Below are 57671 nucleotides of genomic sequence, written 5' to 3' on the forward strand. Positions count from 1 at the left end.
CCGGCTATTCGAAGAGGTCCGGATGCGCAGCCTCGGTCTTCGGGAGGGCGCGCAGGATCTCGGTGAGATGATGGCGCATCGCGGCCTCGGCCGCCGCGGGGTCGCCTGCATCGATCGCCGCCACGATGCCCCGATGCTGCTCGACCAGCGGCTGCATCGCGCCCGGCCCCGGCAAGGTGAGCTGGCAGACCCTGTCCATATGCGCCTTGATATCCCGGATCGCCTCCCAGGCGAGCGGCATGCCGACGCCTTCCGTCAGCTCGACATGGAAAAGCTCGTCATAGCGCTGGAAGGCAGCATGGTCGTTCCGCGACGCGGCCTTGTCCTGCATCTCCAGGAGATCGGCGATGCGCTGCCGGCTTTGCGCGGAGAAGGACAGGCAGGCCTGCCGGACGATCGCGACCTCCACCGCCTCGCGCACGAAGCGCGCCTCCATCATCTTGCGGACGGAGAACTTGACCACGACCGTGCCGCGCTGCGGCTGCACGTCGACGAGCCGCGTCTTGGCGAGCGCGATCAGCGCCTCGCGCACCGGCTGGCGCGATACGCCGTATTTCAGAGCGATCTCCTGCTCCGAGAGACGCGTGCCGGGCGGCAGATCGAGCGCGATGATCGCCCGGCGCAATTCGGCTTCGACACGGCCAGCCGCCGAAGCGCCCGGATAAGCGGCGGGTGACGCCAGCGAAAGGCTCAAGCCAAAAACCTCCAGGGCCTGTTGCGTACCATACAACTACATACTACCATACAATGACTGTCGCGGCCAAGCTCGGCTCGCAGACAGAAAGCTTACGTTCAACGCGCCACCGAACAAGCCGGGAAACGGCGAGGCGTCTGAACCCAGGGGAGAACGCACCATGACCGCACGCCGCAGTTTCCTTGCCTATACCGCCGCGCTGGCCATCTCGGCCGTTGCGGCGACCTCCGCCCTCGCCCAGAGCGTGACGCTGCGCTCGGCAGACATCCATCCGACCGACTACCCGACCGTCGAAGCGGTCCGCTACATGGGCAAGCTGCTTGAGGAGCGCACCCAGGGCCGCGTCAAGATCAACGTCTTCCACTCCGCCCAGCTCGGTCAGGAGAAGGACACGATCGACCAGACCCGCTTCGGCGTCATCGACATCAACCGCATCAACATGGCGCCGTTCAACAACCTGATCCCGGCGACCAACATCCCATCCCTGCCCTTCATCTTCCGCTCCGTCGACCACATGCGGAAGGCGATGGACGGGCAGATCGGCGACAACCTCCTGAAGGAATTCGAGAAGCACGACCTCATCGGCCTCGCGCTCTACGATTCCGGTTCGCGCTCCTTCTATAACTCCAAGCGCCCGATCAACAGCCCGGCCGATATGAAGGGCATGAAAATCCGCGTCCAGCAGTCCGACATGTTCGTCGCGCTGGTCTCGGCACTCGGCGCCAACGCCACGCCGATGCCCTTCGGCGAAGTTTATTCCGCGCTACAGACCGGCGTGATCGACGGCGCCGAGAACAATTGGCCGTCCTATGAATCGACCCGCCATTTCGAGGTCTCGAAGTTTTATTCGGTGACCGAGCACTCGCTCTCGCCGGAAGCTCTGGTGATGTCGAAAAAGAGCTTCGACAAGTTCAACGCAGCCGATCAGGCGATCATAAAGGCCGCGGCGAAGGAGTCGGTGCTCAAGATGCGCGAACTCTGGGATGCGCGCGAGAAGGCGTCCGAAGCCAAGGTCAAGGCCGGCGGCGCCCAGATCAACCAGGTCGACAAGAAGCCCTTCATCGATGCGATGAAGCCGGTCTACGACAAGTTCGTCACCGACCCGAAGCTCAAGGAGATGGTCGCCGCCATCCAGGCGGTGAACTGAGCCTCGTTCAAGTGGGGCGGCTCGAAACGGCTGCTCCGCTTTCCAAAGCCCTCATCCTGAGGAGCGATCGGAGATCGCGTCTCGAAGGATGATCCAGAGATCGCTGGAACCGTCCTTCGAGAAGCCGCTTCGCGGCTCCTCAGGATGAGGGCTCAGGATGAGAAACCCGCATCCACGGACATCCCATGCGCGCCTTCACCGCCTTTTTGACACGCCTCGACGCCAAGCTCAGCCTGTTCGCGCTGATCACCGCCGGGGCCGGCCTCGTCCTGATGACCGTGATGGTCGCCTGGGGCGTGTTCGGCCGCTATGTCCTCAACGACACGCCGATCTGGGTCGAGGCCGGATCGCTCTTCCTGATGTCGTGGTTCATCCTGCTCGGCGCCGCCGTCGGCGTGCGCGAAAGCGACCATCTCGGCTTCGAAGTCGGGCTGGTGATGTCGCCACCGCCGCTGCGCGCCGCGATGATCGTCATTGGTGAAGGCCTTGTCTGCGCCTTCGGCTTGGCCATGCTGGGCTATGGCTGGCAGCTCGCGGCCGGGACCTGGGCCGACCGGATGCCGATCATCGGCATCTCCCGCGGCTGGGACTATGTGCCGATCGCGGCCGGCGGCGCGCTGATCGCCCTGTTCGCGCTGGAAAAGCTCCTGCTCTTCATCACCGGTGAAGAACAGGCTCCGCTCGGCTTCGTCCATTTCGGCGAAAGCCAGGAGGCCTGAGCCATGGAACTCTGGATTCTCTTCGGCGTCTTCTCGCTGCTCCTGCTGATCGGCGTCCCCGTGGCCTTCTGCCTCGGCATCGCCTCCGTCGCGACCGTCGCCTTTATGGGCCTGCCGCCCGTCGTCGTCTTCCAGCAGATGAATTCCGGCATGAACGCCTTCGCGATGATGGCGATCCCATTCTTCATCTATGCCGGCGACCTGATGATCCGCGGCGGCATCGCCGAGCGGCTGATCCAGATGGCGGCGAGCCTCGTCGGCCATCTGCGCGGCGGCCTCGGCCAGGTCAATGTCGTCACCTGCACGCTCTTCGGCGGCATCTCCGGCTCGGCCGTGGCCGACGCCTCGGCGGTCGGCGGCCTCATGATCCCGCAGATGAAGAAGCGCGGCTACGACGCCGACTATGCCGTCAACGTCACCGCGAACGCGGCAATCATCGCGCTGCTGATCCCGCCCTCGCACAACATGATCATCTATTCGCTCTCGGCCGGCGGCAATCTCTCGATCGCGGACCTGTTCACCGCCGGCGTCGTGCCGGGCCTGCTGCTCTGCGCCGCGCTGATGGTCGCTGCCTGGGCGGTCGCGGTGAAGCGCGGCTATCCGCGCGAGCCCTTCCCGGGCTTCGCGACCGTCGGGCGCTATGTCGTGCTGGCGCTGCCCGGCATCCTCCTGATCGGCATCATCTTCGGCGGCGTCCGCTCCGGCGTCTTCACCGCGACGGAATCCTCCTGCGTCGCGGTGGTCTATGCCATCCTCGTCACGATCTTCGTCTACCGGCAACTCACCTGGACGGCCTTCGTCGAGGCGACGCTGGGCGCGGTGCGGACTACGGCGATGGTGCTGCTGGTGATCGGCACCGCCGGCGCCTTCGGCTGGCTGATGGCCTTCCTCGAGGTGCCGCGGGCGACGATCGCAGCGATGAAGGCGGTATCCGACAATCCCATCACCATCCTGCTGATGATCAACCTGATCCTGCTGGTGCTCGGCACCTTCATGGACATGGCGCCGATGATCATCATCTGCACGCCGATCTTCCTGCCGGTGGTGAAGGCCTTCGGCGTCGACCCCGTGCATTTCGGCGTGATCCTGATCCTCAACGCCGGCATAGGCCTCAATACGCCGCCGGTCGGCTCGGTGCAGTTCGTCGCCTGCGCCATCGGCCGCATCTCCATCGGCGAGTCCATGCGCACGATCTGGCCCTTCTACGGCGCCAGCATCGCCGTGCTCCTGCTCGTCACCTATGTGCCCGGCCTGTCGCTCTGGCTGCCGCGCCTGTTCCACTGAAGGACTGATCATGACCATCGACATTCGCCAGGTTTCGCACCCCGAGGCCGTCAAGGGTTTCGACACGGCGGAACTGCGACGCCACTTCCTGATCGAGACGCTGTTCGCCCCCGGCGAGGTCAAGCTGACCTATAGCCATCTCGACCGCGTCATCGTCGGCGGCGCCATGCCGACGGGCAAACCGGTGGTCCTGCCGACACCGAAGGCGGTCGGTACCGACGCCTTCCTCAGGCGCCGCGAGCTCGGCATCGTCAATGTCGGCGGTCCCGGCAAGGTTTCGGTCGGCGGCAAGGATTACGCGCTCGCCAAACGCGATGCGCTCTATGTCGGCAAGGAAGCGGGCGAGGTCTCCTTCGCCAGCGACGATGCCGGCAACCCGGCGAAGTTCTACCTGCTCTCGACGCCGGCCCATGCCGCGCATCCGACCAAGGTGATCAGGGAGGCCGATGCCAGGACGATCGCGCTCGGCGAGCAGGCGACCGCCAACAAGCGCGTCATCCGCCAGTACATCATCCCCGGCGTCTGCGACACCTGTCAGCTCGTGATGGGCGTCACCACCCTCGACGAAGGCAGCATCTGGAACACCATGCCGGCGCATGTCCATGACCGGCGCTGCGAGATCTATCTCTATTTCGACGTTCCGGCCGACGCCCGCGTCTTCCACCTGATGGGCGAGCCGCAGGAGACCCGCCACCTCGTCATCGCCAACGAGCAGGCGATCCTCTCGCCCGGCTGGTCGATCCATTCCGGCGTGGGGACGAAGGCCTATTCCTTCATCTGGGGCATGGGTGGCGACAATGTCGACTATACCGACATGGACATGGTTGCGACCGGAGACCTGCGCTGATGCACTCGGCCTTTGACTTGGGCGGCCGGACCGCGATCGTCACCGGGGCCAATACGGGCCTCGGCCAGGCGATCGCGGTCGCGCTCGCCCAGGCCGGTGCCGGCATCGTCGCGGTCGGCCGCTCGAGCATGGCCGAAACGAAGGCGCTGGTCGCCGAGACCGGCAAGCTCTTCCATGAGATCGCCGCCGATCTCGCGACGCTGGAGCCGATCCCGCGGATCGTGGAAGAGGCCGAGGCGGCAGCGAAGGCCGACGGCTCGCGGCTCGACATCCTCGTCAACAATGCCGGCATCATCCGCCGCGCCGACGCGATCGACTTCACCGAGGCCGATTGGGACGCGGTGATGGACGTGAACCTGAAGTCGACCTTCTTCCTGACGCAGGGCGTGGCCAAGCGCATGCTGGCCGACGGCAAGGGCGGCAAGGTCATCAACATTGCCTCGCTGCTGTCCTTCCAGGGCGGCATCCGCATCCCGTCCTACACGGCGTCGAAGAGCGGGCTTGCCGGGCTGACACGGCTGCTCGCCTGCGAATGGGCGGGCAAAGGCATCAACGTCAACGCGATCGCGCCCGGCTATTTCGCGACCAACAACACGCAGGCCCTGCGCGCCGACCCCGAGCGCAACACGGCCATTCTCGCTCGGATCCCGGCCGGGCATTGGGGCGAGCCGCAGGAACTCGGGGGCGCCGCCGTGTTCCTCGCCTCGGACGCAGCCGCCTACATCCACGGCGTCGTGCTGCCCGTCGATGGCGGCTGGCTCGCGCGCTGAGGGAGAACCGACATGGACCGCAGGAACGAGCCTTTCGCCCATGATGCCGATCTCGCCTGGGAGCCGGCCGGCGACGGCGTGGCGCGCAAGATCCTGACCTATCGCGACAATGTCATGATGGTGCGCGTGCGCTTCGAGGCCGGCGCCATCGGCCCGGCGCATAGCCATCCGCATATCCAATGCTCGCTGGTCGAAAGCGGCGTCTTCGACATCACCATCTCCGGGCGCACCGAACGCCTGAAGGCCGGCGACAGCTTCACCGTGCCGCCGGATGCGGTGCACGGCGCCGTCAACGTGGAGGCCGGGACGCTCGTCGACGTCTTCACACCGATGCGGCAGGACTTCGTCTCCTGACGGAACGGCCCTCGGCTGTCCACGTTCGGATTGACTCTCTCATAACCCGTCAGCTATGGATCAATCCCATAACTGACGGGTTATGCTTTTGATCTCGACCGATCACGACCAGCTTTTCAGGACGCTTGCCGATCCGACACGGCGGGCGTTGTTCGAATGGCTGTGCAGGGATGGCGAACAGACTGTGGGAGCCCTGACGATCCGCGCCGGCGTCTCGCAACCGGCCGTGTCGAAGCATCTCGCCGTGTTGAAACAGGCCGGGCTGGTGCGGGACCGGCAGGAAGGCCGCCAGTCCCACTACAGCGCACAACCGAAGGCGCTGGCGCCGCTGATCGACTGGACCAGCCAGATGGGCGGGTTCTGGGAGAGCCGATTCGACGATCTCGAAAATCTGCTCAAGAGGATGGACGAGTGAACGAAGCAGCCACCGAACTCCGCTCCGTCGTCGTCGAGCGAGAATTCCCGCACCCGCCCGAGAAGCTTTGGCGCGCCCTGACCCAGCCGCATCTGATCGCGGAGTGGCTGATGAAGAACGACTTCAAGCCGATCGTCGGTCATCGTTTCGGTTTCAGCGCCGAATGGGGCGCCGTTTCGTGCGAGGTGCTGGAGATCGAGGAGACGAAATCGCTGTCCTACACATGGGGCGATCACGAGCTGAAGACGGTGGTGACCTGGACCTTGACCCCGGCCGGCGCCGGCACGGCGCTGCGCATGGAACAGACCGGCTTCCGGGACAACCAGCCGCGCTACTTCCAGGGCGCCCGGGCTGGCTGGCCGCGCTTCCTCGCCGCGCTGGGGGAATTGCTGGCGCGGATGGGCTGAGGCCAAGTCCAGAGGCGTGAACGCACAGAATTTGAAGAAGGGAGAGCGTGGTGGCCGACACCGCAACCCAGACGGAGAAATCACCGTCCGAACTGATCGACGGGCGGATCGCAGAGCTCGGCGACTGGCGCGGCGAGATGCTGGCCCGGCTCCGCGCCCTGATCCAGCAGACAGTTCCCGATGTCGTCGAGGAATGGAAATGGCGCGGCGTGCCGGTCTGGTATCGCGACGGCATGATCTGCACCGGCGAAACCTACAAGTCGGTGGTTAAGCTGACCTTCGCCAAGGGTGCGGCGCTGGAAGACGCGTCCGGCCTGTTCAACTCCAGCCTGGACGGCAATGTCCGCCGGGCCATCGATTTCCACGAGGGCGATGCGATCGACGAAAAGGCCCTGGCCGAGCTGATCAGCGCAGCTGTTGCGCTGAACGCGTCGAAAACGAAGAGAGCCGGCCGCTCGGGCTGAGCAGCCGGCCCTTTCTTGATCGAGTGCCCACGACTGAAAGTCGCGGGCTCCCGCTGTGCCGTCGTATCAGCCCTTGGACTTCTTCCCGGGCTTTCCGCCACCCTTCTTGCTTGACGAGCCGCCGCCCTTTTCGAACACCTTGTAGAACTCCTCGGCCATGCCGCGCAGAGACCTGCCGATGTTGGCGTATTGGTACTCGTTCAGATTGGCGAGCGAGGCGCGCCCCGCCGGCTGGCGCGTGCCGAAGCCGCGGCCGGGCAGCAGCACGATGCCGGTTTCGTCGGCGATCCTGAACAGCAGCTCGTCCGGATTGACGTTCTTCTTCACCCAGGCCTCGAACTCCGGCCCATACAGGTCTCTGGCCACCGCCGATAGATCGAGCAGCGTGTAGTAATCGACCGCATTCTCGTCGTTGCCCTGGGGGACGCCGAGCTCGCGATAGAGCGCCGCCTCGCGGCGGCGGATCAGCTTCTTCAGCTCCGCCTTGTAGCCATCGGCCTCGTCCATCAAGGCAAAGAGCGAGAACAGCACCATCTGGACCTGCTGCGGCGTCGAGAGGCCGGCGGTGTGGTTGAGCGCCACGGTGCGGCTGTCGGCGACGAGCCGGTCGATGAAGCGCAGCTGGCTGACATCCGGCAGGAGCGAGCCATAGCGCCGGTCCAGCGCCTGCTTGGCGCTCTTCGGCAGCTCGTCCAGCGCCTTGTCGAAGATGGAATCCTTGTGCGTCGCGACGACGCCGAGGCGCCAGCCGGTCGCGCCGAAATACTTCGAGAAGGAGTAGACCAGCATCGTGTTGTGCGGACAGGTCGCGAAGAGCGACCGGAAGCCGTCGGCAAAGGTGCCGTAGACATCGTCCGTCAGGATGAAGAGGTCCGGCCGGTGCTCGCGCACGATGGCCGCGACCTTTTCGAGGCTGCGATCATCCATCTTCACCGAGGGCGGATTGCTCGGGTTGATGCAGAAGAAGATCTTGATCGCCGGATCCTTGAGCTTCTCCAGCTCGGAATCCGGATACTGCCAGCCCTTCTCGGGATCGGCGTCGATCGCGACCTCGACCAGCCCGTATTCGTCGAGCTCGGGAATCTCGATATAGGGCGTGAAGACCGGCATGCCGATCGCGACCTTGTCGCCGCGCTTGACCAGACCGTTCTGCTTCAGCGTGTTGAAGATATAGGTCATGGCGGCAGTGCCGCCCTCGACCGCGAAGAGATCGACGCTACCCGGCGGGATGGAGCCCCCGATCATCTCCTTGACGATGTAGTGGCCGACGATCTGCTCGCTCACCCTGAGCATGCGCGGCGGAACCGGGTAGTTGCAGCCGAGGATACCCTCGACCATCTCGTGCAGGAACGCGGAAGCCGAAAGGCCGAGCTGATCACGGACATAGCTCAGCGAGCGGCCGAGGAAGACGACGCCGGGCTGGTCGCGGTTCTCGGCGATGAAGCGCTCGAAGCGCCCCTCGATGCCCTCGATCTGCGGCAGGCCGCCGATGCCGTTGGGCATATAGGAGTAGGAGAGCTCCGCCTCCGCCGTGGCGAAGAGGCCGAGCCGAAAGAAAGCCCGGCGCGGCAACGTCGCCAGGAAGTTCGGATTGCCGCGTCCGGCATTGAGCATCAGGCGGTTTTCGCGGCTTGAAGCCAGCTTGATCAGTTCGTCCTTGAGCTCGAAGGGGCTGAGCTTGGCGTATTTGCTGTAATCAGTCGCCATAATACGTCTCCTCGATCAAATCAGGTGAAAGCCACGACGAGCGGGCCGAGCAATGTCAGGAAAACGTTCGCCAACGCATAGGTGATGGCGAAGGGAGTGGTCGGGATGGAGTTCCCGGCCTTGTCCAGAACCTCGCCGAAGGCGGGGTTGGCGCTGCGCGAACCGGACAATGCGCCGGCAAAGACGGCGGTGTTGTCGTAGCGCAGGATGTAGCGCCCGACGAGCATGGTGATGATCAACGGCAGGATCGTGACGACCACGCCGATCAGGAAGATCGACAGGCCACTCTGAGCGATGGTGGTGACGGCCTGGTGCCCCGACTGGAGCCCGACCACCGCGACGAAGCCGGCAAGGCCGAGATCGCGCAGCAGTGTCGAGGCCGCCGTCGGCATGTTGCCGATGGCGAGATTGCGGCTGCGATACCAGCCGAAGAGCAGGCCGGACAGCAGCGCGCCGCCGCCGCTGCCGAGCGTCAGCGGGACATCGCCGATACGAACCACCAGCAGGCCGATCAACAGGCCGACGACGAGGCCCAGACCGTGGAAGACGAAATCGGTCTTGTCGCTGGAGACCAGCAGCGTGCCGACCACCTTCGCCACACGCTGGACATCTTCCGCCGTGCCGTAGAGCGTCGCGACGTCGCCGGCTTCGATGACGGTATTCTCCGTCAACGGAAGCGGCTTGCCGGCGCGCTGCAGGCCGGTGACGTAGATGCCGTGGCGGAGATTGCCGGCCGTCGCATCTCTGATCTGCTGCACGGTCTTGCCGATGAAGTCTCGGCTGGCGATGGCGACGTCGCGGCTGAGCACGACCAGATCCATGCCATCGGAGGACTGGAGCTCGGGGCCGATCTTGCTGGCCGCGCCGACGACGCCCGCACGCCGGCCGACGACGAGGATGGTGTCCCCGGGCTTGAGCTTGAGGTCCGGTTCAACGCCGATCACCGAACCGTCGCGCTTGAGGCGCTCGATGGCGAAGGCGGCAGGACCGGCCAGGGCCTCGACTTCCGCGATCGAGCGCCCTGCGACACCCTCCACCTTGAACAGGCGACCGACCAGATCAGGCGCCGCCGGGTGCTCGCCGGCGCCATAGACCCGGATGCCCGCGAGCATCTCGGCCTCGGCCTTGATGGCGTCGTCCCGGATGCTGCGGCCCATGAGCCAGGGCAGAATGTTGACGCAGACGATGATCGCGCCGAAGGAGCCGAAGATGTAGGTCACGGCATAACCGATGGCGACGTTGCCCTGCAGGCGCTGGGCTTCATCCGCCGCCAGCCCGAGTTTGCCGATGGCTGCGCCGGCGGTGCCGATGATCGCCGATTGCGTCAGGCCGCCGGCCGCGATGCCTGCCGCCAAGCCCTTGTCGAGCCCGAACATCCTGGCGAGGATGACGACGGTGGCGAGGCCGCTGAGCGCCAGCACCGCCGCCATGACGATCTCGCGGATCGATTGCCGACCCAGGGAGCGGAAGAACTGCGGTCCGCTCTCGAAGCCGACGGCATAGATGAACAGCGCGAAGAGGACAGATTTGATGCCGTTGTCGATGGTGACGCCGACCTGGCTGATCAGGACCGCTGCGAGCAGCGAGCCGGCGACACCTCCGAGCTGGAACTTGCCAAACTGGAACTTGCCGACCCAGTAGCCCACCGCCAATGACAGAAAGAGAGCAATTTCCGGGGATTGATGGAAAATCGACGATAGCGCCGCCACAGATCGCCTCCCAAATGCTGGAACAGAACTGATCGAAATCAAGCAAACGATAACAGCGGACAGAACTCTAGACGCGAATTCACATATGACTCAAGGAGCGATATTCGGAGCACTGCCTCTGCAGACGCGCACGGCCAGAACATCGACACCAGAAACAATATTCAACATGGCAGAATTCAAAACTGTCATTTTGACGATAATTTTATGACTTGGTCAGGCATCTCGCCGCTTTCCACTCCCGGCCAAAGCTGTGGCTATGGCGACTATATTTCGGCGTTCTGAGCGAGCACCACCCTCACCGGGATCAATGCCGCCAAAGCTTCGGCCGGCACCAGTCAAGACCGCTCTTCGGCATGAACAACAGCCAAGATCAACGAGCACCTTTTATGACAGCTCGAACAAGGCTGTAGCGCCCTTCAAAAAAAACGCCCAGTATCGCCGCGATCCGGCCCATCCCCGCGATGGAGCCGATCCGGCGGTCGAGATGGCAGGGGAAGGGAATGCGGATGCCTGGATTTTCGCAGCGCGCGGATGAAAGACTGCGCCCTGGAATTCTCTGCCTTGCGGCGATGGCCCTGGCCGTTGGTCTCGCCTTGAATCCCGCGACCACCGCCCTCGCCCAGCAAGCCGCCCCGGCGAAGATTCCGGTGGGCACCGTCCCCGCTGAAAAGCGGCCCGTCGAAAAAACCGCCGATTTCGTAGGCCGCATCGCAGCCATCAACCGCGTCGACATCCGCGCGCGCGTCACCGGGTATCTCGAAGAAGTGCTCTTCAAGGACGGTGCAAACGTCAAGGAAGGCACGCCCCTCTTCCGCATCGAACGGGCACCGTTCGAAGCGGCCGTCGAACAGGCGCAAGGCGCGCTGGAAGGCGCGCAGGGCACCTTGCAGAATGCCATCGTGCAGCGGCAGCGCGCCGAGGATCTCCTGCGCACCAGTGCAGGGTCCGTCGCCGTCCGCGATCAGCGTGTCGCCGATGAGAAGAGCGCGCAGGGCAACCAGACGATCGCGGAAGCCAATCTGAAGACTGCGCAGATCAATCTCGGCTACACGGAAATCACGGCCCCGATTGCCGGCCGGATCGGCCGGACCAAGGTTACCAAAGGCAACGTCGTGGGCCCCGATAGCGGCGTGCTCGTCCAGATCGTCAGCAACGACCCGATGTACGTCAACTTCCCGGTCAGCGAGCGCGAGTTCCTGGGGCTGAAGACGAACTCGGTCGCGGAACTGAAGGACCCGCCCTCCGTCAGTCTCAGATTCGCGGACGGCAGCGCATATAATTACAAGGGCCGCGTCGACTTCGTCGACGTCTCGGTCGACCGTTCCACCGATACGGTTCTGGTGCGCGCGGAGGTTCCGAATCCGGACGGCAAGCTCATCGACGGCACGCTCGTGCGCGTCACCGTCCAGGCCGACAAACCCGAAGAAAAGGTCCTGATCCCCCAATCGGCTCTGATCGCCGATCAGCAGGGCCCCTATGTCTTCGCGGTCGAGGACGGCAAGGCCGTGGTCAAGCGCGTCAAGATCGGCGCAGAGGTCGGCGCCTATGTCGTCGTCGAGCAGGGCCTCGTCGGCAACGAGCAGATCATCGTCGAGGGGCTGCAGAATCTGCGGCCGGGGTCGCCGGTCCTGCCCTCGCCCGTGCCTGCGCCGGTCGGCCGGAGCTGAGCCATGTTCACCTCCGTCTTTGTCGACCGGCCGCGCCTGGCCATCGTCATCGCGCTCGTCACCACGATCGCGGGCCTGTTGTCGCTCTTCGCCATCCCGGTGGCACAGTATCCCGACATCGTGCCCCCGCAGGTCTCGGTGACGGCCTCCTATCCCGGCGCCTCGGCGGCGGTAATCGAGGCGACCGTGGCCCAGCCACTCGAGGCTCAGATCGTCGGCACCGACAAGATGCTCTACATGAAGAGCGTCAGCGGCAATGACGGCAGCTATTCGCTGCTCGTCTCCTTCGAGCTGGGAACCAACCCGGACATCAACAGCGTCAACGTCAACAACCGCGTGCAGGTCGCGCTGTCGAAGCTGCCCCAGGAGGTGCAGCGCAACGGCGTGACGGTGAAGAAGAAGTCCTCGGCCCTGCTCGGCGTGATCGCGGTCTATGCGCCGAAGAACAACTACGACACGCTGTTCGTCTCGAACTACGTCACGATCAACCTGCTCGACTCCATCCGCTCGACGCCCGGCGTCGGCGACGCCGCGCTGTTCGGCGCTCAGGATTATTCGATGCGGGCCTGGGTCCGCACCGACAACCTGACCGGTCTCAACCTGACGACCGGCGATATCATCAGCGCCATCCAGTCGCAGAACACGCAGGCCGCCGTCGGTCGGATCGGCGCCCGTCCGATCTCGGACGATCAGCAGCTGCAGCTGAATATCCAGACCAAGGGCCGATTGAGCTCGCCGGAGGAGTTCGGCAAGATCGTGCTGCGCACCAATCCGGACGGCTCGATCCTGCGGCTCTCCGATGTCGCGCGGCTCGAGCTCGGCGCCGCCAATCTCGACCGCGACACGCGGCTGAATGGTGGCCCCGCCGTGCTGATCGGCGTCTACCAGTCGCCCGGCGCCAATGCGATCGCCGCGCTCGACGCCGTCAAGAAGACGGTCGGCGACCTGTCGAAGTCCTTCCCGGAAGGGCTGGAGTGGAAGGTCACCTACGACCCCACGGCCTTCGTCGAGGCGACGATCCATGAGGTGCAGAAGACGCTGATCGAGGCCTTCGTCCTCGTCGTCCTCGTGGTCTTCCTGTTCCTCGGCAATTTCCGCGCGACGCTGATCCCGACGGTCGCGGTGCCGGTCAGCCTGATCGGCGCCTTCGTCGTCCTTAACGCCATCGGATACTCCGCCAACACGGTGTCGCTACTCGCCGTGGTCCTCGCGATCGGCATTGTCGTCGACGACGCGATCGTGGTGATCGAGAACGTCGAGCGCGTGATGGAGGAACATCCGGAGCTGACCCCCGCCGAGGCGACGAAGAAGGCGATGAGCGAGATCGTGGCGCCGATCATCGCGATCACGCTTGTGCTGCTCTCGGTCTTCGTGCCGGTGGCCTTCATCCCCGGCATTTCGGGCGAGCTGTTCCGGCAGTTCGCGGTCACAGTCGCCGTGGCGATGGTGCTCTCCGCCATCAATGCCCTGACGCTTTCCCCGGCGCTCTGCGCCGTGCTGCTCAAGCGCCATGAAGGGCCGCGGCATGGGCCGATCGCCCGCCTCATGCGCGGGATCGACTGGGTGCGCGACCGCTACGGCTCCGCCGTCGCGCGCCTCGTGCGGGTTTCCTTCATCAGCCTCCTGCTGACCGCCGCCTTCGGCGCCGGTATCTACGGGATGAGCCGCATCACGCCGACGGGCTTCCTGCCCGACGACGACCAGGGCGCCTTCTTCATCGTCGCACAATTGCCCGACGGCGCCTCGATCGGCCGCACCTCCGCAGCCATGGCCCAGGTCGAAGGCATCCTGAAAACCGAAAGCGCGATCGCCGACTACTCCACCGTCATCGGCCTCAACTTCCTCGACAATTATTCGCAGCCCAACGCCGCCTTCGTCATGATTTCGCTGAAGCCCTTCGATCAGCGGCCAAGCCGCGAGGATTCCGCCGAAGCGATCATCGCCCGGCTCTCGCAGAAGCTCAGGGCGGTGCGCGACGGTAACGTCGTGGCTCTGGCCCCACCACCGATCATCGGCCTCGGCAGTGGCGGCGGCTTCAGCTACGTCGTGATGGACATGGGGACATCGGATCCCAAGGCGCTCGGCCGGGCGCTGCGCGGCCTCACCATCGCGGCCAATCAGGACCCGCAGCTGCGGCGTGTGTTCTCGACCTTCTCGGATTCCGCTCCGTCGATCTATCTCGACATCGACCGGGACAAGGTCCAGATCCTCGGCGTCGAGCTCAGCAACGTCTTCCAGGCCCTGCAGGCCTCGCTCGGCGGCTACTATGTCAACGACATGAACCTGTTCGGCCGCACCTGGCAGGTTCAGGTCCAGGCGGACGGCGCCGATCGCGCCTCGGTCGACGACATCTACCGCATCAATGTCCGCAGCCGCGCCGGCGACATGGTGCCGCTGCGCAGCTTCGTCGAGGCGAAGGTCGTTGTCGGGCCGCAGGCGCTGATCCGCTACAACAACCGCCTCGCCGTGACCCTGCAGGGCTCGCCCGCGCCTGGCGTCTCCTCCGGCGCAGCGCTCGCCGCGATGGAGGCGGTTTCGGCCAAGACCTTGCCGGCGAACTATCGCGGGGCCTGGACCGACGTGTCGTTCCAGGAAAAGCGCGCGGAGGGGCAGACCGGAATCATCCTCGCCTTCGCCCTGCTCTTCGCCTATCTCTTCCTCGTCGCGCTGTACGAAAGCTGGACGATCCCGATCCCGGTGCTGCTCTCGGTCGCGGTCGGCCTGCTTGGCGCCTTCGCCGCGATCGTGGTCGCCGGATTGACGCTCGATCTCTATGGTCAGATCGGCATCGTCGTGCTGATCGGCCTGGCGGCAAAGAACGGCATTCTGATCGTCGAGTTCGCCAAGGAGATGCGCGAGAAGGGACATCCGCTGCTGCATGCGGCGACGGAAGGGGCGCGTCTGCGCTTCCGCCCGGTGATGATGACCTCCTTCGCCTTCATTCTCGGCCTGCTGCCGCTCGTCATCGCCGAAGGGCCGGCGATGCTCGCCAGGCGCAATGTCAGCACGCCCGTGTTCGGCGGCATGATCGCGGCGGCCTTCATCGGCATCTTCGTCATCCCGGCGCTCTATGTGGTGTTCCAATCCCTGCGCGAGCGCGTGCGCCCATCGACGCGCCCCGAGGAGAAGCCGGAGGCAGCGGCATAGGGCGGGGGCGGAGCCCAGCGAGGGGCGGAACCCTGTCGGAACGGCTATTGTGATCCTTTCGGCGCTCGGCTCTTCAGGGATGCCAGAAGGCAGCCGAGCCAGCTGCCGCTCCGGGGCGGCGCGAGCGGTTCGCGCGACCGCTCGACACGGCAGAGAATCTCGATCTCCTCGATCGAGAGATCGAGAAAGACCAGAAGCATCGGGTTTGAAGCCAACGGCACATCGCCTGCCGGAGCGCTGTCGGGATCCATGGATCGACCTGCCCCAAGTGAGATGGTCGATCCCGATTGATCCCCTGCGGCTTCGCCGGCAACTCCCATCTGGGAGGCGCGGGCTCGCGCGCCACAATATTCGGGGCGGAGATGCCAGGGGCATGCGCCGCAATTCTTCGGCCGCCCTGATCTTCTAGCGCCAGAATGGTTGAAGCTCGATCAGCGCGCCATGGGCCTCGATGGCGGATGCGAGCAGCTTCTGCTCCTTCGCCTCGACATCGGCCAATGCCAGGCCGGCGGCAAACTGGACGGAACCGACGGCATCGGAGCCGACCACGCGCTTCATCAGCTGCTGGCCGGCTGCGATGTCGTTGAGCCCGCCGAGGCTGCTCTGCAGTTTCGAAAAGACCGATGCGAAGGCCTTCTGGAGTTTGCGCTCCTTCTTGCCTTCATAGAGGCTGGCGAAGAATTCGGCGCCGTAGCGCAGCTTCTTGGCCGCGATGCGGACCTGATGCCGCTCCTCGATGCCCAATGCCGCGAGGTTTCGGCCGCGCTTCTCCACCTGCCGCCTGCGCTTGTCGAGCATCCGCGACGCGAAGGGTCTCACGGGCTGGTCGCGCTCGGTATCATTCTGCGCCGTGAGCCACGGCCCGGCGTTGATCCACGCGACCAGATCGATCAGGAAGCGCCGCCAATCCTCCGAACGCAGCGTCAGCACCACCGCGAGATAGGCTTCGGCACACTGGCTCTGAAGATGCTTTTCGAGGCTCAGCAGCTCGGCATGATCGGGATGGCGCGCCAGCTCCGCCGGTAGCGTCTCCGTGAGGAAGACATCCAGGTTTCGGGCCCGCCCGAAAGGCTGCGACAGGCGCTTCAGTTCCGCCTTGATGCTCTCGAACCGATCGTCGGCCAGGAGGTCCTTGAACAGCGACATTGCCGAGCGGAGCCTGCGGATCGCGACGCGACCCTGATGCAAGGCGTCGACGTCGTGGCGGCCGAGCAAAACATCCTCGTTCAGCCGCAGCTGGCGCAGGCAGCCATGAGCGATGCTGCGGAATGCGTCGGCGGCCGTCATGTCGTCCGACAAGTCGATCGGCTCGGCCTTGTGAGCCCGATCGCCCTCCCCATCGATCAAGCCGAACCCGCGCTCCGCCTTGCTCACGACGCCGAGACGCACAGGGACCTGCTCGCAGATTTCACGCGCGAGAGCGAAGAGGTCTTCGGCCGTTCCCTGCTTCAGCTCGAGCTCGATCTCGCTAATCGCCGCGACGTCCGAACCATTCTCCGCGCCAGGATTCGTCACGCGTCCCTGGTCCAGCGCAACTTCGATCCGAGAGCTTCCCTGGCTGACGAGGCAAGTGGCGCGCTCGACGGACACAGTGAACAGCGCGGCGAGCTTCGCCTTCCTGCCGAGCAGCTTCGCGAGCGGTGTCCCGCGCAGGGCATCCCGATCGGGCTCGGGGCCGTCGACCGGCTCCTCCCATTCGCGCCGCTCGATCAGCCCGTCACCGCCTGCCTTCACCGTCTGGACATGGCGATCATCGGTTCGTCTCACCCGCAGCACGTAGCCGCAGGCCTGCAGCAGGCGCTCGGAGGTGTCGAAATAGGTCGACTCCAATCGACCTGTGCTCAGTGCCTCGGCGGCAAAGCGCGGCCATTCTCGCAATCCAGCCAAGTCCGAGGGATCGCAAACCAGCTTCAGCTCGACTTCCTTCGGATCGCTCATGCTTTGGCCCCGACAAGCTCCGCCAAGACAGGGAAGGGAGACGAAGGCTAGCGCGTCCTCAGGCTCGTGACGATGATCGAGGTCAAACCGTCATGGGGAGCAAAATCTCCGACATATTTGCTTGCTCGACGGCGCTGCTTCCTTCGCCGCCGACATCGATGCCAAGACCGTTCCCTTCGCGGTCGAATTCCAGATGCCCTGGGGCACCGCAGCACTCAACGTCGCGGCCTCGAACATCGAGCCCAGCCTCCATCTCGGCGCCGGCAACGACAGCATGATCCCGCCCCCGGTCCAGCGCAAGGTGGCCGCTGCTCGTGAAGCGCGGCTCGGCCTCGCTCTTCAATCGTAGCCGCTCGCTGTCCCCCGACTCGCGAAACCAGATGCTCGCGCAGCCCGCCTCTTGGTGACGGCCGCCCGTCTTTCGGCGGATCGGCGGCGCGTATTGCAAAGCGGCGTCGGCGTTGCCGTGGTCGACCCTCTCTCCCCGGTCTTTTCCGGGCATTACGATCTGGCTACCCGCCCCCTCATGCCCGCTTCCGAGGTGACGGCCTCGGCCGTCCGCTCGCGCAAGCGCCCGGATCTCGCGCGCGGCCGACGCCTTCCTGTGCGGGTCAGGTTGATCACCGCCGAGACAGCCGCGAACACGGCCAGGACTGAGCGCGATGGCGCTATGCAACGCGCGAATGTCACCCCGGAAATCTGCATAGACGGCGCCATTGTGTGGCCGCGCGGGCTGGCCCAAGGTTTCCGGGCTGCCTGCCGGCGGCAAGTATCGTAAGACGACGCAGGCCGGCCCGACCGGCTGCGCCCCATTCGAACGGACCGACATGACTGCCACCGCCAGGACGCCTGACACTGACACGGCCATCGCCACGGCCGTCGCCGCCCAGCGCCGCTGGGTGGGGGCCCTGTTCGACCGGCTGGCGGCCGGCAGCCGCGACGAACCCGGCATCACCCGCGACACCTATGGCGCCGGCGCGGATTTCGGCCATCGCCTGCTGACCGAACACGGCAAGGCGTGCGGGCTTGCCCTCTCCCATGACTTCGCCGCCAACACCTATGTGACCCTGCAAGGCCGCGACGCCGCCTCCCCGCGCATCCTGATGGGCTCGCATCTCGACAGCGTGCCGCATGGCGGCAATTTCGACGGCGCGGCCGGCGTCATCGCCGGACTCGTCGTCATCGAGACCTTGCGCGCGCTCGGCATCCAGCCGCGCTGTGACGTCACGGCGATGGGCGTGCGGGCCGAGGAGAGCGTCTGGTTCCAGGTCTCCTATATCGGCGGCCGCTCGGCGCTCGGGACGCTGCCGGACGGCGCGCTGGAAGCGAAGCGCATCGACGATGGCCGTGTGCTCGCCGCCAGCATCGACGCTTGCGGCGGCAATTCCGCGGCGATCCGCCGGCGTGAGCGCCATCTCGACCCCGCGGCGATCCGTGCCTTCCTCGAAGTCCATATCGAGCAGGCGCCGAGCCTGGTCGAATCCGGCCTGCCGGTGGCGATCTGCACCGGCGTGCCCGGCAATTTTCGTTATCCCGATGCGCGCATCGTCGGGCGGCACGACCATGTCGGCACTCCCCGCCGCTTCCGCCGCGACGCCGCCATGGCCGGCGCCGAATTCGCCGTGATGCTCGACCAGATCTGGCAGGAGGAGGAGGAGGCTGGCTTCCCGATGGCCGTCACGCTCGGCCGCTTCCACACAGATCCGGCCGTCCATGGCCTGACCACGGTTCCCGGCAGCTTCGCCTTCAGCCTCGACGTGCGCGCCTATGACCCTGCCGTGCTGGAGCGCGTCGAGGCGAAGATGATCGCCGCCATCCGCGAGATCGAAGCGCGAAGGCGCGTCACCTTCGAACTCGGCGCCCGCGCCAGCGCCGCCGTCGGGCCGGTGGACCCGTCTATCGTAGCGGGATTGGAGGCCTCGGCGGATCGGCAGGGTATCGCGACGATGCCGCTCGGCAGCCCGGCCTCGCATGATTCCGCCGCCTTCGCCGCTGCCGGCGTCCCAATCGCGATGCTGTTCGTGCGCAACGAGCATGGCAGCCACAACCCGCAGGAGACGATGGCGATCGAGGATTTCCTGGCCGCCTGCACGATCCTTGCAGATTGGGTCGTGCAAGAAGTCGCCTGAAGCGCCGAGCGATGCCATGCTGAACGACCAGCCCACCATCTCGGGATTTCACCGATGAACCGCCGCCCCCGCATCCTCGTCCTCAACCCCAACTCGAACGAGATGGTCACCGAAGGGCTGCGCCAGGCGCTCGTGCCGCTCAGCTTCGCGGAGGGCCCGGAGATCGTCTGCGAGACGCTGGCGGAGGGGCCGATTGGCATCGAGACGCAGGAGCATGTCGAGAGCGTGGCCCTTCCTCTGCGCCGCCTGATCGAGGCCGCAAACGACGTCGATGCCTTCGTCATCGCCTGCTATTCGGACCCCGGCCTCCACATCGCCCGTGAGGGCACGCAGAGCCCGGTCTTCGGCATCGCCGAGTGCGGCGTGCTGACGGCGCTGACGCGGGCCGACCGCTTCGGCGTCATCGCGATCAAGTCGCGCTCGATCCCGCGCCATATCCGCTATCTCCGCCAGATGGGGCTGATGGACCGGCTGGCCGGCGAACGCCCGCTGGAGATGTCGGTGGCCGAGAGCGCGTCCGGCGAAGGCACGCTCGCGCGCATGATCGCGATCGGGCGCGAGCTCCGGGACGAGGACGGCGCCGGCGCCATCGTGATGGGCTGCGCCGGCATGGCGCGTCATCGCAGGCCGCTGGAAGATGCGCTGGGCGTGCCCGTGATCGACCCGACGCAAGCGGCGGTCGCCATGGCGCTCGGCACGATCATGGTGCGCTAGGCAGTTTGTTTGAGTTACCAGCCCTCATCCTGAGGAGCGCCGCAGGCGCGTCTCGAAGGATGTTTCAGGAGGCTTTCGAGCGCTCTGGAGCATCCTTCGAGACGCCGCTTTGCGGCTCCTCAGAATGAGGGCTTGAATAGCCGAGTAGACGTTGGGCTGGAAGGATAGAGCAGATGACGGCAACCTACGATCTGGTCATTCGCGGCGGCACGGTCGGCTCCGCGACCGGCAGCTTCCGCGCCGATGTCGCGGTCAAGGACGGCAAGGTCGCCGCACTCGGTCTCGGCCTTGCGCCCGGCGCACGCGAGATCGACGCGACGGCAAAGCTCGTCCTGCCGGGCGGCATCGACACCCATGCCCATGTCGAGCAGGTCTCGGCCGGCGGGCTGCTCAACGCCGACACCTTCGAGAGCGCCACGATCTCGGCCGCCTTCGGCGGCAACACCACGCTGATCTCGTTTGCCGCCCAGCATCGCGGCCTCGATCTGCGAGAGGTCGTCGACGACTACGCCGCGCTGGCCCGGCGCGGCGCGCTGATCGACTACGCCTTCCACCTCATCGTCGCCAACCCCGACGCCAAGACGATCACGCAGGATCTGCCGGCGCTGATCCACGAGGGCCATGCCTCGATCAAGGTCTTCATGACCTATGACCTGATCAAGGTCGATGACGAGCCGCTGCTCGACCTGCTGCTGACGGCGCGGCAGAACCGGGCGCTGGTCTGCGTCCATGCCGAGAACCACGGCATGATCTCGTGGATGGGCAAGAAGCTCGTCGAGAAGGGCTATGTCGCGCCGAAATACCACGCGATCAGCCATCCTCGCGGCTCGGAAGCCGAGGCCTTCAACCGGCTGATCACGGCGGCCGAACTGCTCGACCAGCCGATCATGATCTTCCACGTCTCGACTGCCGAAGGGGCACAAGTGATCCGCGATGCGCGCGGGCGCGGCCTCAAGGTCTTCTCCGAAACCTGCCCGCAATATCTCTTCCTGACCCGCCACGATCTCGACAAGCCGGGCCTTGAGGGCGCGAAGTGGATGTGCTCACCGCCGCCGCGCGAGCAGGCGGACCAGGATGCACTCTGGCAGGCACTGGCGCTCGGGGACATCCAGACGGTCTCCTCGGACCACGCGCCCTATCGCTTTGACGAGACCGGCAAGCTCTCGGCCGGACCGAACCCGAATTTCAAGCAGATCGCCAACGGCCTGCCCGGATTGGAGACGCGGCTGCCCCTGCTCTTCGACGCGCTGGTCTCGAAGGGTCGCCCCGAATTCGCCGGGCGCGGGCTCGATGCCTTCGTCAGCCTGACGGCGACCGCGCCCGCCGCGATCTACAACCTGCCGGGCAAGGGCGCGCTCCTGCCCGGCTACGACGCCGACATCGCGATCTGGGACCCGCAGAAGGCCGTCACCATCACCGACGAGGCGATGCATGACCGCACCGGCTTCACGCCCTTCGCCGGCCGCAGCGTCACCGGCTGGCCCGAGCGTGTGCTCGTCAGGGGCGAGGAGATCGTCGCTGACGGCGCGCTGCGGGGGAAGCCCGGCACCGGCCGCTGGCTGAGCCGCAAGGGCGGCTGGGCGACGGAGCCGACGGGGCGCCTTGTCGCCGATATGGACCCGGGCTCGAATTTCGGCGCGGCGATCCTCGACTGACGCGCATTATTCCGCCTGCGATTTTCAGCGGCTGGCGGCCGGAACCACAATGCGCTCATCGGGACGCATGGCCCGGAGCGCATTCATCCTCCGGGCACCGGCCGCCCTCGCCGGTCGCACCGCCAGACGAGGCCTGCGTGTGCGAGTTCAGTCGTCGACTCGCGCATCCCTTCGGCAGAACTGCACGACGTTGGAAGGCGGCGGAACGCTCTCGGCGTGGCTTGCAGTGTCCAGCACGAGCTCGATCGCCTTTCGCAGGCGCTCGTCTTCAGGATTTTTCTCGGTCACGCAAAGCAGGGCGCATTTGAGAAAGATGACGCACTGGTCATGATCTGGATTGATGTGCTGCGTCATGTTCATGGCCTGCTCGGATAGCGGCGCGGCATGAGAGGCAGACGATAGAGCTTTGAACGCATAATGGCCCCACGCGGTACACACTGTTTCAATTTGGGCCGGCACAGTCATAGCAGGCGATGGAAGCGCAAGCTTGGGGCCAGCGCGTTGTGCGCCCTTAGGAGGCATGGCATTCGCGCGGCTTCTCGCTAGATCTGGCAAGCGGTTCAAAGCATTGGCCAGGGCTTTCACGATTGTCCCCGCCTGCACGCTACGAGCGCGACCATCGCCGGGTTGCGATCCGAAAGAAAAGGAAATGGCGCTCCCGAGGGCATCTGGCTCGCCAACGGGCACGTTGCCGAAATCAGTACGTTCGAGGCTAAAATCGATGCCTTCCCGGCGCGCTACGCCAGCGCTAGGCTCCGCTAACGCAGCGCCGCCTTGGCGAGCCGCATCTGCCGAGGCGGAACATGCAAGCCGATCTGATCATTCGCAACGGCCATGTCGTCGGCATGGACAGAGACTTCTCGGTCCATGTCGGCGGCGCGGTGGTGGTTTCCGGCAATCGGATCGCCGCTGCCGGACCGGCCTCGATCGCCGAAGGCTTCACGGCGAGGCAGGAGATCGACGCCGAGGGCGGGCTGGTTATCCCCGGTCTGATCAACAGCCATTGCCATTTCGCGATGACGCCGTTTCGCGGCCTCGGCGAGGGCCTGCCCGACCGGCTGGAGCGCTTCATGTGGCCATTGGAGCGCGACATGGTCGATGGCGATCTGGTCGAGGCCGGGGCGACCCTGGGCGCGATCGAAATGGTCGTCGCCGGCACGACCTGCGTCGTCGACAGCTATACTTATCCCGAGCGGCGGGCACTGGCGGCTGAGAAAGTCGGCATCCGTGGCCTGATCGGCCAGACCATCATGAACCAGCGGACGCCGGATTCGCCGGACTGGCGCGCGGGGCTCGGTCGTGCTGAGGGCTGGCTCGCCGATTGGGCCGGCCATCCGCTGGTGACGCCGATCCTTTCGCCGCATTCGCCTTACGCGCTCGACGACGAGGCGCTGGCCGGCATCGTGGCGCTGAGCGACCGTAGCGGCTGCAGCGTCACCATGCATGTCTCCGAATTCGAGTGGGAGGCACAGCGCCTGCGCGAGCGGCGCGGCCTGACGCCCATCGCCCATCTCGATGCGCTCGGCTTCTCCCGGCGCGTGTTCATCGCCGCGCATTGCATCTTCGTCGACGACGACGACATCGCGATCATGGCGCGGGGCGGCATGAGCGTCGCGCACAACATGGTCGCCAACATCAAGGCCGGAAAAGGCGTGGCCCCGGCGGCGAAGCTGCGCCGTGCCGGCGTTGCCGTCGGGCTGGGCACGGACGGCCCGATGAGCGGCAACGGCATCGATACCCTCGGCCAGCTCGGCTATGTCGCCAAGGTCGCCAATCTGATGGCGTTGAGCAATGCCGCGATGCCGCCGCGCGACGTGTTCGAGATGGCGACGATCGGCGCGGCGCGGGCGATAGGCATGGCCGATGAACTCGGCTCCCTCGAAGCCGGCAAGAAGGCCGATATCGCGATCATCCGGACGGATCTGCCGCATATGCAGCCGCTCTACGACGTCTATACCTCGCTCGTCTTCAGCGCGACGACCCGCGACGTTCGCGCCACGATCGTCGATGGCCGCGTCGTCGCCCGTGACGGCGCGCCCCTTCTAGCTGACATGGGCGCGGCAATCGCGGGGGTGCGCGCGGCGGGTGCGCGCCTGGCTGCGCATGTCGGCCTGCCGCCGCTGGAGATGAGCGGCGGCCACGCCATCCCGCCTGCACGGCCCTTCCGGTCCCCAGCCACGGAGCAATGATGAGCAGGATCCCCGTTCAATCGATCTTCTGCCCCAGCCGGCGCACGCTCCTGGCCTCCGGCCTCGCCCTTGCCGGCGGAGGCCTGAGCATCTCGGTCGCCCGCGCGGCCGGCAAGGATGTCGTGAACGCACAGCTCAGCTGGCGGCTCAGCAACAACCAGCTCGGCGAGATCGCCGCCATAAAGCTCGGCTACTACGAGGCCGAAGGCATCGAGCTGAAGATGCAGCCGGGCGGCCCCAGCAATGACGGCGTCGCCATCGTCGCGTCGGGCCGGGCCAATGTCGGGCAGCTCTCATCCTCGCCTTCCCTGCTGCTCGCAGTGTCCCAAGGCATCCCGTTGCGCTGCTTCGCCTCAGCGCTGCAGCGGCACCCGTTCACATTCTTCTCGCTGCCGCGCGCTCCCGTGCGCACGCCGCAAGACATGGTCGGCAAGCGCGTCGGCATCCAGGCGACCGCGCGACCGCTGCTGCGCGGCATGCTTCTGCGCAACGGCCTCAAGGAGAGCGACGTCAAAATCACCGTGATCGGGGCTGAGCTGACGCCGCTGCTCACCGGCCAGGTCGATGTCGCGACCGGCTGGATGTCGAACGGCCTTGCCGTCGGCCCGGACCGGATCGAGCTCGCCTTGTGGGACTGCGGCGTGCGCCTCTACGCCCTGCCCTATTACGCGACACATGAGACATTGGCGAAGCACAAGGACGTCCTCGCCCGCTTCGTGCGCGCCAGCGCCAAGGGCTGGGCCTTCGCCTACCAGAATGTCGAGCAGGCCGTCGCTTATCTGCTGGAGAACCAGCCCGAGCTCGACGCGGCCAATGCGATGGCGACCGCAAAATCGCTGATCACCTTCGCCTATGACGAGACGACGCGAACACAGGGCTGGGGAGCGATGTCGCAGACACTGTGGCAGGACCAGATCGACCTGTTCCGCGAGCTCGGCGAGTTCACCGCGCGCGTCCCTTCGGCAGACGAGGTTTATACGCCTGAGATCCTCGCCCTGACGCAAGACTCGCGCCCGCGGCTGGGCTGACCATGGCCAACACCCCGGACGCGAACATGCATGCGGCGCTCGAAGCCGCCCGCGAAAGCCCCAACCGCGTGCGCCAGGTCGGCGCCATCCTTCGGTCGAGCGACGGCACGGCGATCGCCGCGTGCAACACCTTCCCCGCCGGCGTGCGCGACCTGCCCGAGCGCCACGAGGGCGACGGCCGCTTCGTCTGGATGGAGCATGCCGAGCGCCATGCGATCTTCGCCGCCGCACGGCGCGGCATCGCGACGGCGGGCGCCACGCTGACGACAACGTTCTTTCCCTGCATCGACTGCGCGCGCGCTATCGTCGATGCAGGGATCGTCTGCGTGGAGACCCCGCCACCGGCCTTCGAAGACCCGGTCTGGGGGCAGGCCTTCATTCGATCCAGCGTCATCCTGGAGGAGGGCGGTGTCGCCGTAAGGCATGTCGACGTCGCGGCGGTCACCCCCAGCTGAGGCATCGCGCTGCGCAACGCCGCGGCAATTGCCGGCGACTTGTGCATGTTCTCATTGCGGCAACACTTCGAACGAAATTTTGTGATATCTGAGTACGCCGGTTAATGATCTACTCCCCCGATAAGGCGGTTACCGCCACATAAAGGGGACGATGATCATGCCGCTCGACAGACGTGATTTCCTGCGTTGCGCCGGTGCCGCCGCCTTCTCCGGACCGCTGCTCTCGATAGAAGCCCAAGCCCAGGGCAAGGCCACCGTCAACATGCAGCTGGGCTGGATCGCCGGCGGCAACCAGATCGGCGAGGTCTGCGCCAAGGCGCTCGGTTACTACGAGGCCGAGGGCATCGAGATGCGCATCCAGCCCGGCGGCCCGAATGTCGACGGCGTCGCCGTCGTTGCCAGCGGGCGGTTCGAGGTCGGGCAGGTATCGTCGAGCCCATCGCTGATGCTCGCCGCCTCGCAGGACCTGCCGGTGGTCTGCTTCGCCGCCGGCTGCCAGAAGCACCCCTACACCTTCTATTCGCTGAAGAAGAACCCGGTGCGCGAGCCGAAGGACTTCATCGGCAAGAAGGTCGGCATCCAGTCCACCGGCGTCATCCTGCTGCGCGCGCTGCTGGCCCAGAACAAGATTCCGGAGAAGGACGTCACCGTCGTCCCGATCGGCGCGGAGATGACGCCGCTGCTCACCGGCCAGGTCGATGTCGTGACCGGCTGGGAGACCAACACCACCGCGCTCAAGGTCCTCGGTCCCGATCGGGTCGGGATGTCGCTCTGGGATGCCGGCGTGAAGCTCTACGCCCTGCCCTATTACGCCACGGTCGACACGCTGAAATCCAAGAGCGACGTGCTGGCGAAATATCTGCGCGCGACCGCAAAGGGCTGGGCCTATGCCCATGCCAATCGCGACCAGGCGGTCGCCCTGCTGATCAAGGAATATCCGAACCTGATCGCCGCCGACGAACGCGAGGCGCTCGATGTGATGCTTGCCTTCTCCTTCGGCCCGCAGACCAAGGCCGAGGGCTGGGGCACGATGGATGCGACCGTCTGGCAGCAGCAGATCGACCTCTATGCGGCGCTCGGGCAGTTCACCAAGCGCACGCCGAAGCTCTCCGAGGTGATGACGCTCGACGTGCTCAGGATGACGGCCGACGCCCGGCCACGGATCGGTTGATCCGATGGCCACGCTCGCCATGATGGAACCGCGCCGGGCCGATGCAGCGCGGCCGGCAGGCAGCACCGCCGTCGGCTGTCACAACCTCTCGGTCCGCTTCGTCACCGAGCGGCGCACCGTGACCGCGCTGGAGAATGTCAGCTTCTCCGTCGAGAGCGGCGGCTTCCTCAGCCTGCTCGGCCCTTCCGGTTGCGGCAAGTCGACCTTGTTGCGGGTCGTCGCTGATCTGATCCCGCCGAGCTCGGGCCAGGTCACGGTTCTCGGCCAGACCCCGCAGCAGGCCAGGCTCCAGCGCGCGCTCGGCTTCGTCTTCCAGGACGCCGCCCTGCTTCCTTGGCGAACGGCCTTGCAGAATGTCGAGCTTTCGCTCGAGGTCGGCGGCCGACCGCCCCTGCCCTCGGGCATGCCCACCCCGCGCGAACTGCTCAAGCTGGTCGGGCTGGAAGGCTGGGAAGGCAGCTTTCCGCACGAACTCTCCGGCGGCATGCGCCAGCGCGTTTCGATCGCCCGCGCGCTGCTCGGCGGCCCGCGGCTCCTGCTGATGGACGAGCCCTTCGGCGCGCTCGACGAGATCACGCGCGACCGGCTGAACGAGGAATTGCGCCGCATTTGGCGCGAGACCGGCACGACGATCCTGTTCGTGACCCACTCCGTCTACGAGGCGCTCTTCCTCGGCGAGCAGGTCCTGGTGCTGGCAGCCAATCCCGGCCGCGTCGCCTCCCTGGTGGATATCGACCTGCCGCGGGACCGCACGCTCGCGATCCGAGAGACGCCCGAATTCATGCGCACCGCCACGGTCCTACGCGCAGCGCTGGGAGGCACCGAATGACGCTTGCCACCGCGATCTCGCACAACGAGACCATTGCAGACGCCGAAGAGGGCTTTCGCCGGGCCCGGCGCCGCGCGCAATTGCGCCGGCGCATCCTGCCCTTCGTCGGCATCGCCATCTTCCTCGGAATCTGGGCCGCGCTGGTCTACCTGTTCAAGGTCCCGCCCTTCGTCGCCCCGACGCCGCTTCTCGTGGCGCAGACGCTGATCGGCAAGAGCGGCATCCTTTTGTCGAACCTCGTCCCGACCGCGATCGAGGCTCTCGCTGGCTTCCTCCTCGGCAATATCGTCGCGATCATCATCGCGACCGCCTTCGTCCATAAGAAGACGCTGGAAGAGACCTTCTTCCCGACGGTGGTGTTGATCAACACGATTCCGGTCGTGGCCAAGGCGCCGATCCTCGTGCTGCTGCTCGGCAACGGCATGGAACCCAAGATCGCGATCGCCGCGCTGATCTGTTTCTTCCCGACGCTGGTCAACATGGTGCGCGGGCTGGAGGCGGTGAACCCGCAGGCGATGGAGCTGATGCGGGTGCTCTCGGCCTCGAAGCGCGAGGTCTTCTTCAAGCTCCGGCTCTACAACTCGCTGCCCTATCTGTTCTCGGCGCTGAAGATCTCGGCATCGACCTCGGTCGTCGGCGCAATTGTCGGCGAATGGATCGGCTCGAATGTCGGCATCGGCGCGCTGATCATCCAGGCGACCTACTCCTTCGACTCGGCGCTGCTCTACGCGACCGTGATCGTCGCCTCCTGCTTCTCGATGCTGTTCTTCCTGAGCGTGACCATGCTCGAGCGCCTGATCGTGCGCTGGCAGCCCGTCAACGCGCACTGACACCCCGCCAAAACATGGAGAGGTCCATGACACCGACCACCATCGCAGAACCGGGCGGGTCCGTTCCCGTCGTCGCCAAGACCGACGTGCTCGTCGTCGGCGGCGGGCCGGCCGGCATGGCCGCCGCGATCGCCGCCCGCCGCGAGGGCTGCGCCGTCACCATGGTCGAGCGCTATCCCTATCTCGGCGGCCTCGCCTCCGGCGGCATGGTGCTGGTGCTCGACGACATGCACAATGGCGACGAGGTCACCGTGCAGGGCATCTGCATGGAGATGATCGAGCGCATGGCGGCGCGCGGCGCCTGCGTCTATCCGCCGCCCGAGGAGCGCCGCCAGGATTGGGCGATGCACCGCAAATGGGCGCGCTGGGGCGCGCATGACTTCCGCGCCCAGACCAAGCCGCAGCCAATCGTGATGGCCGCCGCCTTCGACCCCGATGGCTGGAAGCGCGCCGCCAACGAGATGGTCGCCGAGGCGAAACTCGATGTGCGCCTGCATTCCTGGTTCTCGCGCACCCTGGTCGAGAACGGCAAGGTCACCGGCATCGTCTGCGAGACCAAGTCGGGACGGCAGGCGATCCTCGCCGATGCGATCGTCGACGCCTCCGGTGATCTCGACGTCGCCGCTTCCGCCGGCGCGGCCCATGAGAAGGGCTCCTTCATCGTCACGACCGTGTTCCGCCTTGGCGGCGTCGATACCGACGAGGCCGAGCGCTTCCAGCACGAGGAGCCCGACGCCTTCGCCGTCGTCGACCGGCAGGCCAAGCGCATCATGGGCGGCTCCTGGGACATGTGGTGGCTGAAGACGCCGCTGCCCGGCGTGGTCTGGTGCAATTGCCCTCATATGGCAGGGTTCGACGCGCTCGCGGTCGAGGACCTGACCCGCGCCGATTTCGAGGGCCGCAACAAGCTCTATGCCCTCGTCGACTATGTCCGCGAGAACATGCCTGGCTTCCGCAGCTGCTTCGTCGTCGATGTCGCGCCGCAGCTCGGCGTGCGCCAGACCCGGCTGCTGCAGGGCGATTATGTCGTCAGCAAGCGCGACGTGCTCGACCGCGTGCATTTCGCCGACACCGTGGCGCGCGGCCGCGACTACTACACGCCCTATCGGTCCATGCTGCCGCGCGGGCTCGATGGGCTCGTCGTCGCCGGGCGGCATTATTCCGCGACCGAGCAGGCGCAGAAGATGTCGCGCGAGATTCCGCCATGCATGGCGATGGGCCAGTCGGCCGGCATCGCGGCTGCGCTCGCCGTCGCCGGCGGGCAGCGCCTGCGCGACATCGCTCCGCAGGAGATCTGCAAGCGCGTGCGCGCCCAGGGCGGCGACCCCGGCGACATTCCCTCAACGAACGCTACCATCCTGGAGAATGCCGCGTGACCACCCCCGCCGAACTGCCGCTCGCCGGCATCAAGGTCGTCGACTTCACCCAGGTAATGATGGGGCCCGTCGCGACGCAGGTGCTCGGCGACTACGGCGCCGACGTCATCAAGATCGAGCGCCCGCCCACAGGCGATCTCTCGCGCACATCCTTCCCAAACGACCCTGCCGGGTTGCAGGGGCCGGTGTTCTGCTCGCTCAACCGCAACAAGCGCTCGATCGTGCTCGACCTGCGCAAGCAGGAGGCGAAGGACGCCGTATTGCGGCTGATCGACGAGGCCGACGTCGTCGTCAACAATTTCCGCGCCGGCGTGATGGAGCGGATGGGCTTCTCCTATGAGACGCTGTCCGCTCGCAATCCGCGGCTGATCTATGCGGTCGGCACCGGCTTCGGGCTGACCGGGCCCTATGCCCATAAGGGCGGCCAGGACGTGCTGGCCCAGGCGCTCTCGGGCGTGATGCACCGGCGCGCCAATGCCGATCAGCCGCTTGCCGTGCTCTCGACCACCTTTGCCGATTATTCGGCCGGCATGCACATGGTCCAGGGCATCCTGCTGGCGCTGCTGCAACGCCACAAGACCGGCAAGGGCCAGCGCATCAGCGTTTCGCTGTTCGACTCGATGCTGGCGGCGCAGACGCAGGAGGCCGCCGCGCAGATGATGCGCGGGCGCGAGGTGAATTGGGGAGCGATGCCGCTCACCGGCGTCTTCGCGACGCAGGACGGCGCCCTCGTCCTGGTCGGCGCCTTCAAGGCCGATCCGCTCGGCGATATCGGTGCTGCGCTCGATCTGCCGGCGCTGAAAAGCGACCCGCGCTTCGCCGGCCATGAATTGCAGGTCGCCAACAAGCCGGCCTTGCAGGCGATCTTCGCCGAGCGTTTCGCGACGCAGACCACGGCCTATTGGCTGGAACGGCTCGAACGGCAAGACCTGCTCTGCGCACCCGTGCGCCAGCTCGCGGAGGCGCTCGACGACGAGCAGACCCGCGTCAACGGGATGATCCTTGAGGCCGACGGGCCGACGGAGCGGGTGCGTGTGGTCGGCTCGCCGATCCATATGGAAGCCGCGCCGGTTACGATCCGCATCGTTCCCGCCGGCCTCGGGCAACATACCGACGAAATCCTGGGCGAGCTCGGGCTGCCCGCTTTCGAAAAGGTGGCCTGATGCCTGTCAGCCTCTCGGTCGAGGACCACGTCGCCCGCGTCACCATCGACCGGCCGGAGGTGATGAACGCGCTCGACCAGCCGGCCGAGGCGGAGATGGAGGCGATCTGGCAGCGTATCGAGGCGGACCCTTCGGTGCGTGTGGTCGTGCTCACCGGCGCGGGCGACCGCGCCTTCTGCACCGGCGCGGACATGCGCAATGTCGATCCGGATCTGACCGGCCTCGCCTATTGGGCGGCGGCCCGGCCGGCAGGCTTCGGCGGCATCGCGCTCCGCCAGACGCTCGACATTCCCGTCATCGCCCGCGTCAACGGCCACGCGGTCGGCGGCGGTTTCGAGATGGTGCTCGGCTGCGACCTCGTCGTGGCGGCGGAGCATGCGAGCTTCGGGCTGACCGAGCCGCGCGTCGGCCGCCTGCCGCTCGACGGCGGCATGGTGCTGCTGCAACGCCAGATCGCGCATCGCCACGCGCTCGGCATGCTGCTGACCGGGCGCCGGATCAAGGCGCAGGAAGCGCTCGGCTTCGGCCTCGTCAACGAGGTCGCAGCCGTGGACGAGCTTGACGCGGCAGTCGACCGCTGGGTGCAGGATATCCTCGCCTGTGCGCCCCTTTCGCTGCGCGCGATCAAGCAGGTCGCGCGCCGAACCGCCCATCTTTCGCCGACTGAGGCACAGGCGCTGCGCTTGCCGGCTCTGGTCGCAGCACTGGAATCGGCGGATTCGGACGAAGGCGTGCGCGCCTTCCGCGAGAAGCGAAAGCCCGTCTGGCAGGGGCGCTAGAGAATTTTCGAGCGAAGTAGCCACCGGTTCGCGTGAAGAAAATGCGATAAAACAAATAGATAGAGCATTTCTGCGGTTCGGGGGAAACGCGGAAATGCTCAGGCCGGGAGGCCCGCCATGCCCTTCGTGATCACCGACGCCTGCATCGACATCAAGGACAAGGCCTGCCTGGCAGCCTGCCCGGTCGACTGCATCTACGAGGGCGGACGCACCCTCTATATCCAGCCTGACGAATGCATCGATTGCGGCCTGTGCGAGACGGTCTGCCCGGTCGCGGCCATCCACGCCGACGACCGGCTGCCACCCGAGCTTGCCGAATGGCCGGCGGTCAACCGCGAGTTCTTCGGACCGGCCGTGACGGGCTGGGGCAAGCCCGGCGGCGCCGACTTGTCTTTGACGACGATGCGGGATCATCCCACGGTGGCGGCTTGGCCGAGGAAGGCCGCAAGCTGAGGATGCCCGGTCATGCACGCCGCTGCCCTGTTCTATTTCCGGGAGGTCGCGCGGCTGGGTTCGATCCGCCGGGCCGCAGCCCGGCTGAATGTGGCGGCGAGTGCCATCAACCGACAGATCCTGAAGCTCGAGGACGAGTTCGGCGGCCCCCTTTTCGACCGGCTTCCGGCCGGAATGCGCCTGACCGTCGCGGGCACGCTGCTTCTGCAGCACGTCACCTCGACGATCGAAGCCTTTGGGCAGGTTCGTGCGGCGATCGACGATCTTCGCGAAGCCCGCTCGGGCCACGTCACGATCGCTGCGCTCGACTCGCTGCTGGTCGACTTCCTGCCGCGGGCATTGGCGCGGTTCGGGCGCGACTTCCCAGCGATCAACCACACCGTGCTCGCCGCGCCGCCGGCCGAGATCGCCGGCATGGTCAGCAGCGGCGCCGTCGATATCGGTCTGACCTTCGTCAGTCCGCTATCGGCCGCGAACGTCAGTTTCATCGCTGAAGTGCCGGCGCCGATCGGGGTGGTCATGCCGGTCGATCATCCGCTGACCGCGCGCCTCAGCGTCAGCTTCAAGGAAGCTCTGTCATATCCGGTGCTCGACCAGACCGGACCGTTGCCGCGCGGTGCCGACACCGACGCCGATTTCAGCCAGTTCAAGGCGATGCTCAAACCGAAGATCACCTCGAACTCGATTCAGATGATCCGGATCTGCATCGAGCTCGGACTCGGCATCGCCTTTTTCACCCGCCTCGGCTTCCTGAAGGAAATCGAACAAGGCGAGATCGCCTGGCGCCCGCTGTCCTCCCCCGGGGTGAACATGCTGCGCATCGGCGTCATCACGGCGACCCATCGTTCGCTGTCGCCTCCAGCGGCCCAGCTTTCCAAGAGCTTGATGAAGGATCTCCGACATCTCACGACCCCCTGAATTTCGGGCGCGGAAGCCAGTGATGGAGCGAGATTGCGCGCGGGGCTTTTGGCGCAGAGCGAAACAGGCTTTGCCGTTTCGCTTTCCGCTGAGTCATTGTGCTCGCCGATACAAGTTCCGTGCAGCGACGACGAGCGGATTTCGCAGCCATGAACGAGCATGACGATGATGCGCCCAGCACCGGCCCAGTGCCGCGCGGCATGCGCCGTAACCTTGCGACCTATGGTGATCCGGGCTTCTCGCTCTTCCTGCGCAAGGCCTTCATCAAGGCGGCCGGGTTTTCAGACGACGCGCTGAATCGGCCGATCATCGGCATCACCAACACCTTCAGCGATTTCAACCCGTGCCACGGCAATGTGCCCCGGCTGATCGAGGCGGTGAAGCGCGGCGTCATGCTGGCGGGCGGCCTGCCGATGGAGTTCCCGACGATCTCCATCCACGAATCCTTCGCCAATCCGACATCGATGTTCCTGCGCAATCTCATGGCGATCGACACCGAGGAGATGATCCGGGCCCAACCGATCGACGCCGTCGTGCTGATCGGGGGCTGCGACAAGACCGTGCCGGCACAGTTGATGGCCGCCGTCAGCGCCGATGTGCCGGCTATCCAGCTCATCACCGGGCCCATGCTGGTCGGCCATCACAAGGGCGAGATTCTCGGTGCCTGCACCGATTGCCGGCGCTTATGGGGGCAGCATCGCGCCGGTCAGATCGATGCGGACGAGATCGAGGTGCTGAGCGGGCGGCTGGCGCCGACGCAGGGCACCTGCATGGTGATGGGCACAGCGAGCACGATGGGCTGTCTCGTCGAGGCGCTGGGCATCGCGCTGCCCGGAACGGGCACGATCCCAGCCACCCATGCCGACCGCATCCGTGCCGCCGAGGCGAGCGGGCGAAGGGCTGTGGGGCTCGCCCAGGGCGGTCCGAAGCCGAGCGAGCTGCTGACGGAGGCGGCTTTCCGCAACGCGCTGACGGTGTTGCAGGCGATCGGTGGATCGACAAACGGCGTCGTCCATCTTGCCGCGATCGCGCGACGCGCCGGCCTGAAGATCGATCTCGACGCGTTCGATGCCATCGGCCGCAAGGTGCCGGTGCTGATCGATCTCAAGCCCTCCGGCGACCATTATATGGAGCATTTCCATTGGGCCGGCGGCGTTCCCCTGCTGATGCAGGAGCTCGGCGACCACCTCGACCGTGCTGCAATGACCATCGACGGTCGAACGATCGGCGAGATCGCCGATGCCGCCGAGCGGGTCCCCGATCAGAGCATCATCCGCAGTGTCGCGCACCCGGTGAAGTCGACCGGCAGCATGGCCGTGCTGCACGGCAACCTTGCGCCCGACGGCGCGATCATCAAGCATGCCGCCGCCTCGCCGGGCTTGCTGACGCATACCGGGCGGGCGGTCGTCTTCGCGTCGGTCGAGGACATGGTTCGCCGCATCGACGACCCCGATCTCGATGTGACCGCCGACGATTTGCTGGTGCTGACCAATGCAGGCCCCAAGGGAGCGCCCGGCATGCCCGAGGCGGGCTATATCCCAATCCCGAAGAAGCTCGCCCAGGCCGGGGTCAAGGACATGGTCCGGATTTCGGATGCGCGCATGAGCGGCACTGCTTTCGGCACCATCGTGCTGCATATCGCACCGGAATCGGCGGTGGGAGGCCCCCTCGGGCTGGTTCGTGACGGCGACATGATTCGCCTCGACGTCCCCGCGCGCGCGATCACGCTGATGGTTGATGAGGCCGAGCTGCGGCGGCGGAAAAGCGAATGGCTTCCGCCGGCGCACCTGGTCGAGCAGGCGCGCGGCTATCGGCACCTTTACCTCACGACCGTCCTGCAAGCGAACGAAGGCTGCGATTTCGACTTTTGCTGAAGCGCCACGAGCCGGGCAATTGCTCGCGAGACCTCAAGCGCCGAGATATCTTCGCGTGGCCGCGATGGCGGACGACCGCATAGCGGGCGCGTCCTTCTTGGAGCACGGCCTTGCCCAAACGCAGGAGGAAACGACGGATGATCATTCGTTCCTGGCGCGCCGTCGCAGGTTCGGACGCGGTACTGGCCGCCTATGCCGATCACCTCCGGAAAACCACCTTCGTCGAGATGGCCGAGTTGCCCGGCCATCTGGGCGCCACCTTGGCCCGCAAGGTGAAGGGAACCGAGAACGAACTCGTCGTCATGAGCTTTTGGAGGGACATGGCGTCCGCAGGCCATTTCGGGAAGGGCGATTTCGACGACGCAGTCGTGAAGCCGAGTACCCAGAAGCTCCTCAAATCCTTCGACCTGAAGGTCGAGTACTTCGAAACGCTGGTCTCCACGGGCATCGCCGGCGGGCACGACATCCCAGCCGGGCCAGCCTGACACGCTCCTCCACGTCGACCCTCGGTCTGCGGAACTCGCCGATGTCGCGCTATCTCAGGTCGCCGCGACGGAGTTGCTGTCGGCACTGACACGGCCGAACAGGTCCCGGGCGCGCACGCGATAGAAGCCGCTCACGAGGCGTGCGTCGAGATAGACGCTCGAAAGCAGCCCGGCCGGATTGATTACCTGCCAGGGGCCGTTCTCCTGCGCGCTCCAGAGCACGTCGAAGAGCTGGACGCTCTCATGCGGCGCCGGCTCCCAGAACAAGACGCGATTGCCGCCGTTGAGGCCGCCGAAGTGATGGATCCTGAGGGCAGTGGGCGTGGCAGGTGCAGCGCCTTCGCGCCGGACGAGCGCGGCCAGCGCAACCGACGGCAACGGCATGTCGAGCTTGAATTCGTGCCGGGCAACAGTCCCACCGATCTGGAGATGCTCGACCGTCAGGGCGGGCTCCTGCGCGAGGCGCATCGCTTCGAGCTCCGCGGCGTTCGGCAGATCGGGCGCGCCGAGATCCTCCCAGACTGTGAAGGGATCGCCCTTGCCATGGGCGATGCGGAAGGTGGCGAGCGCATAAGCGCCAGGCTGCAACCCGGAAAAAGCGAGTTCCACCGCGCTCTCGCCAGACTGCCAGATGCGGTCGACGCTGTTGTAGAGGAGCACGCTCGCGCCGGAGGGCGAGGCCGCACCTCCAAGCGCGGTCGCGATCGCGCCGAGACCATTCCGGTCGGGATCGAGCCCCTGGCCGTCGAGCGTGAAACGGCGCTCGCTCAGCAGGCCGAGCAGCTCCATGACGCTGAGCGCCGGCTTCTTGACGAGATCGAAAGGCTCGGGCTCCCCCTGGCGCGCTTCCAGGGCGGCGATGTCGGTCTTGTGCTCGGCCTGGGCGGCACGGACCGGGCGCTTGCCGAAATAGGTGAGATGCGTGCGGTGGCCCCAGTGGCCGACGAAGCCGTTGTCGTTGCTGAGGACCTCGTAGTCGACGCCCTCCCCGTCGATCATCAGGCGCTGGTGCTGGTCGACGATCTTGGCCGCGAGCCCGGCGAAATAGGGCATGCCGTGCCATGTATGGTAGAGATGCCAGCCGATCTGCGGATCGCATTCGTCGTTGACGAAGGGCAGGTTGGCGAAGCGGGGATGATGCTCGCGGATATAGTCGACCGCCATCATCTCGTGCCGGATGATGGCGAGACTGTTCGGCGTCAGATCCTCGGCGTGCTTCTTCACCCCCTTCTCATGCACGGAGATGAAGTCGAGCCGCACGCCGGTCTCGCCGGTGAAGAGGTTGGTGCCGGTGTCGCAATGGGCGAGGAAGCTCTTGAAGATTGGCGGGATGCGCCGGGCGACGCCGGGGCCGCCGAGCCTGAGCTTGGGATCGACCGCTTTCAGCGCCTCGGAACAGGCGTCGTAATAGTTGTTGAAGCCGGTTTCGCCGCCGAGCTTCCACCAGATGTCGGGCTCGTTCCAGGTCTCGAAATACCACTCGCGCAATTCATCGGCGCCGTAGCGCGCCCGGTAGCGCTCGACCATCTCGCCCATGAAGTCGCGCCAATGATGCGCCTGCGCGACGTCGTTGAAGTCGGTGTAGATGTAGGACGGATTGCCCATGAGCTCGAAGAAGGGCCGGATGCGGTGTTCGAGCATGACATCGATCGCCGCATCGAGCCGCGACCAGTCGTATGTCCCGAAGCGCGACGCGGTGACGAGGTCGAGCATGTAGTGCACGCGCATGTATTCGATGCCGCGATTGGGCACGCCGCCGACATAGGCGAGCGTCTGCCGCATCTCCGGCTCCAGCAGCAGCTCCGCCGGGGAAAAGCCGGTGCTGCGCCAGAAGCGCCGGAACGGGGTGGTCGGGGCGGTAAGGTCGATATGAATGCGGGTCGTGTCAGGCATGACAGGTCCTTCGCTCGCTGACAGCGGAGTTAATTTGTTGCCGGCTAATTTTAATGAGATCGAAACTTCAGCCCTCATCCTGAGGAGCGCCACAGGCGCGTCTCGAAGGATGATCCAGTGCGCTCTGGAGCACCCTTCAAGACGCGAGCTGAAGCTCGCTCCTCAGGATGAGGGCTTGTGGGAGTCACAGATGCACTCTCATTTGAACTTGTCGCGCATCGACTGGATGCCGGGGATCGCGGCCATCAGATGGGCGTGGCGGTCGTCGAAATGCTGGACCAGCCCGCGCTGCGTCTTCCCGACCAGGATGGTGAAGATGTAGCAGCGATGGCCGGGCGAGGTGACGGTCGGGTGATAGCCGCGATCGACCAGGATCGTGTCGCGATCCTGCACCATGAAGCATTCGGACTGACCGTCGGCATAGATGATCTGGGCACCGAAGCCGGTGCCGGGCTGGTAGCGGTAATGGTAGAGCTCGTCATGCGCCGTCTCGCCGTCGCGGTCGGCGTCGTGCTTGTGCGGCGGGTAGCCGGACCAGCAGCCGGGGTCGGCATAGAGCTCGCTGACCAGGAGATTGCCGGCGCGGCCCTGGCCGTTCTGGCCGAGGATGTGGAAAATGCGGCGGCGGCTATGGGTGTCGGGCGAGCCGACATCGACCATCGCGACTTCGTTCGGCGCGATGCGGAACGGTTTCAGCCCCTCGTCGTCGCAGAGGCCGCCGGCAACGGCGATCTCGACGGGGCCGGTGGCGTTTTCCAGCCGGACGGTGCTGCCCGGCGGGACATAGACCGAATCCGCCTCGCCGGACCAGATGTCGCGCCGTTGGCCGACCGCCGCGAAGCGCGCGCCATCGACGATGAGGTCCACCGTCCCGGAAAGTACGACATAGACGCTCTCGTGCCGCGGCAAGCTCTGCTCGATCGCTTCGCCGGACTGCAGGTTCAGCAGGTTGAAATGGACATGCGGCAGCGCCGGGTCGTCGGCGACGATGGCGCGGTTGGCGTTGTCGCGGGCGCGGATGTGCTTAGGCATGAGTTGCTTGTCCGGTCTGGATGGCGTCGACACCGCGGAGCGTGAGCGTCTCGGCGTGATGGCAGGCGACATTGCGGCCGCCGAGCTCGCGCAAAGGCGGCTGGGTCGTGCGGCAGATATCGGTGGCGAAGCGGCAGCGTGGGTGGAAGGCGCAGCCGCTCGGTCGGTTCGCGGGATCGGCGACCTCGCCCGGCAGGCGGATGCGGCGGTTCTGTCGGCGGTGCGCTGGGTCCGGGATCGGCAGGGCCGAGAGCAGCGCCTCGGTATAGGGATGCAGGGGCCGGGCGAAGAGCGCGTCGGATGTCGCGATCTCGACGACCTGGCCGACATACATCACCACGACGCGGTCGCAGATATACTCGATGACGCTGAGATCGTGGCTGACGAAGAGATAGGTCAGGCCGAACTCCTCCTGCAGGTCGCGCAGCAGGTTGAGCGTCTGCGCGCGGACGCTGACATCGAGCGCCGAGACGGCCTCGTCGAGCACGACGAGACGGGGATGGGTCGCCAGCGCCCGGGCGATGCCGACGCGCTGGCGCTCGCCGCCGGAGAAGGCATGCGGATAGCGCCGGGCGTATTCCGGGCGCAGGCCCACCTTGGCGAGAAGCTCGCGGACCTTGGCCTCGATCTCGCCCGGCGGCACCAGCTTGTTGACCTTCAAGACCTCGCCGACGATGTCGCGGACCTGCAGGCGTGGATTGAGCGAGGATTGCGGGTCCTGGAAAACGAGGCGCAGATCGGTGCAATAGGCGAGCCGCTCGTCTTCGGAGAGCTTCGCGAGATCGACGCTGCCACCATCCTGGCGGCGATAGTGCATGGCGCCGGCGCTCGGCTGGTGGATGCCGAGCAGGAGACGCGTCACCGTCGATTTGCCGCAACCGGATTCGCCGACGAGCCCCAGCGTCTCGCCTTGCCGAATCGCGAAGGAGACATCCTCGACGGCGCGCACGGGATTGGCCGCCTTGCGCTGGAACAATGTCCGGCGTGGCGGAAACAGCTTGGTGAGCCCGCTGACTTCGAGCAGCACGTCCGGCGGAAGAGTGGCGGAATCAGCCATGGCGGGTGCCCTCCCCAATGGATGGATCGCGGGCAAGAATGCAGCGCACGTCGCGCCGGGGGCCGATCGAGACCGTGCCGGGATCGGCGACGTCGCAGATGCCCTTGAGCGCTGCATCGCAGCGCGGATGAAAATCGCAGCCCGCCGGCCGGTCGAAGGGCGACGGCACCATGCCGCGGATGGCGGCGAGCCGGGTCTCGCGCCCGGCACCGAGCCGCGGCACCGATTTCAGCAGCGCCCGCGTATAGGGATGGCGCGGATCGGCGAAAATTTGCTCGACCGTGCCGCGCTCGACGATCTTGCCGAGATACATCACTGCGACATCGTCGGCGATTTCGGCGACCACCCCGAGATCATGGGTGATGAACAGGATCGAGAGGCCGTCCTCGCGCTGCAATTCCTGCAGCAGGTCGATGATGTTGGCCTGGGTGGTGACGTCGAGCGCCGTCGTCGGCTCGTCGGCGATGAGGAGGCGCGGCCGGCAGGACAGAGCGAGCGCGATGCAGACGCGCTGGCGCATGCCGCCGGAGAACTCGAAGGGGTAATTGTTCAGCCGCTCCGCCGGCCGAGGGATGCCGACCCGGCCGAGCATCTCGACGGCACGCGCCTCGGCGGCCTTCTTCGAGAGATCGAGATGGCGGCGGATCACAGGAACGAGTTGCTGGCCGATGGTGTGGACCGGTGAGAGCGCCGCCATCGGCTCCTGCGAGATCAGGGAGATTTCCTTGCCGCGCAAGGCACGGATGCGGCGGCCGCGCGGGTCGAGCGCGGTGATGTCGATCGCTTCGCCGTCGCGGCCGGAATAGGTGATGCTGCCGGCGGCGATGCGGCCACTCGGCGGTAGCAGGCTCATCAGGGCGCGGCCGGTGACGCTCTTGCCCGAGCCGGACTCGCCGACGATGCAGAGAGTGCGCCCGCGCCGCACGTCGAACGTCACCCCATCGACCGCGCGCACCAGCCCGTCATCGGTGCCGATCTGGACCTTCAGGTCCCTGACGGCAACGAGCGGCGTGGCGCTGTCCGCCGGCAGCGGGCTCCGGTAAGGGCCAGGCTCAGGCATAGGGATCGGCCGCATCGCGAATTCCGTCACCGAGGAAGTTGAGGGCGAGGACCGCGACAACCACCGCGACACCCGGAGCGAGCAGCCAGGGCGCCGTGGTCAGCGCCAGGATGCTCTGCGCGTCCTTGAGCAGCACGCCCCAGCTCACCACCGGCTCCTTCAGCCCGATGCCGAGGAAGGACAACGCCGTTTCGGCCAGGATCATGCTGGGTATCGCCAGCGTCACCGAGGCGGTGATGTGGCTGGTGAAGGAGGGCACCATGTGCCGCCAGATCACGCGCTGGCGCGAGCAGCCGTCGAGCCGCGCTGCGAGCACGAAATCCTCGGTCCTGAGCGAGAGGAAGCGGCCACGCACCACGCGCGCCAGATCGGTCCAGCCGATCAGCGAGAGGATGATGGTGATCCAGAGATAGACCAGCAGCGGGTCCATATTCGCCGGCACCGCGGCGGCGAGCCCCATCCAGAGTGGGATGGTGGGGATCGATTTCAGGAAGTCGATGCTGCGCTGGACGACCTCGTCGATCCAGCCGCCATAATAGCCGGAGATGCCGCCGAGCATCAGGCCGAGGAAGAGACTGATCGCGACGCCGACGAGGCCGATCGACATCGAGATGCGGGCGCCGTGGATGGTGCGCGACAGCACGTCCCGGCCGAGCCGGTCGGCGCCCCAGAGATACATCGGTTGGGACGGATCGGCCGGGCCGATCAGGTGCCGATCCCAGGGAATGAGCCCGAAAAGCTTGTAAGGCTCGCCCTTGGCGAAGAAGACGACCGGGTTGACCGATTTCTCGTCGACCACGAAGCTCCGCTTCAGGGCGACGGGATCGAAGCTCATCCGGTAGCCGTTGACAGACATGAAATGCGTCTCGCCGGCCGCATCCGTGCCGAAGAAGCGCAATGTCTGTGGCGGACCATAGGTGAAGCGGGCATTGTAGGTGTCGGGCGCGAAGGGCGCGAAGAACTCGGCCAGCAGCGCGACGAGATAGATGCCGATGACGACGAACAGGCTGGCATAGGCCAGACGGTGCCGGCGGAAGCGGCGGAAGATCAGCCGCCATTGGCTGGCCTCGGCCAGACGGCGGGCCGCCGGGGCGACGGTTTCGGGAGCGGTGGGCGCGGCGATATCGGTCATGCGCGCGGCTCAGGCGTAGCGCACGCGCGGATCGAGCCACGCGAGCAGGAGGTCGGAGATCAGCGTACCGATCACGGTGAGCGCGCTCAGCATCAGGATGAAGCTGCCGGCGAGGTACATGTCCTGCGCCAACAGGGCCGAGAGCAGCAGCGGGCCGGCGGTGGGCAGGCTCATCACCACCGAGGTCACGATCGCGCCGGAGACGAGGTTCGGCAGAACCCAGCCGATGGTCGAGACGAAGGGGTTGAGCGCGACCCGGACCGGGTACTTGAACAGAAGCTCCATCTCGCCGAGCCCGTTGGCGCGGGCGGTCTGGACATAGGGCTTGTAGAGCTCGTCGATCAGATTGGCCCGCATGACGCGGATCAGCGCGGCCGTGCCATGGGTCGCCAGCACGAAGACCGGCAGCCACAGATGCATGGCGAGGTCGCCGACCTTGGCAAGGCTCCAGGGCGCGTTGACGTACTCAGGCGAGAACAGCCCGCTGACGCTCATGCCGAAATAGCGCGAGAGCACATACATCAGCGCCAGCGCCAGCAGGAAGCTCGGTATGGCGAGACCGAGAAAGCCGAGGAAGGTCACGACATAGTCGAGCCAGGAATAGCGCCGGACCGCGCTGTAGATGCCGATTGGCAGGGCGACGATCCAGGTGACGATCAGGGTGACGCCGGAGAGCAGGACGGTGAGGCCGAACCGATCCCACATCAATTCCGAGACCGGCTTGTTCCACTCGAAGGACTCGCCGAAATCGCCGCGGAACAGAATGCCGGAGATCCAAAGCCAGTACTGCACATACCAGGGCTGATCGAGCCCGTAGCGCAGCTTCAGCGCAGCCAGCGTGTCATTGTCGAGCGAGCCGCCCTGCTCGGCGAATTTGGCGCTGAACGAGGTCAGGAAGTCGCCCGGCGGCAACTGGATGACCAGGAAGGCGACGACCGACACGGCGGCGAGCGTGGCCAGCGTATAGACGAGCCGTCTCAGCATGTAACGGAGCATCGCGGACCTCCGGTGCGGGCGAGCGGGGCGAAGGGCCCGGAGCGCCGCTCCGGGCTCGATGTCGATAACCGGGCTATTCGTAGAAATACTGCTCGGGATTGGTCGGACCCGGCGTCATGTAGAAGAAGGTGTCCGGCATCAGATCGGGCACGTTGCGCATGTTGTTCTTCACGACGCCATAGTTGTCCGCGTCCATGTTCGTGCCGATCACGTAGAACTGGTCGCGGGCGATCGCGAGGATCTTCTTCATCACCTCGATCTGGCCGGCCGTTCCGGGCGTCTTCTGCATCTGGACGTAGAGCGCCTGCTGCTGCTTGGCGGCCTCCGGCGGCTCCTCGGCGTTGGGGTCCTTCGGGTTCTGGAAATAGATCCCCCAGGCCGAGGCGAAGGCCGCCTGGTTCTCGTAGGGGAAGTACCATTTCGGATCGAGGATACCGAGGAAGTCGTAGCCGCCGCCGCCGATCCAGACCATCGCGTCATGCTCGTTGGCGAGCATCCGGGCGAAGGCGAAGGATTCCTCGATGGTCTTGACCTGCATCTCGATGCCGACCGCGGCCCAGTACTTCTTGATCAGCTCGAGCGCGTCGATCTGGTAGCGCCGCGAGGTCGCGGCATCGACGGCGAAGGAGATGCGCTTGCCGTCCGGCCCGAGCCGGAATTTCTGCGCGTCGCGCTTGGCAAATCCCGCCTTGTCGAGCAGCTCGTTGGCGGCCTTGGGATCGTACTTGGTGTACTGAGTCGCCATCTGCTCGTCATAGAGCGCGGTGCCCGGACGCGGCGCCGCCTGATAGGGCTGCGACTGGCCGGCATAGATGAGGTCGTTGATCTCGTCGCGGTTGATGGCGAGCGAGAGCGCGACGCGGACATCCTTGCTGCGGAAGACCTCGCGCAGCACCGGGTTCTTGCTGGTCATGTTGAGCGAGATGCACATCGCGTTCGACCAGGCCGGCTGCGCCTTGAACAGGCGGTAGCCGCTGCGCTCGCGGTTCTGCGCCAGCACGATCCGCGTCTCCAGCCCGTTGAGGCGCTGGTTCTGCATGTCGAGCTCGCCATTGATCGCCTTGAGCACGATCGCCTGCTGGTCGCCCATGATGTCGAAGGTGACGCGGTCGATATAGGGCAGTTGCCGCCCCTCCGGATCGACCTTGAAGTAATAGGGGTTGCGCTCCAGCACGACCTGGGTGGTGCCGCCATAGGGCACGGTCAGCCGCCACGGATCGAGCACCGGCCGGCCGGTATCGCGCCAGCGGCCGGGGAAGCTCACCTTGTTGAGGAAGAGCGCCGCCCAGTTCGCCGCCTTGGCCTCAGTGACGAGCTTGTCGATGCCATCGGGATTGTACTTCTTGTGGAACTGCTTGAGGTAATGCGCCGGCGCCGCCGCGAGAATGTCCGACCCGAAGGTCGTCGCCATGTTCTCCAGCAACATGCCGTTCGGCCCGGTGAAGCGGAAGCGGACGGTGGCGTCGTCGATCTTCTCGACGATAACCGGGTCGTTGCCGCTGCGCAGCCAGCGCGGCACCGACGGCGTCAGCTCCTTGTTCATCAGCACGTCCTGATACCAGAACACGAGATCGTCGGCCGTGAACGGCGCGCCGTCGGACCAGCGCGTGCCCTTGCGCAGATGGAAGACGTATTCGGTCCCGTCCGGCTTGACGTCGACCTTCTCGGCGACATCGGGCTCGACCGCGGTCCAGTCACGGTTCCAGCGGACAAGGCGGGTATAGCCGACCGAGCGCTCGATCAGCGAGTCGCTGCCGCCCATCAAAGCCTGGCGCCAGGTGCCGCCATATTTGCCGGCTTTTTCAACCGGCGTGAGCATGAGCGGCCTCTCGGGCAGGCGCTGCTCGACCGGCGGCAGCTTGCCGCCCTTGACCAATTCGGAAAGCCCCGGCGCCTCCTTGTAGTCCGCGGCTCCGGCCGCGCCGGAGAGGACAAGGACCAGGGACAGCGCGACGCCACGCAGGGCGCGCCCAGGAAAAGCTGCCATCGTTTCCTCCGCTGCGCCTTCTGCTCATGGCGGGCGCTATGGAGTTACGTTATCGTTATCTCACTTATAGCGTCAACCCTCTTTAGAAAGGCAGTGCCAGACCCCTCCAAGGAGAATAATTGCAATCGAAAGTCGCATTTCCGGCGTTCTCGATCACCGAGAAATTCACTGGAAAGAGATATCGTTATCGTGAGATAAGGCGACATGGACATGAAGCCGGCCTTGCGACCGCCCACCATCACCGATGTCGCTACCGCTGCCGGCGTCTCGCCGATGACGGTTTCGCGCGTCCTCAACGGCCGCGGCGGCGCTGGCGAGGACACGCGCCAGCGCGTGCTGCAGGCGGCCCAGGCACTGAACTACCGGCCCAACGCCTTCGCCCAGAGCCTGAAAAGTGACCGCTCGCACACGGTCGGCATCGTCGTGCCCGACATCGTCAATCCGTTCTTCCCCGAGATCATTCGCGGCGCCGAGCTGGTGGCGCGCCCGGCCGGCTATACGCTGCTCTCCTGCAACGTCATCGAGGATCCCGAGCGCGAGGAAGAGGTGCTGGGGACGCTGCTCGACAAGCGCGTCGACGGCGTCATCATCTGCAGCGCCCGCCTCGACGACGAGCGGCTTCTGCGCGCAGTCGCGCAGCACCGGGCCGCAGTGCTGATCAATCGGTCCGTTGCGAAACGCCATGCCGGCACGATCGAAGTCGACTATCGCTCCGGCGTGGAAGCCGCCGTCACGCAGCTCGTCGCCCAGGGGCGCCGACGCTTCGGTTTCGCGGCCGGGTTGGCTTCGTCGCATGGCGGGCGCAAGCGACGGGAAGGGATCGAGGCGGCGCTGGCGCGCCACGGCCTCTCCCTCGCTTTCGATCTCCCCTGCTCGCCGGACCTTCAGGGCGGAGCCGATATCGCCGCCCGATTGCTGCCCGACGCAGCGCGGGTCGATGCCATGATCTGCTATAACGACCTGATCGCGCTCGGCTTGATGAAGCCGCTCGAGCAGGCCGGCATCAGGGTGCCGGACGATATCGCGATCGTGGGCTGCGACGACATTCCCGCCGCCTCGTTGGTGTCGCCGGCTTTGACCACATTGCGGATCGCCAAGCAGGACCTCGGCGAAATGGCGATGCGGATGCTGCTCGACCGGATCGCTGGCCGCAACGCCCAGCAAGGCATTGTGATCGAACCGGATCTGATCTGGAGGGCGACGACCCCCCCAGCATAAGGGAAGGCTCGGATGCTCGGCTGTCTGCCGATCGGAATGCGGCCATTTGCGCCTCAAGGCATTTGAGCGGGATGACGCTCTGCAATCGCCTTAAGCGGGGCGATCCGGGACTTTTTCCTTCCCGACCGCAGAGGCTATGGCGGAAAAGGCAGCCACGCTGCCCAGGCTACGGGTTTCCCTGCGCGTGACGAGATACTCCCCGGCCACGACATCAAAATCGGAGACCGCAATGGCCCTGAGCCGAGGGTCGAAACCACGCTCCTGATCGAGCACGATGCCAATGCCGACCCCGGCCGCAACCGCCTCCTTCACCGCTTCACGGCTGCCGAGGACCAAATGGGGCGGAAGTTCGAGTTTGCGCTCTGCCAGAGCGGCCTCGAAGAGGTGGCGCGTCATTGAGCCCGGCTCGCGCGTTACCAGGCGCTGACCGGGCAAGTCCCGCGCCTCGACCTGCAGGCGATCCCACCAGGGGTGGCCGGCGTGAACCAGAATCTCGACGCGCTGTTTGACCAGGAAATCGCAGGCAAAATCAGGGCGGGGCTCCCTCAGGGTCGCGATGGCGATGTCGATACGGTGCTGCGCAACCAGCTCCAGCAGACTTTTCGAGTTCGCCAGTCGCACCTCGAGTTGCACGCCCGGATGCTCGGCGGTGAACCGCTCCAAGATCGGCATCGCCACATAGGGTGCGCAAAGACCGATCGCGAGATGTCCGGTGGCAAGGCTGCGGCCATCGCTCATCCGCGCCGAGATGTCGTCGAGCATCAGGATGGCCTGGCGCACTTTCGGCAGCAGGTCGAGCGCATCGGCCGTCAGCTCGACGCCGCTCGCCGTGCGCAGGAAGAGGCGCGTCCCCACGGCGTCTTCCAGCGATTTCACATGCTGGGTGATCGCTGACTGGCTGACGCCGAGCGCCTGTGCAGCGGCCGAAAAGGTCGCGTGGTTCGCGACGGCGTGGAAGGCGCGGAGCTGAGCGAGATTCATAGGGCCGCTGGAATAAGTTCGACTTCATTTCAATGTCACATGATTTAGCGACACTTATATCACGACAGATTGCCAGACGGTACGGAGACTTTCATGCTCAGCCTCTCCACAACGATGATCGCGCGTCTCGCCGCCACGGCGGCGTTCGCGCTGGCGAGCGGCGCCGCCTTCGCCAAGGAAGTCGTGATCTACAACGCCTCCGACAGCGTCAACAGCGCGCTCGTCGGCGCCTTCAAGAAGAAGCACCCGGATATCGAGGTGAAATTCGTCTCCGGCTCCACCGGCCCGATCGCCGAGCGGGCCATCGCCGAGAAGGGCAAGCCGCAGGCGGATATCGTCTATCTCGTCAACAACGTCGCCCTCGAGCAGCTCAAGCAGGCCGGCGTGTTCGAGCCTTACGAGCCGAAGGGATCGAAGATCCTCCCCGCTTTCCGCGACGAGGACGGCTTCTACAGCAAGTACTTCGCCACCACGATGTGCATGGTCGTCAACAAGGAGCGGCTGGCGCAGAAGGGGCTGCCCATGCCGGCGACCTGGGAGGATCTGATCAAGCCGGTCTATCGCAAGGAGATCTCGCTGCCCTCGCCGCTGAAATCCGGGACCGGCGGCGCCATTCTGACGACCTTCGTCGACGCCTTCGGCTGGCCCTTCGTCGAGAACCTGAACGAGAACGTCTATCAGTATTCGGACGGCGGCTCCGGCGGCGCGCAGCTTGCCGGCGCCGGCGAAGTCGCGATCGGCCTGACCTTCGACACCACCTGTTTCGAGACCAAGGCCGCGGGCAAGCCGGTCGAGATCGTCTACGGCCGGATCACCCCCAACGTCACCGAGGGCGGCGGCCTCGTCGCCGGCGGCCCGAACCCGGCCGAGGCCAAGATCTTCCTCGACTTCATGGCGGGCGACGAGGCTGCCGCCGTGCTCGGCAAGGTGGTCGGCGCCACGGCGGTGCCCGGGCACGGCCTGATCGACCTCAAGCAGATCGCGCTCTGGCAGATGCGCCGCCCCGTCGACATGACAGCTTTCCGGCGCGAATTCGCCAGCCGCGTCCTCAAGCAGTGACGGATCCGCAGCGGTGATCGACCTGACGGCTCCGCCCGCTGCCACCGAGCGGCCGACCCTGACGACGGGGCGGCCGCATCTGGCCGTCCGCGACATCGTCAAATCCTATGGCGGCCCGATGCTCGCCGTCGACGGCGTCACGCTTGCTCTGGCCAAGGGCGAGTTCGTCACGCTGCTCGGCGATTCCGGCTGCGGCAAGACGACCCTGCTCAGGATCATCGCCGGCTTCGTCCGACCGGATGGCGGGCAGGTCACCCGTTCCGGGCAGGATGTAACAGAGCTGGCGCCGGCGCGCCGACGCATGGGTTTCGTGTTCCAGTCCTACGCATTGTTTCCGACGAAAACGGTCGCGGAGAATATCGGCTTCGCGCTCACGATCGCTTCTCGCAGCCGGGCCGAGCGCGAGCATCGGGTTTGCGAACTCGCGCGCCTGGTCGAGCTGGAGCGGCTGCTCGGACATTATCCGCACCAGTTGTCCGGCGGCCAGCAGCAGCGCGTCGCTCTGGCGCGCGCTCTCGCCTCCGATCCCGAGGTGCTGCTGCTCGACGAGCCGATGTCGGCGCTGGATGCGCGCATCCGCGTGAAGCTGCGCAACGAGCTGCGCATGATCATCGACAGGCTCGGCATCACCACGCTCTATGTGACGCATGATCAGGAGGAGGCGCTCGCCCTCTCCGACCGGGTCGCCGTCATGCGCAACGGCCGCATCGCGCAGATCGGCGCGCCGACCGAGATCTACCACCGGCCCTGCTCCGCCTTCGTCGCGCAATTCGTCGGCATCTCCAATCTGGTCGAGGGCCATGCGGCGCGCGGCGGCATCGATGCCGATGGCGAGTTCTGGCCGATCGCGCTCCCGGCGCATGTAAGGCCGGGAGAGCGCGTGACGGCCGTCTATCGGCCGGAGCACATCGTGGTTTCCGGCGCGGGAGAGGGGCTTGCCGGGCGGGTCGTAGGCGCGGCCTTTCTCGGGGCGGTCGTCCGCCTCACCGTGACGCTCGAATCCGGGCGCACGGTCATCGCGGATTGCCCATCGCACCAGGCCGAGTCTTTCGGTCCGCGCGGCGCGCCCGTCGCGCTCCTGCCGGACCCGCAACGCGCGGCGCTGATTCCTGCCCGGACCTGCGCGTGATGCGACTGCTGCGCCAAATGCCGCGCGCGCTCATCAGCGGCGTCGTCGCGCTGCTGCTGATCGTCTTTATCGGCGTGCCGGTCGGCGCCGTCCTGGTCGAGAGCTTCGTGATCTCCGGCCCGATGTCCCCGTTGCGCCTCAAGGCCGTCACGGTCGACGCGCTGAGCCGACTGCCGGAGCAGGAGAGCGCTGCCCTGATCCAGCGCTGGGGCGAGACCGCGACCGAGGCCGAGCGTGTCGAGGCGACCGCCGCGGCATTCCAGCTCGCCGGGCACGCGCCGTCATGGGACCGCAAGGCGCCCTATTCGGATCAGGCGCGGGCCATGGAGACCGCACTCTCAGCCCTGCCACCGCAAGACCGCGAGCAGGTGACGCAGATCGTGACGCTCGCTCATGTGATGCTGCACAAGCGGACCGCGCTCGCCTTCAAAGTCAAGGACCTGATCGATCAGCAAGGCTTCGACACGTTGCGCAACGGCAGCGAGGCGCGCCGGGGTTTCGACCACTATCTCAAGCTCTTCCAGGATTCCTATCTGCGCAACGCCGCGCTCAACAGCCTGTCACTCGCCGTCTTGTCGGTAATGTTCACGGTGCCCCTCGCCTTCGCGCTCGCCTATGGCATCAATTGCGGCGGCGTGCCTTGGCCGGCAACGATGAGAGGCATCTTTCTAATGCCGCTGGTCGCCCCGCCGGTGCTGATCGCAACCGCCACGGTGATGCTCTTCGGCCGGCGCGGGCTGGTGACACATACGCTGTTCGACCGAGGCCTGGGCCTGATCGACGCCGACGAGACCAATCTCTACGGCCTGCTCGGCGTCGTGCTGGCGCAGATGCTGTCCTTTATGCCGGCGACGCTGATCATCTTCGACAACATCCTGCGGCGGCAGGACGGCCGGGTCGACGACGCCGCCGCCAGCCTCGGCGCGGACCACTTCACCACCTTCCGGCATGTCACGCTGCCGCTCGCCTGGCCCGCGACCAAGCGCGCGATCGTGCTGGTCTTCATCATGAGCCTCACCGATTTCGGCAACCCGCTGATCCTCGGCCGCGATACGCCCGTGCTCGCCGGCATCATCTACGACGAGATCACCGCCTATCGGAACACGCCGCTGGCGGCGGCGCTCTGCGTCTGGCTCATCATTCCCTCGCTTCTTCTCTATCTCGGCCTCGAACTGCTGGGGCGGCGCAAGGGCTACACGAGCGCGAGCGTCGCGGCGCGCTCGGAGCTCTCGGCGCCACGCTCCTGGCGTATCGGCCTGACGGCCATTGCGGGAACCGTCGCGGTCCTGATCTTCGCAGTTTACGGCACCATGGCGCTCGGCGCGGTGACCAGAGTCTGGGGCACGGATTGGAGCCTGACACTCGGCTATTTCACGGCTGAGGGTGTCAATATCGGCCTCGCCGGCGCCGGCTATGGCAGCTCGGACCGCGGCCTCGGGCTGGTCTGGGAGAGCCTGCGCATCGGCATCGTCGCTGGCCCGATCGGCGGGCTTTTTGCCGTGGTGATCGCCTATGTGGTCGAGCGCCTGCGGCCGCCCGGCGCCAATCTCATCGTCTTTCTGGTGCTGGTGCCGGCAATCCTGCCCGGCATCATCTTCGGCATCGGCTACATCGTCGCCTTCAACGTCCCCTTCGGCATTCCCGCCCTGTCGTTGACCGGCACTTCGGCGATCCTGGTCGTCAACATCCTGTTTTCGAACATCTTCGTCGGCGTGCTCGCCGCGCGCGCCGCGCTGCAGCGCGTCGACAGCTCGATCGACGAGGCCGCCGAGAGCCTCGGCGCCGGGCTCATCTCGCGCTTCGTGAGCGTAACCCTGCCGATCCTGCTGCCGGCCCTGCTGCTCGGGACCCTCTATGTCTTCATCGACGCGTTGACGACCCTCTCCTCGGTGATCTTCCTGGTCTCGGGCAACCACAAGCTCGCCTCGGTCGCGATCTTCAACCACGCCAATTCCGGCGAATACGGCTATGCCGCCGCCAAGAGCCTCGTCCTGCTCGCCTTCGCGCTCGCGGCCATCGCTCTGGCTCGGCTGATCGAGCGCCATCGGGAGACCGCAAGGCACCGCCGCCCGCCTTCGGCTCTGCCCGGCCTCCCTTCAGCGATCTCCCGGTAGATGCCGATGCGCCCCGATCTCGTCTCGCGCGATGCTGCCGCTTTCTTTCATCAGGAGGGATCGAGCCCTTGTCATTCGGCTCTGCGCGCCGCCCAGGGCATCTGGCTGGAGGACGTCGACGGACGGCGCTTCATCGACCTGCATGGCAATACCGTCCATCATCTCGGGCATCGCCATCCGCAGATCATCGCTGCGTTGAAGCGCCAGCTCGACACCCTGCCTTTCTCGCCGCGGCGCTACACCAATGAACCCGCCGTTGCGCTCGCCGAGAAGCTGCTCGCGCGCTGGCCCGGAGCGCCCGCCAAAGTCCTCTTCGCCACCGGCGGCTCGGACGCGATCGAGATCGCCGTGAAACTGGCGCGCGTCGCGACCGCCCGCCATGAAACGATCTCGCTCGAAGGCTCGTATCACGGCCACGGCTTCGGCAGCTTCGGCCTGTCCAAGGCCGCGCCCGATCCGCGTCTCGGCCCATTTCTGCCGGGGCGCCGGCATGTCACGCCTTACTGGGCGCCCGACGGAGCCCAGCGCATGCTCGCGGACATGCGCGCCGCCTTCGCGCAGTCGGAGACAGGCATCGCCGCGGTCGTGGCTGAACCGATCCGCTCGAACTGCCACATGCCCCCGGATGGGCTCTGGGCCGAGGTTCGCGATCTCTGTCACCGGCACGGCACCCTTCTGATCTTCGACGAGATCCCTTCGGGGCTCGGCAAGACCGGTCGCTTCTTTGCCTTCGAGCATGTCGGCGCCGTGCCGGACGCGGTCGTGCTCGGCAAGGCGCTCGGTGGCGGCGTGCTGCCGATCGCCGCCGTGATCGCGGATGCAAGGCTCGATATCGCTCCGGAGCTCGACCTTGGCCACTACACTCATGAGAAGAATCCGCTGACGACGCTCGCCGCCCTGACGGCGATCGAGATCATCGAACGCGATCAGCTGGTCGAGCGGGCCGCTCTGCTGGAGCAGCGGATCAGATCGCGGGTCGCCGAACTCGCCCGCGCGTGGCCGGCCATCCGCGGCGTTCGGGGCGCCGGCCTGCTGCTTGCGCTCGAATTCGACGCTGAGATGTGCGGTCTGGGACCGGGCCCCGGCTTTGCGGCCGACCTCGTGCGGGCCTGCATGGAAGCCGGTCTCTCGACCACCTCCAAGGGCGACTCCAGCATCGGGTTTTCCTTGCCCATGACCGTGAGCGACGCCGAACTCGATCTGATATTCGAACAGGTCCGGAAGCTGGCCCAGGCGCTCCAACGCTAGGCCCAGACGCGCGTTCGCAATCGACCATGGCTTCGGCAGACCCACGGGCGGAGAGCCGGTCGCATCGTCGCCGTTCGGTTGGAGAGCGCCCGAGGGCTGGACCGCTACCGGCGCGACATCCGCCCGGCTCCAGAATGCCGGCGGCGAGGAAGGACATATGATGGCGCTCGTCACGCCTTGCGGGCTCGATAGCGCCTTTCCGGCCGTCGCGCGCCAGAAGCCCGAGGCGCCGAGCAGATGGCCACCGTCGCACGTGGCCTTCTCCAGCCAATGCCTCGATATCAGCGTTTCAAACTGTGAGGTTTCTCGCGGATCGGTAACTTAGCGTGTCCACCGGGCATCACCAATGCGGGCGCCGAAATGGCGGCCGAAAGCAAGCAGCGCATCGATGATCGTCTGATCGTTGCCCTCAGACAGGGCGAAGAGCGGATAGGAGACGCTGACGGCGATCGACGTGCCCTTGTGCTTCTCCGTGAGAGCGATCGAGATCGCCTTGACGCCGTCGAAGAGTTCCTGATCGGAGATGGCGTAGCCACGCAGCCGCGTCAGGGCCAGCTCACGGAGCAATTCGTCGACCGAGTGGAGCGTCTGCCTGGTGGTCGCAGCCAGGGAGTCTTCGAACAAGCCGCGAATCTCTGCATCGGGCTTGAGCGAGAGCAGCGCCTTACCCATTGCCGCGGCGTGTGCCGGCAGCCGGTGTCCAGGCTCGACGGCGAACTGAATCGGCTGCGAACCGCGCACCGTCTTGAGCACGACGACCTCGGCTCCGGAGAGCACCCCCAACCAGACCGTGTGCTGCGTCTCGCGGGCGAGCGCCTCCATCTCCTTCTGCGCCTGCTCGACAATGTCGAACTTGCGATGGAAGCCGGCAGCGAGCTGCACAGCGAGAATTCCTGCGCCGTAACGCTGGGTTAGAGCGTCCTGCTCGATCAAGCCGCCGCCTGCCAGGGAAGCCAGCAGGCGCGAGGCCGTGCTGCGGTTGACCTTGAGATGACGACTGACATCGCCGACACGCAGTTCGCCACCTGATTCAACCATGAGCTGCAACGCGCTGACGGCCTTCTCGATCGATTTCACCTGACCTCACATTGCGGCTTGACGCGGCGGCAAAGCGCCGCCACCATAAATAAACAACACGTTGCATAATACGCAACACGACGAAAACGTCAACGGGAGAAGACGATGCGAGGAACCGGCGGCGCGCTGCTCTACGCGACCCTGAAGAGCCACGGCGTGAAGTGCTTGTTCGGGATGGAGGACCCGATCCATGTCTTCCACGCGGTCGATCGGTCGTTCACCCGCATCGTGACTGTGCGCGACGAGAAGCACGCCGCGATCATGGCTCATGGCTACGCTCAGGTGACCGGCCGACCCGGCGTCTGCGCGGCAACTTTCGGGCCGGGCGCGACCAATCTGATCACCGGCCTGCTGGAGGCACAGCGTTCCTCCGTGCCGGTGATCGCGCTGGTGCAGGACCACGCGCTGCGGCTGAAGAACAAGCATGCCAGCAGCGCGCTCGACCACGCCACGGCGCTCAATCCTTACGTCAAGGAGGTCATCCGCATCGACATGGCGGAGCAGGCCGGCGATGCAGTGCGGAAGGCATTCCGGATCGCGACGACGGGGCGGCCCGGCCCGGTCGTGCTTCTCTGCCCGGGCGATGTGATGGCGGCCGAAGCCGAGGCCGAGACCTGGGCGGATCCGACCTATGCCCATTTCCCGGCCAATCGCGTGCGGGCGAGCCGGGAGTCGATCGCCGGCGCCGCCCGGTTGCTGGCGGCAGCCCGCCGGCCGCTGCTGATCGCCGGCGGCGGCTCGATCCTCTCGGGCGCCGAGGAGGAAATCCGCATCCTGGCGGAGCTGTTCGACATGCCCGTCGCGACCACGATGACGGGTCGCGGCGCCATCCCGGATTCCCATCCCCTGGCAGCAGGTCCGCTCGGTTCGACCACCGGAGGGCGCTATGGCCGCGGCCGCATCTCGAACACGCTGTTCGCCGAGGCGGATGTCGTCTTCGTGCTGGGCTCGCGGACCGGGCAGATCTGCTACAGCGACTGGTCGCTGCCGAAGCCGGGCACCAAGCTGATCCATCTCGACATCGACCCGGCCGAGATCGGCCGCAACTTCGCCACCGATGTCGCCATGGTCGGCGACGTGCGCGACACGCTGCGCGACCTCCTGGCCCATTGTGCCGAGCAGGGCCTGGCACGAACCGACGCCGCCAACCGCGCGCGACTCCATGCCCTGACGCGCGACTGGCGCGACGAGTTCCGCCCCGTCGCCGAATCCGACCAGATTCCGATCCGCCCCGAGAGGCTGCTGGCCGAAATCTCGACCCGAGCGGATGAGAAGACCCTGGTCGTCACCGATGCGAGCTATGTCACCGGCTGGGCGATGAGCCATATCGACGTGCCCCGCGCCGGCCGCTTCATCCTGTCGCCACGCGGCACCGGCGGCATCGGCTGGAGCCTGCCGGCGGCGATCGGCGCCAAGATGGGCGATCCCTCGCTCAAGGTCGTCTGCGTCACCGGCGACGGCGCCTTCGGCTACGTCTTCAACGAGCTTGAGACCGCCGCGCGCTACGGCGTCGAGGTCGTAGTCGTCGTCTTCAACAACGGCACACTCGGCTTCCAGCGGCACTGGGAGCAGAAGGTGATGGGTCGCTATCTCGAATGCGACTTCCTCGACATCGACTTCGGCGAACTCGGCCGCGCGCTGAAATGCCAGGGCGAGCGCATCACCGATCCGGCCGGAATCTCCGCCGGGCTGGCGCGCGGGCAAGCGGCGAAGGGGCCTTACATCCTCGATGTCGTGATCGACCCGGACGCCACCGCGCCGATCGTCGGCTTCGAGACCATCCTCGCCGAGGACGCCGTTCACTGACACCGCGCTCACCAACGATCGAAGGGGCTGCCGGAGAGACAGCCCCAATCAGGGAGGGGAACAGCATGTTGAAACGTATCGCAGCCATGACGATGGCGGTCGCCCTTGCGGCGGTCGCGAGCCTGGCGGCTTCCACCGCCGAGGCGGGACCGACGCTCGACCGGATCATGAAGGATAAGAAGATGGTCGTGGGCGTCGCGCCCTGGAACCGCTTCGTCCTGCTCAATCCGAAAACCAACGAATACGAGGGCTTCATCGCCGACGATATTCGCAACTTCGAGCAGATGACCGGGATCAAGGTCCAGCTCGTCAACACCACATGGAGCGGGCTGGTCGCCGGGCTCCAGGCCGGGCAATGGGACGTAGTGATGAGCGGGCTCGGCGCCACTCCCGAGCGCGCCACCGCCGTCGCCTTCACCGACCCGATCGGCTACCTGTCCTCGACTGCGATGGTGCGCGCCGACAGCCCCATTCAGCGCTTCGAGGACCTCGACAAGCCGGGCAACACCGTCTCGGTGGTCAGCGGAACCGCGGCACAGCAATTCGCGCAGCGAAGCTTCAAGAACGCCAAGGTGACCCCGCTCTCCGATACGGCTGCCGCGGTTCTCGAGGTCATGCAGGGACGTTCGACCGCCTATATCGGCGATTCCGTCTCGAATGCGCTGCGGGCCGAGGAGCGTCCGACCGAGCTGCGCAACGTCAGGTTTGCGGCCGACAAGACCGAATGGACGAGCATGAACCACGCGGTTCGCTACGCCGACCTCGACCTCGTGGTGTTCCTCAACACCTATGTCCGGGCGATGCAGTTGCGCGGCTGGTACCGCAGCCTCGCCGAGAAGTGGAACCTGCCGCCCGAGCTCGCCACCGGGCCGCGCTGAGCCAAGGCGGCCCGGCGATGCGCGGCCGCTCCGCCGCGCATCGCGCTCTCATTTCGTCTGCATCGCGCGTTCAGGTCCGCACATGAACTATACCTTCCAATTCGGTGTTCTCACCGACTATGGGCCGTATCTCGCCTGGGGCCTCTGGCATGCCTGGTGGACGAGCTTTCCGGCCATCCTGTTTTCGACCGTGCTCGGCATCGCCTTGGCTGCGATGAGCATGTCGCGCAGCAGAGCGGTGCGCGGTGTCTCGATCGTCTTCGTCGACCTGTTCCGCACATTGCCCGTGGTGGTGCTGCTGATCTGGATCCACTACGTGCTGCCGATCCTGACCGGCGCCTCGCTCTCGCCGACGATGAGCTCGATCATCGCGCTCTCGCTGAACGGAGCCGCCCTGGCCTGCGAGGCCTTCCGCGGCGGGCTCGAGGCGATCCCGCAGACGCAGGTGCAGGCGGCGCAGTCGCTCGGCTTCTCCCGCTGGAAGGTGATGCGCTACATCACCCTGCCGCAGGCCTTCTTCGCCACCTTGCCGTCGCTGACCAACGTCCACATCACTGTGATCAAGAACGTGACCGTGACCGTGCTGATCGCGGTGCCCGAGGTGATGTTCCGCGCGCAGGAACTGACGGTTCAATTCTTCCGCCCACTCGAATTCTACACCGGCGCGGCGCTGCTCTATGTCGCGCTGATCTGGGGCTACACCATCCTGATGCGCATGATCGAAAGGCTGCAGAAATGGCAACCGATCTGAGGGCGGCCACCGCCATGCCTGCCGCGCGTGACTTCATTCGCATCCAGGACGTCCATAAATCCTATGGCGAGGTGAAGGTCCTCAACGGGATCTCGCTCGATGTCGCCGAGGGCGAGGTGCTGGTTCTGTGCGGGCCGAGCGGTTGTGGCAAGAGCACGCTGCTGCGCTGCATCAACGGGCTGGAGACGATCAATGCCGGCACCATCACGGTCAGCGGCCGCAATGTCGCGACCGCATCGTCCGACGAGCTCCAGAAGATTCGGCTGTCGACCGGCTTCGTCTTCCAGAATTTCAACCTGTTCCCGCATATGACGGCGCTGCAGAACATCACGATCGCGCCGATGAAGATCCTGGGCCGATCGGCACGTGACGCCAGTGACGAGGGCCGCCGGCTCCTCGAGCGCGTGGGGATGGCCGACAAGGCCGCCTCCTACCCGTTCCAGCTTTCCGGCGGCCAGCGCCAGCGCGTCGCGATCGCTCGCGCGCTGGCGATGAAGCCGACGCTGATGCTGTTCGACGAACCGACTTCGGCGCTCGACCCTGAGATGCGCGAGGAGGTGCTGCAGGTGATCCGCCAGGTCCACCACGACCACGGCATGACCATGGTCGTGGTCACGCACGAGATCGGCTTCGCCAAGAGCGTCGCCAGTCGCGCCATGCTGCTCGACGCCGGCGAGATCGTCGAGGAGGCGCCGGCCCGGAGCTTCTTCGCCAATCCGAGCCAGGAACGCACCCGCCGCTTCCTGCGAGCGATCGTCAACGACTAGCCACGGTGAGCCCGTGCGGGGGACAACCTCACCGCCGGAACCTCCGCTTCTTGGCGAAAAGCCGAGGTCTGCTCGTGGTGCAGCGTGACCTCGGGCTTCGCTAGGCTCCGCTGCCACAAACGGCTGGCTAGCGTGGCCAAGGAGCATGACGAAGCGGGCCCGCGGGTGC

The 57671-nt window shown here is 66.1% G+C and carries 51 protein-coding genes; 37 read left to right on the forward strand and 14 right to left on the reverse strand.

The window, feature by feature from the left end:
* Positions 1-4 precede the first annotated feature (4 nt).
* Positions 5-694, reverse strand: a complete 690-nt coding sequence (locus AB4Z16_RS01230; protein ID WP_441509501.1) for a GntR family transcriptional regulator — start codon at positions 692-694, stop codon at positions 5-7.
* A 160-nt stretch (positions 695-854) separates the two neighbouring features.
* On the opposite strand from AB4Z16_RS01230, the gene AB4Z16_RS01235 reads away from it, so the two are divergent.
* From AB4Z16_RS01235 to AB4Z16_RS01275, 9 genes are all read left to right on the forward strand, one after another.
* Positions 855-1841, forward strand: coding sequence for a TRAP transporter substrate-binding protein (locus AB4Z16_RS01235; RefSeq protein ID WP_441509502.1), 987 nt, complete (start codon positions 855-857; stop codon positions 1839-1841).
* Between the two features lie 185 nt (positions 1842-2026).
* Entirely contained in the window at positions 2027-2560 is a 534-nt protein-coding gene (locus tag AB4Z16_RS01240) for a TRAP transporter small permease (protein ID WP_441509503.1), read from the forward strand.
* 3 nt (positions 2561-2563) lie between these two features.
* Positions 2564-3844, forward strand: coding sequence for a TRAP transporter large permease (locus AB4Z16_RS01245; RefSeq protein WP_441509504.1), 1281 nt, complete (start codon positions 2564-2566; stop codon positions 3842-3844).
* A gap of 10 nt (positions 3845-3854) precedes the next feature.
* Positions 3855-4691 (forward strand): 5-dehydro-4-deoxy-D-glucuronate isomerase, encoded by an 837-nt coding sequence (kduI, locus tag AB4Z16_RS01250; protein ID WP_441509505.1) that lies wholly within the window; start codon positions 3855-3857, stop codon positions 4689-4691.
* Entirely contained in the window at positions 4691-5461 is a 771-nt protein-coding gene (kduD, locus tag AB4Z16_RS01255) for a 2-dehydro-3-deoxy-D-gluconate 5-dehydrogenase KduD (protein ID WP_441509506.1), read from the forward strand. Before kduI ends, kduD begins: the two co-directional genes overlap by 1 nt.
* A gap of 12 nt (positions 5462-5473) precedes the next feature.
* Complete coding sequence (locus AB4Z16_RS01260) at positions 5474-5815, forward strand: cupin domain-containing protein (protein WP_441509507.1); 342 nt, start codon at positions 5474-5476, stop codon at positions 5813-5815.
* 82 nt (positions 5816-5897) lie between these two features.
* Entirely contained in the window at positions 5898-6230 is a 333-nt protein-coding gene (locus AB4Z16_RS01265; RefSeq protein ID WP_441509508.1) for an ArsR/SmtB family transcription factor, read from the forward strand.
* Positions 6227-6637 (forward strand): SRPBCC family protein, encoded by a 411-nt coding sequence (locus AB4Z16_RS01270; protein ID WP_441509509.1) that lies wholly within the window; start codon positions 6227-6229, stop codon positions 6635-6637. Before AB4Z16_RS01265 ends, AB4Z16_RS01270 begins: the two co-directional genes overlap by 4 nt.
* A 47-nt stretch (positions 6638-6684) precedes the next feature.
* Complete coding sequence (locus tag AB4Z16_RS01275; RefSeq protein ID WP_441509510.1) at positions 6685-7101, forward strand: DUF1801 domain-containing protein; 417 nt, start codon at positions 6685-6687, stop codon at positions 7099-7101.
* A 66-nt stretch (positions 7102-7167) separates the two neighbouring features.
* Here AB4Z16_RS01275 and AB4Z16_RS01280 read toward each other — a convergent pair whose 3' ends face one another.
* Together AB4Z16_RS01280 and aspT are read right to left on the reverse strand one after the other, a co-directional pair.
* Positions 7168-8808, reverse strand: a complete 1641-nt coding sequence (locus tag AB4Z16_RS01280) for a bifunctional aspartate transaminase/aspartate 4-decarboxylase (RefSeq protein WP_441509511.1) — start codon at positions 8806-8808, stop codon at positions 7168-7170.
* 20 nt (positions 8809-8828) lie between these two features.
* Positions 8829-10517 (reverse strand): aspartate-alanine antiporter, encoded by a 1689-nt coding sequence (gene aspT / locus AB4Z16_RS01285; RefSeq protein WP_441509512.1) that lies wholly within the window; start codon positions 10515-10517, stop codon positions 8829-8831.
* 506 nt (positions 10518-11023) lie between these two features.
* On the opposite strand from aspT, the gene AB4Z16_RS01290 reads away from it, so the two are divergent.
* Complete coding sequence (locus tag AB4Z16_RS01290; protein ID WP_441509513.1) at positions 11024-12184, forward strand: efflux RND transporter periplasmic adaptor subunit; 1161 nt, start codon at positions 11024-11026, stop codon at positions 12182-12184.
* A gap of 3 nt (positions 12185-12187) precedes the next feature.
* Positions 12188-15331: an efflux RND transporter permease subunit gene (locus tag AB4Z16_RS01295; RefSeq protein WP_441509514.1), complete on the forward strand. Its 3144-nt coding sequence runs from the start codon at positions 12188-12190 to the stop codon at positions 15329-15331.
* A gap of 405 nt (positions 15332-15736) precedes the next feature.
* Here AB4Z16_RS01295 and AB4Z16_RS01300 read toward each other — a convergent pair whose 3' ends face one another.
* Positions 15737-17269 (reverse strand): CYTH and CHAD domain-containing protein, encoded by a 1533-nt coding sequence (locus tag AB4Z16_RS01300; protein ID WP_441509515.1) that lies wholly within the window; start codon positions 17267-17269, stop codon positions 15737-15739.
* Positions 17270-17390: 121 nt separating this feature from the next.
* On the opposite strand from AB4Z16_RS01300, the gene AB4Z16_RS01305 reads away from it, so the two are divergent.
* From AB4Z16_RS01305 to hydA, 4 genes are all read left to right on the forward strand, one after another.
* Entirely contained in the window at positions 17391-17618 is a 228-nt protein-coding gene (locus tag AB4Z16_RS01305) for a hypothetical protein (protein WP_441509516.1), read from the forward strand.
* A 478-nt stretch (positions 17619-18096) separates the two neighbouring features.
* Positions 18097-19398 carry a Zn-dependent hydrolase gene (locus tag AB4Z16_RS01310; protein WP_441509517.1) on the forward strand — a complete coding sequence of 434 codons (1302 nt, stop codon included), beginning with the start codon at positions 18097-18099 and terminating at the stop codon, positions 19396-19398.
* A gap of 54 nt (positions 19399-19452) precedes the next feature.
* Positions 19453-20112 carry an aspartate/glutamate racemase family protein gene (locus AB4Z16_RS01315; protein WP_441509518.1) on the forward strand — a complete coding sequence of 220 codons (660 nt, stop codon included), beginning with the start codon at positions 19453-19455 and terminating at the stop codon, positions 20110-20112.
* Between the two features lie 173 nt (positions 20113-20285).
* On the forward strand, positions 20286-21767 hold the full coding sequence (hydA, locus tag AB4Z16_RS01320) for a dihydropyrimidinase (RefSeq protein ID WP_441509519.1): 1482 nt from the start codon (positions 20286-20288) through the stop codon (positions 21765-21767).
* A gap of 147 nt (positions 21768-21914) precedes the next feature.
* On the opposite strand, the gene AB4Z16_RS01325 is transcribed toward hydA, so the two are convergent.
* A complete protein-coding gene (locus AB4Z16_RS01325) occupies positions 21915-22127 on the reverse strand; it encodes a hypothetical protein (RefSeq protein ID WP_441509520.1) in 213 nt (70 codons plus the stop codon).
* A 443-nt stretch (positions 22128-22570) separates the two neighbouring features.
* On the opposite strand from AB4Z16_RS01325, the gene AB4Z16_RS01330 reads away from it, so the two are divergent.
* The 13 genes from AB4Z16_RS01330 to AB4Z16_RS01390 all read left to right on the forward strand — a co-directional run bounded on the left by AB4Z16_RS01330 (position 22571) and on the right by AB4Z16_RS01390 (position 35317).
* Positions 22571-23956 carry an amidohydrolase gene (locus tag AB4Z16_RS01330; protein ID WP_441509521.1) on the forward strand — a complete coding sequence of 462 codons (1386 nt, stop codon included), beginning with the start codon at positions 22571-22573 and terminating at the stop codon, positions 23954-23956.
* Positions 23956-24984: an ABC transporter substrate-binding protein gene (locus AB4Z16_RS01335; protein WP_441509522.1), complete on the forward strand. Its 1029-nt coding sequence runs from the start codon at positions 23956-23958 to the stop codon at positions 24982-24984. Before AB4Z16_RS01330 ends, AB4Z16_RS01335 begins: the two co-directional genes overlap by 1 nt.
* Positions 24985-24986: 2 nt before the next feature.
* A complete protein-coding gene (locus tag AB4Z16_RS01340; RefSeq protein ID WP_441509523.1) occupies positions 24987-25439 on the forward strand; it encodes a deaminase in 453 nt (150 codons plus the stop codon).
* Between the two features lie 151 nt (positions 25440-25590).
* Entirely contained in the window at positions 25591-26610 is a 1020-nt protein-coding gene (locus AB4Z16_RS01345; protein ID WP_441509524.1) for an ABC transporter substrate-binding protein, read from the forward strand.
* A gap of 4 nt (positions 26611-26614) precedes the next feature.
* Positions 26615-27439, forward strand: coding sequence for an ABC transporter ATP-binding protein (locus AB4Z16_RS01350; RefSeq protein ID WP_441509525.1), 825 nt, complete (start codon positions 26615-26617; stop codon positions 27437-27439).
* Positions 27436-28269 carry an ABC transporter permease gene (locus AB4Z16_RS01355; protein ID WP_441509526.1) on the forward strand — a complete coding sequence of 278 codons (834 nt, stop codon included), beginning with the start codon at positions 27436-27438 and terminating at the stop codon, positions 28267-28269. Before AB4Z16_RS01350 ends, AB4Z16_RS01355 begins: the two co-directional genes overlap by 4 nt.
* A 26-nt stretch (positions 28270-28295) precedes the next feature.
* The gene (locus AB4Z16_RS01360) at positions 28296-29645 is read left to right on the forward strand and encodes an FAD-dependent oxidoreductase (protein WP_441509527.1); all 1350 of its coding nucleotides are present in this window, start codon (positions 28296-28298) and stop codon (positions 29643-29645) included.
* Complete coding sequence (locus AB4Z16_RS01365; protein ID WP_441509528.1) at positions 29642-30808, forward strand: CaiB/BaiF CoA transferase family protein; 1167 nt, start codon at positions 29642-29644, stop codon at positions 30806-30808. The genes AB4Z16_RS01360 and AB4Z16_RS01365 overlap by 4 nt, the downstream gene beginning before the upstream one ends.
* Positions 30808-31587, forward strand: a complete 780-nt coding sequence (locus AB4Z16_RS01370) for an enoyl-CoA hydratase-related protein (RefSeq protein ID WP_441509529.1) — start codon at positions 30808-30810, stop codon at positions 31585-31587. Before AB4Z16_RS01365 ends, AB4Z16_RS01370 begins: the two co-directional genes overlap by 1 nt.
* A 117-nt stretch (positions 31588-31704) precedes the next feature.
* Entirely contained in the window at positions 31705-32040 is a 336-nt protein-coding gene (gene fdxA, locus AB4Z16_RS01375; RefSeq protein WP_441509530.1) for a ferredoxin, read from the forward strand.
* A gap of 12 nt (positions 32041-32052) precedes the next feature.
* Positions 32053-32958, forward strand: coding sequence for a LysR family transcriptional regulator (locus AB4Z16_RS01380; RefSeq protein WP_441509531.1), 906 nt, complete (start codon positions 32053-32055; stop codon positions 32956-32958).
* Between the two features lie 149 nt (positions 32959-33107).
* Positions 33108-34832: an IlvD/Edd family dehydratase gene (locus AB4Z16_RS01385; RefSeq protein WP_441509532.1), complete on the forward strand. Its 1725-nt coding sequence runs from the start codon at positions 33108-33110 to the stop codon at positions 34830-34832.
* Positions 34833-34969: 137 nt separating this feature from the next.
* The gene (locus tag AB4Z16_RS01390) at positions 34970-35317 is read left to right on the forward strand and encodes a hypothetical protein (RefSeq protein ID WP_441509533.1); all 348 of its coding nucleotides are present in this window, start codon (positions 34970-34972) and stop codon (positions 35315-35317) included.
* Positions 35318-35371: 54 nt separating this feature from the next.
* On the opposite strand, the gene AB4Z16_RS01395 is transcribed toward AB4Z16_RS01390, so the two are convergent.
* The 7 genes from AB4Z16_RS01395 to AB4Z16_RS01425 all read right to left on the reverse strand — a co-directional run bounded on the left by AB4Z16_RS01395 (position 35372) and on the right by AB4Z16_RS01425 (position 44474).
* Entirely contained in the window at positions 35372-37210 is a 1839-nt protein-coding gene (locus AB4Z16_RS01395) for a GH39 family glycosyl hydrolase (RefSeq protein ID WP_441509534.1), read from the reverse strand.
* Positions 37211-37408: 198 nt separating this feature from the next.
* Positions 37409-38242: a 5-deoxy-glucuronate isomerase gene (locus AB4Z16_RS01400; RefSeq protein WP_441509535.1), complete on the reverse strand. Its 834-nt coding sequence runs from the start codon at positions 38240-38242 to the stop codon at positions 37409-37411.
* Positions 38235-39299 (reverse strand): ABC transporter ATP-binding protein, encoded by a 1065-nt coding sequence (locus tag AB4Z16_RS01405; protein WP_441509536.1) that lies wholly within the window; start codon positions 39297-39299, stop codon positions 38235-38237. The genes AB4Z16_RS01400 and AB4Z16_RS01405 overlap by 8 nt, the downstream gene beginning before the upstream one ends.
* Positions 39292-40359 (reverse strand): ABC transporter ATP-binding protein, encoded by a 1068-nt coding sequence (locus AB4Z16_RS01410; protein ID WP_441510100.1) that lies wholly within the window; start codon positions 40357-40359, stop codon positions 39292-39294. Before AB4Z16_RS01410 ends, AB4Z16_RS01405 begins: the two co-directional genes overlap by 8 nt.
* Positions 40352-41491 (reverse strand): ABC transporter permease, encoded by a 1140-nt coding sequence (locus AB4Z16_RS01415; protein WP_441509537.1) that lies wholly within the window; start codon positions 41489-41491, stop codon positions 40352-40354. The genes AB4Z16_RS01410 and AB4Z16_RS01415 overlap by 8 nt, the downstream gene beginning before the upstream one ends.
* A gap of 9 nt (positions 41492-41500) precedes the next feature.
* Positions 41501-42487, reverse strand: coding sequence for an ABC transporter permease (locus tag AB4Z16_RS01420; RefSeq protein WP_441509538.1), 987 nt, complete (start codon positions 42485-42487; stop codon positions 41501-41503).
* A 73-nt stretch (positions 42488-42560) separates the two neighbouring features.
* Entirely contained in the window at positions 42561-44474 is a 1914-nt protein-coding gene (locus tag AB4Z16_RS01425) for an ABC transporter substrate-binding protein (protein WP_441509539.1), read from the reverse strand.
* Positions 44475-44678: 204 nt separating this feature from the next.
* Between AB4Z16_RS01425 and AB4Z16_RS01430 the strand changes: the two genes are divergently transcribed.
* The gene (locus tag AB4Z16_RS01430; RefSeq protein ID WP_441509540.1) at positions 44679-45692 is read left to right on the forward strand and encodes a LacI family DNA-binding transcriptional regulator; all 1014 of its coding nucleotides are present in this window, start codon (positions 44679-44681) and stop codon (positions 45690-45692) included.
* A gap of 90 nt (positions 45693-45782) precedes the next feature.
* Here the strand turns inward: AB4Z16_RS01430 and AB4Z16_RS01435 are convergent, their stop codons facing one another.
* Positions 45783-46673: a LysR substrate-binding domain-containing protein gene (locus AB4Z16_RS01435; protein ID WP_441509541.1), complete on the reverse strand. Its 891-nt coding sequence runs from the start codon at positions 46671-46673 to the stop codon at positions 45783-45785.
* Positions 46674-46766: 93 nt separating this feature from the next.
* Here AB4Z16_RS01435 and AB4Z16_RS01440 point away from each other — a divergent pair, with 93 nt between their 5' ends.
* The 4 genes from AB4Z16_RS01440 to AB4Z16_RS01455 are packed head-to-tail and all read left to right on the forward strand — an operon-like array spanning position 46767 to position 52223.
* Positions 46767-47732, forward strand: coding sequence for an extracellular solute-binding protein (locus AB4Z16_RS01440; protein ID WP_441509542.1), 966 nt, complete (start codon positions 46767-46769; stop codon positions 47730-47732).
* 13 nt (positions 47733-47745) lie between these two features.
* Positions 47746-48861 carry an ABC transporter ATP-binding protein gene (locus tag AB4Z16_RS01445; protein ID WP_441509543.1) on the forward strand — a complete coding sequence of 372 codons (1116 nt, stop codon included), beginning with the start codon at positions 47746-47748 and terminating at the stop codon, positions 48859-48861.
* Entirely contained in the window at positions 48861-50975 is a 2115-nt protein-coding gene (locus AB4Z16_RS01450) for an ABC transporter permease (RefSeq protein ID WP_441509544.1), read from the forward strand. The genes AB4Z16_RS01445 and AB4Z16_RS01450 overlap by 1 nt, the downstream gene beginning before the upstream one ends.
* On the forward strand, positions 50976-52223 hold the full coding sequence (locus AB4Z16_RS01455; RefSeq protein ID WP_441509545.1) for an aminotransferase class III-fold pyridoxal phosphate-dependent enzyme: 1248 nt from the start codon (positions 50976-50978) through the stop codon (positions 52221-52223).
* A 321-nt stretch (positions 52224-52544) separates the two neighbouring features.
* Here AB4Z16_RS01455 and AB4Z16_RS01460 read toward each other — a convergent pair whose 3' ends face one another.
* A complete protein-coding gene (locus AB4Z16_RS01460) occupies positions 52545-53300 on the reverse strand; it encodes an IclR family transcriptional regulator (protein WP_441509546.1) in 756 nt (251 codons plus the stop codon).
* 105 nt (positions 53301-53405) lie between these two features.
* On the opposite strand from AB4Z16_RS01460, the gene AB4Z16_RS01465 reads away from it, so the two are divergent.
* The 4 genes from AB4Z16_RS01465 (at position 53406) to AB4Z16_RS01480 (ending at position 57502) form a co-directional block, all read left to right on the forward strand.
* A complete protein-coding gene (locus tag AB4Z16_RS01465; protein WP_441509547.1) occupies positions 53406-55106 on the forward strand; it encodes a thiamine pyrophosphate-binding protein in 1701 nt (566 codons plus the stop codon).
* Positions 55107-55171: 65 nt separating this feature from the next.
* Positions 55172-55984 carry a transporter substrate-binding domain-containing protein gene (locus AB4Z16_RS01470; protein WP_441509548.1) on the forward strand — a complete coding sequence of 271 codons (813 nt, stop codon included), beginning with the start codon at positions 55172-55174 and terminating at the stop codon, positions 55982-55984.
* 82 nt (positions 55985-56066) lie between these two features.
* Positions 56067-56735 (forward strand): amino acid ABC transporter permease, encoded by a 669-nt coding sequence (locus tag AB4Z16_RS01475; RefSeq protein WP_441509549.1) that lies wholly within the window; start codon positions 56067-56069, stop codon positions 56733-56735.
* Positions 56720-57502, forward strand: coding sequence for an amino acid ABC transporter ATP-binding protein (locus AB4Z16_RS01480; protein WP_441509550.1), 783 nt, complete (start codon positions 56720-56722; stop codon positions 57500-57502). Before AB4Z16_RS01475 ends, AB4Z16_RS01480 begins: the two co-directional genes overlap by 16 nt.
* Positions 57503-57671: the final 169 nt, after the last annotated feature.

The sequence above is a fragment of the Allobosea sp. TAF32 genome (assembly GCF_052113585.1).
GTDB lineage: Bacteria > Pseudomonadota > Alphaproteobacteria > Rhizobiales > Beijerinckiaceae > Allobosea.

Bases quoted from the DNA above. Each gene is read 5' to 3' on its own strand.
- AB4Z16_RS01260 (WP_441509507.1), top strand. From the start codon at position 5,474: ATGGACCGCAGGAACGAGCCTTTCGCCCATGATGCCGATCTCGCCTGG.
- AB4Z16_RS01350 (WP_441509525.1), top strand. From the start codon at position 26,615: ATGGCCACGCTCGCCATGATGGAACCGCGCCGGGCCGATGCAGCGCGG.
- AB4Z16_RS01420 (WP_441509538.1), bottom strand. From the start codon at position 42,487: ATGCTCCGTTACATGCTGAGACGGCTCGTCTATACGCTGGCCACGCTC.
- AB4Z16_RS01310 (WP_441509517.1), top strand. From the start codon at position 18,097: ATGACTGCCACCGCCAGGACGCCTGACACTGACACGGCCATCGCCACG.
- AB4Z16_RS01360 (WP_441509527.1), top strand. From the start codon at position 28,296: ATGACACCGACCACCATCGCAGAACCGGGCGGGTCCGTTCCCGTCGTC.
- AB4Z16_RS01455 (WP_441509545.1), top strand. From the start codon at position 50,976: ATGCCGATGCGCCCCGATCTCGTCTCGCGCGATGCTGCCGCTTTCTTT.
- AB4Z16_RS01280 (WP_441509511.1), bottom strand. From the start codon at position 8,808: ATGGCGACTGATTACAGCAAATACGCCAAGCTCAGCCCCTTCGAGCTC.
- AB4Z16_RS01410 (WP_441510100.1), bottom strand. From the start codon at position 40,359: ATGCCTGAGCCTGGCCCTTACCGGAGCCCGCTGCCGGCGGACAGCGCC.
- AB4Z16_RS01240 (WP_441509503.1), top strand. From the start codon at position 2,027: ATGCGCGCCTTCACCGCCTTTTTGACACGCCTCGACGCCAAGCTCAGC.
- AB4Z16_RS01450 (WP_441509544.1), top strand. From the start codon at position 48,861: ATGCGACTGCTGCGCCAAATGCCGCGCGCGCTCATCAGCGGCGTCGTC.
- AB4Z16_RS01385 (WP_441509532.1), top strand. From the start codon at position 33,108: ATGAACGAGCATGACGATGATGCGCCCAGCACCGGCCCAGTGCCGCGC.
- AB4Z16_RS01415 (WP_441509537.1), bottom strand. From the start codon at position 41,491: ATGACCGATATCGCCGCGCCCACCGCTCCCGAAACCGTCGCCCCGGCG.
- AB4Z16_RS01405 (WP_441509536.1), bottom strand. From the start codon at position 39,299: ATGGCTGATTCCGCCACTCTTCCGCCGGACGTGCTGCTCGAAGTCAGC.
- AB4Z16_RS01295 (WP_441509514.1), top strand. From the start codon at position 12,188: ATGTTCACCTCCGTCTTTGTCGACCGGCCGCGCCTGGCCATCGTCATC.
- AB4Z16_RS01470 (WP_441509548.1), top strand. From the start codon at position 55,172: ATGTTGAAACGTATCGCAGCCATGACGATGGCGGTCGCCCTTGCGGCG.
- AB4Z16_RS01300 (WP_441509515.1), bottom strand. From the start codon at position 17,269: ATGAGCGATCCGAAGGAAGTCGAGCTGAAGCTGGTTTGCGATCCCTCG.
- AB4Z16_RS01235 (WP_441509502.1), top strand. From the start codon at position 855: ATGACCGCACGCCGCAGTTTCCTTGCCTATACCGCCGCGCTGGCCATC.
- AB4Z16_RS01395 (WP_441509534.1), bottom strand. From the start codon at position 37,210: ATGCCTGACACGACCCGCATTCATATCGACCTTACCGCCCCGACCACC.
- AB4Z16_RS01475 (WP_441509549.1), top strand. From the start codon at position 56,067: ATGAACTATACCTTCCAATTCGGTGTTCTCACCGACTATGGGCCGTAT.
- AB4Z16_RS01390 (WP_441509533.1), top strand. From the start codon at position 34,970: ATGATCATTCGTTCCTGGCGCGCCGTCGCAGGTTCGGACGCGGTACTG.
- AB4Z16_RS01340 (WP_441509523.1), top strand. From the start codon at position 24,987: ATGGCCAACACCCCGGACGCGAACATGCATGCGGCGCTCGAAGCCGCC.
- AB4Z16_RS01425 (WP_441509539.1), bottom strand. From the start codon at position 44,474: ATGGCAGCTTTTCCTGGGCGCGCCCTGCGTGGCGTCGCGCTGTCCCTG.
- AB4Z16_RS01480 (WP_441509550.1), top strand. From the start codon at position 56,720: ATGGCAACCGATCTGAGGGCGGCCACCGCCATGCCTGCCGCGCGTGAC.
- AB4Z16_RS01465 (WP_441509547.1), top strand. From the start codon at position 53,406: ATGCGAGGAACCGGCGGCGCGCTGCTCTACGCGACCCTGAAGAGCCAC.
- AB4Z16_RS01330 (WP_441509521.1), top strand. From the start codon at position 22,571: ATGCAAGCCGATCTGATCATTCGCAACGGCCATGTCGTCGGCATGGAC.
- AB4Z16_RS01315 (WP_441509518.1), top strand. From the start codon at position 19,453: ATGAACCGCCGCCCCCGCATCCTCGTCCTCAACCCCAACTCGAACGAG.
- AB4Z16_RS01435 (WP_441509541.1), bottom strand. From the start codon at position 46,673: ATGAATCTCGCTCAGCTCCGCGCCTTCCACGCCGTCGCGAACCACGCG.
- AB4Z16_RS01290 (WP_441509513.1), top strand. From the start codon at position 11,024: ATGCCTGGATTTTCGCAGCGCGCGGATGAAAGACTGCGCCCTGGAATT.
- AB4Z16_RS01325 (WP_441509520.1), bottom strand. From the start codon at position 22,127: ATGAACATGACGCAGCACATCAATCCAGATCATGACCAGTGCGTCATC.
- AB4Z16_RS01430 (WP_441509540.1), top strand. From the start codon at position 44,679: ATGGACATGAAGCCGGCCTTGCGACCGCCCACCATCACCGATGTCGCT.
- AB4Z16_RS01265 (WP_441509508.1), top strand. From the start codon at position 5,898: ATGCTTTTGATCTCGACCGATCACGACCAGCTTTTCAGGACGCTTGCC.
- AB4Z16_RS01335 (WP_441509522.1), top strand. From the start codon at position 23,956: ATGAGCAGGATCCCCGTTCAATCGATCTTCTGCCCCAGCCGGCGCACG.
- AB4Z16_RS01370 (WP_441509529.1), top strand. From the start codon at position 30,808: ATGCCTGTCAGCCTCTCGGTCGAGGACCACGTCGCCCGCGTCACCATC.
- AB4Z16_RS01380 (WP_441509531.1), top strand. From the start codon at position 32,053: ATGCACGCCGCTGCCCTGTTCTATTTCCGGGAGGTCGCGCGGCTGGGT.
- AB4Z16_RS01245 (WP_441509504.1), top strand. From the start codon at position 2,564: ATGGAACTCTGGATTCTCTTCGGCGTCTTCTCGCTGCTCCTGCTGATC.
- AB4Z16_RS01345 (WP_441509524.1), top strand. From the start codon at position 25,591: ATGATCATGCCGCTCGACAGACGTGATTTCCTGCGTTGCGCCGGTGCC.
- kduD (WP_441509506.1), top strand. From the start codon at position 4,691: ATGCACTCGGCCTTTGACTTGGGCGGCCGGACCGCGATCGTCACCGGG.
- kduI (WP_441509505.1), top strand. From the start codon at position 3,855: ATGACCATCGACATTCGCCAGGTTTCGCACCCCGAGGCCGTCAAGGGT.
- fdxA (WP_441509530.1), top strand. From the start codon at position 31,705: ATGCCCTTCGTGATCACCGACGCCTGCATCGACATCAAGGACAAGGCC.
- hydA (WP_441509519.1), top strand. From the start codon at position 20,286: ATGACGGCAACCTACGATCTGGTCATTCGCGGCGGCACGGTCGGCTCC.
- AB4Z16_RS01355 (WP_441509526.1), top strand. From the start codon at position 27,436: ATGACGCTTGCCACCGCGATCTCGCACAACGAGACCATTGCAGACGCC.
- AB4Z16_RS01400 (WP_441509535.1), bottom strand. From the start codon at position 38,242: ATGCCTAAGCACATCCGCGCCCGCGACAACGCCAACCGCGCCATCGTC.
- AB4Z16_RS01440 (WP_441509542.1), top strand. From the start codon at position 46,767: ATGCTCAGCCTCTCCACAACGATGATCGCGCGTCTCGCCGCCACGGCG.